This is a genomic window from Micromonospora sp. U21 (assembly GCF_018070045.1).
GTDB lineage: Bacteria > Actinomycetota > Actinomycetes > Mycobacteriales > Micromonosporaceae > Micromonospora.
This window is the reverse complement of record NZ_JAGPYK010000001.1, coordinates 113,196-166,808: the sequence shown is the minus strand read 5'-3', so window position 1 is coordinate 166,808 and position 53,613 is coordinate 113,196. Positions and strand designations below refer to the sequence as shown.

Here is a 53,613-nt window from a genome sequence, read left to right as displayed (position 1 = left end):
GGGCTGGGCGGGGGCTGGGTGCTGTCAGCGGGGGGTACGGGGGGCGGCGGCTCGGCGGGCGCGGTCGACGGCGGCGGGGAGGGCCGCGATGAGGGCGTCGATCTCGTCCTGCGTGCTGGTGTGGCCGAGAGAGAAGCGCAGCGAGGAGCGGGCACGGTCGTCGTCGGCGCCCATCGCCAGCAGTACGTGCGAGGGCTGGGCCACCCCGGCCGAGCAGGCCGAACCGGTTGAGCAGGCGATGCCCTGGGCGTCGAGCAGGAGCAGCAGGGCGTCGCCCTCGCAGCCGGGGAAGGAGAAGTGCGCGTTGCCGGGCAGCCGGTCGACCGGGTCGCCGTTGTAGACCACCTCGGGCACCGCCCGGCGGAGCCGCTCGATCAGGTCGTCGCGGAGCGCGGCCACCCGGGCCGCGTACTCCTGCTGGCCCTTCACCGCCGCCTCGACGGCGACCGCGAAGGCGACGATGCCGGCGGTGTCCAGGGTGCCGGAGCGGACGTCGCGTTCCTGCCCGCCGCCGTGCAGCAGTGGTGTGGCCGCCACGTCCCGGGCGAGCAGCAGCGCGCCCACCCCGGTCGGGCCACCCAGCTTGTGCCCGGTGACGGTCAGCGCGGCGACCCCGCTCGCGGCGAAGTCGACCGGCACCTGCCCGACGGCCTGGATGGCGTCGGTGTGGAACGGCACGCCGTGCTCGGCGGCGACGGTGGCCAGCTCGGCCACCGGCTGGACGGTGCCGACCTCGTTGTTCGCCCACATCGCGGTGACCACGGCCACCTGGTCGGCGTGCGCCGCCAGCTCGGCGCGCAGGTCGTCCGGGTCGAGCCGACCGGCTGCGTCCACCGGCAGCCAGCCGACCTCGGCTCCCTCGTGCTCGGCCAGCCAGTCGACCGCGTCCAGCACGGCGTGGTGCTCGACGGCGCTGGAGACCACTCGCCGGCGGTCGGGGCCGGCTCCACGCCGGGCCCAGAAGATGCCCTTGACCGCGAGGTTGTCGCTCTCCGTACCGCCACCAGTGAAAATCACCTCGGATGGCCGGGCGCCCAGCACGGCGGCCACCCGCTCGCGCGACTCCTCGACCCGGCGGCGGGCACGGCGACCCGCCGCGTGCAGGGAGGACGCGTTGCCGACCTCGCGGGCGGTGGCGACGTACGACTCCAGTGCCTCGTCGAGCATCGGAGTGGTCGCCGCGTGATCCAGATAAGCCATCACCGTTCAGCCTACGGCCGACAGGTCGGAGACCGGATGGCGGAGGGGACTCCAGACCCGCGGCCCCCCGCCCGACGCGGTAGGGCCGGGGCGGTAGGAGGGTTCCTCTCACCACCCGACGTCCGCACCGACGCAGCCGGTGGTGGCCAGTGCGCCGCTGGCGGCGTACGGATCGACGCCGCCGGACGCCAAGGGCGACGCTCGCATCTTCCAGAACGGCCAACTACATCTGCACGTGGCGAATCTCCCGCGCGTGCCGGGGTACTACGAAGTCTGGCTCATCAACCCGACGACGATGCAGATGTTCTCGGTCGGCACCCTCGGTGGCGGCTCGGACGCCCTGCTACCACTGCCCCCCAACGTCGACCTGGACAGCTACTCGGTGGTCGACATCTCCGCCGAGCGGTACGACAACAAGCCCGCCCACTCCGGCGACAGCCTGCTGAGGGGCACCCTGACGGGCTGATCGGCGGGCCGGCTCAGCTCCCCGGCCCGCCGATCAGCTCCCTTCCACCGCAAAGCGAGAAGTGGGGGGCCCCTGGACACCGCCGCCTCGACGGCGACCGCGAAGGCGACGATGCCGGGCGGCCACTTCTCGTCGTACCGGTCCGGGGCTACGCCCCCGGAATCGTCACTTGCGCTTGCGGATCTCCTCGGCGGCCTGCGGGACGACCTTGAACAGGTCGCCCACCACGCCGAAGTCGGCCAGCTCGAAGATCGGCGCCTCGCCGTCCTTGTTGACCGCGACGATGGTCTTCGAGGTCTGCATGCCGGCGCGGTGCTGGATGGCACCGGAGATGCCGAGCGCGACGTAGAGCTGCGGAGAAACCGTCTTGCCGGTCTGGCCCACCTGGAACTGGTGGGGGTAGAAGCCGGAGTCGACCGCGGCGCGGGAAGCGCCGACGGCGCCGCCGAGCAGGTCGGCCAGCTCCTCGACCAGCTTGAAGTTGTCGGCGTTGCCGACGCCGCGACCGCCGGAGACGACCACGCCGGCCTCGGTCAGCTCGGGGCGGGAGCCCTTCTGCTCGGCGATCCGGTCGACGACCTTGGCCAGCTTGTCGGTGTCGGTGACCGACACGGTGAGCTGCTCGATCGCCGGGGTGGCCGCGGCCGGGGTCGGGTTGACCGAGTTGGGCCGGACGGTGACCAGCGGCAGGCCCCTGGTGACCTTGGACTTGACGATGGCGGAGCCGGCGAAGGCGACCTGCGTGGCGGTGCCGTCGGCGTCCAGGCCGACAACGTCGGTCAGGATGCCGTTGTCCAGTTTGACGGCGAGCCGGGCCGCGATCTCCTTGCCCTCCTGCGCCGACGCCAGCAGCACGGCGGCCGGCTGCACCCGCTTGACCAGCTCGGCCAGCACGGTGGCCTTGGGAGCCACCAGGTAGCCGTCGATCTCGTCACCCTCGGCGGCGTAGATCTTCTCCGCGCCGTACTCGCCCAGCTTGGCGCTCAGCGCCTCCGCGGCGCCAGCGCCGCCGAGCACCACCGCGCTCGGGGTGCCCAGCTCGCGGGCGAGGGTGAGCATCTCCAGGGTGACCTTCTTGACGCCGAATTCCTTGGTGGCTTCGACGACGACGAGAACCTCAGACATGTCCAGACCCCGCTCTCACACGAACTTCTCGGTAGCGAGGAACTCGACCAGCTTGACGCCGCCCTCGCCCTCGTCGGTGATCTTGGCGCCGCCGGAGCGCGGCGGGCGCTTGGTGTGCTCCACCACGGCGCTGGTGGCGCCGTCGAAGCCAACCTCGGTCGGCGCGACGCCGAGGTCGACCAGGGAGAGCGTCTGCACCGGCTTCTTCTTGGCGGCCATGATGCCCTTGAAGGAGGGGTAGCGCGGCTCGTTGATGGTGTCCCAGACGGAGACCACGGCCGGGGTGGCGGCGGTGACCACCTCGTAGCCCTCCTCGGTCTGCCGCTCGACGGTCAGCGTGCCGCCGTCGACGGTGAGCTTGCGGGCGCCGGTCAGCGCCGCGACCCCGAGCCGCTCGGCGATCATGTGCGGCATGACCTGGACCCGGCCGTCGGTGGACTCGGCGCCGCAGATCACCAGGTCGGCGTTGAGCTGACCGAGCGCGGCGGCGAGCACCTTCGAGGTGGCCACCGCGCAGGAACCGTGCAGGGCGTCGTCCACCACGTGCACGGCCTTGTCCGGGCCCATGGAGAGCGCCTTGCGGATCGACTCGGTCGCCCGGTCCGGACCCATGATCAGGATGGTGACCTCGCCACCGTGCGCCTCCTTGATCTTCAGCGCCTCCTCGATGGCGTACTCGTCCATCTCATTGATCACGTTGTTCGCCGAACCGCGGTCGACGGTGTTGTCGTCATTGCGCAGGTTGCGGTCCGCGCCCGAATCAGGCACCTGCTTGACGAGTACGACGATATTCATCGCGCTTCGACGACCCTCCTGTGTGGTGTTGCGATTCGCTCGCCCGGTCTCGGGCGCAGCCTCGCGCGTCGGTCGACGCCCGGTCAACCGCGAGCTGCTGTGCGGTTGCCCACGGCGCAATGTTACCTGCCAGTAAGTTGCGGGCCCCGGGGCACTCAGAGTGACACAGCTCACTGAAGCCGGCAGCAGCACAGGCCGGTCAGGCCGGCCCGGCCAGCGCCTCCCGGATCCGGTCGATGACCGCCGCCTCCGCCGGTGCCACCCCGTCGTGCGCCCGGGCCACCCGGTCCGCCGCGGCCAACACCACCGCGCGGTACGCGTCCACGTCCGCCGGTGACTTCTCCCGCAGGATCCGCATCGCCCGGTCGAGAGCCGGCAGCACCACCGACTCGATCTCCAACTGGGAGTCCCGGGGCAGCCGGGGCAGCGGACCGCTGGTCAACGCCTCCTTGACCACCCCGCTGGCGTCGGCCAGCGCGCCGGAGGCGGCGACGCTCTCCCGGATCACGCCCAACATGCCCGGATCGGCGTTGGAGACCAGGAAGACGGCCCCGAACGCGCCCGTCTTGAGGGTCAGCCGCTCCTCGTCCGTCAACCGCTGCTCCATGATCACGGAGTGTAGACGTACGGAGTGGTGGTGGTGACCGGGACGAGACCGAGCCGCTGCAGGATCGGTCGGCTGTCCTCGGACGCGTCGACCTGCAGCATCGTCCGGCCCCGCTGGTCGGCCAGCCGCGCCCGGTAGGTGACCAGCGCCCGGTAGATGCCCTTGCGACGCCACTGCGGCAGGGTGGAGCCGCCCCAGAGGGTGCCGAAGCCGGTGTTCGCCGGGAAGCGCACCCACCCGGCGCTCACCACCGTGCCGCCCGCCTCGGCCACCACCACGGTGATCGAGTGCGGGTCGGCGTCGATCTCCTTGGCCAGCCCCCGGACGAGGTGCGAGCGGTCCTCCTGCCAGACCTCCTCCTCCATGACGGCGATCCGCTCCAGGTCGGCCCGGGAGGTCACCTCACGCAGGCGTACCCCCTCGGGGGTGACCGGCAGCGCGGCCGCCAGCGCCGCGACCGGCCCGACCACCACGGTCTCCCGCTCCTGCGCCACGAAGCCGGCGGCGCGCAACCGGTCCGCCAGATCCGCCGGCTCGTCGTGCTCGTTGAGCTTCCACTCCACCGACTGGCCGCGCTGACGGAACAGCTCCACCTGACGGGCGATCAGCTCATCCAGCGCGTCGCCGGTCAACCCGCTCAGGTCGCGGTAGGTGAGGAATCCGCCGGCGTCGAGCCCGATGATCCGGACCAGCGGCCCGTCCCGCTCCACCGTCACCCCGGCCGGGACCGGGTCCGGGATCTCCGGGCGGAGCTGGTTGTCGTAGGCGGCGCGCAACGTCATCACGTCAAGGTCGGTCACCGGCTCAGGTTAAGCGGCAGGACAAGCGGATAATCGGCAGCGTGTGGGAAGCGATCAGGCGATGGTTCGACCCGGCGGACCTACGCTCGGTCGGCGAGGCACCCGACTACCGCTTCTCCCTGGCCAACGAGCGCACCTTCCTGGCCTGGCTGCGCACCGGCCTGGCGCTGGTCGGCGGCGGGCTGGCCACCGCGCAGTTCCTGCCGCCGCTGCCGCTGACCCACCTGCGGGAGGTGATCTCCGTCGCGCTGCTGCTGCTCGGCGGCGCCGTCGCCGTCCGCTCGGTGGATCACTGGGCGCGCACCGAACGGGCCATCCGACTCGGGCAGGAGCTGCCCGCCTCCCGTTTCCCCGCCATCCTCGCTCTCGCCGTCGGTGTCGGCGCGGTGCTGCTGGTGGTCGCTGTGCTCGCCCGGACGATCGGCGAGGGGTGAGCGCCGGGCGCGACCCGGGGCTGCAACCGGAGCGGACCCGGCTGGCCTGGCGGCGCACCATGCTGACGCTGACGGTGGTGACCGCGCTCGCCGTCCGCCTGGGCTCGACCGGCGACCCGACCGATGCGTGGATCGCCGGCATCGCCGCGCTGCTCTGGGGGGCCGTGCTCATGCTCTGCTGGCCCTGGGGCAGCGGCAGCGGGCCGGTGCGCACCGGCGGCCCGAGGCTGCCCCTGGCCGCGTCGGCCACCCTCGGGCTCGCGCTGCTGGGTGCGCTGCTGGTTGTTCGCGGACTGTGGTGACGGGACCGGGTGCGCCATGATAGGCGTATGGCCCGGCTCTACGTACTCCTCTTCCTGGTGCAGATCGTCCTGGCGGTCTGCGCGCTGATCAGTTGTCTCTCCGCCGAGGAGGGCCAGATCCGCGCCCTGCCCCGGATCGCCTGGGTGCTGATCATCCTGTTCTTCCCGCTGGTCGGTTCGATCGCCTGGTTCGTCGCCGGCCGGGAGCCCGGCTCCGGCACCCGCAAGCCCTGGCCGGCCGGCACCGGCTCCACCGAGCGGCCGCGCCGCCGCCCGGTCGCCCCCGACGACGACCCGGAGTTCCTCCGCTCCGTGCAGGACCGCGCCCAGCAGCAGGACCAGGAGCTCTTCCGCCGCTGGGAGGAAGACCTGCGCCGGCGCGAGGACGACCTGCGCCGCCACGACGGCGAGCCGCCGCGCGAGGGTGACCGGCCGGAGGTGTGAGACCAGCCGCGCCTGGCCGTCGCACTCCGGCGGGTCACGGCGGCCCAGGCGACCCGCTGCGGGTCACACTCGGCGCTTGAGCCCCCGCACCGCCAGCGGTGCGAAGATCACCGCGATGCCGGCGCCCCAGAGCAGCGTCTGGAGCACCGGGCCGGCGACCGGACCGCCGACCAGGAGCCCGCGCAGCGCGTCGGCCACCACGGTCACCGGGTTGACCTCCACCCAGTTCTGCAGCCAGCCCGGCATCCGGTCGGTGGGCACGAAGATGTTGCTGGTGAAGGTCAGCGGGAAGATCACCATGAAGCCGAAGATCTGCACCTTGTCCGGCTCGCTCACCAGCACCCCGACCAGCACCGAGATCCAGGACGCGGCCAGCGTGAACGCCAGCAGCAGCGCGAACGCCCCGACCACCCCGAGCAGGCCGTTGCCGACCCGGAACCCCAGGATCGCCCCGACGCCGAGCAGCAGCGCGATCGACCAGGCCTGCTTGACGGTGTCGGCGAGGATCCGCCCGGCCAGCGGCGCCCACCGGGCGATGGGCAGCGCCCGGAGCCGGTCGAAGACGCCCTTGGTGAGGTCGTTGTTCAGCCCGAACCCGGTCGTCATGGTGGCGAAGAGCGCGTTCTGCACCATGATGCCGGGCAGCATGAAGGTGAGGTACTCGCCGGAGGACCCGGCGATGGCGGTGCCGAAGACGTAGGTGAACAGCAGCACGAACATCACCGGCTGGATGCTCAGGTCGAGCAGCTCCATCGGGTTGTGCTTGATCTGCACCAGGCTGCGCCAGGCCAGCGTGAAGGTGTGCCGCAGCCCGGCGGCGGGACTGAGCCGGCGGGCCGGCGTCAGCGCAGGGGCAAGAGTGGCGGCGATCATGCCGAAGTCCTTTCCAGGTCGGTGCCGGCCTCGGCGTCCTCGGCCCGGTGGCCGGTGAGGGAGAGGAAGACCTCGTCCAGGCTGGCGCCGCGCAGCGCCAGTTCGGCGACCGCGATCTCGGCCGCGTCGAGGCGGCTCACCACCGCGGGCAGCACACCGGGGTCGTTCACCGCGACGGTGACCGCGTTCTGGGCCACCTCGGGAGTCGCGCCGGACACCTCGCCGGCGATGGCGGTGACGGTGCCCAGGTCGGCGAGGTCGGATGGCCGCACGGTGAGCGTCTGACCGCCGGTCTTGGCCTTCAGCTCCTCCGGCGTGCCCTGCGCGATCACCCGGCCGTGGTCGACCACGGCGATCTCACCGGCGAGCTGGTCGGCCTCCTCCAGGTACTGCGTGGTGAGCAGCACCGTCACCCCGTCGGAGACCAGCGCGCGGACGATGTCCCACAGGTCGTTGCGGCTGCGCGGGTCCAGGCCGGTGGTCGGCTCGTCGAGAAAGAGCACCTGCGGCCGGCCGACCAGGCTGGCGGCGAGATCCAGCCGGCGCCGCATACCGCCGGAAAAGGTCTTGGCGGCCCGGTCGGCGGCGTCGCTGAGCTGGAAGTCGGCGAGCAGTTGGCGAGCGCGCTGCTTGGCGTCGGCCCGGCTCAGCCCGAGCAGCCGGCCGATCAGCAGCAGGTTCTCCGCGCCGGTAAGGGTCTCGTCGACCGAGGCGTACTGGCCGGTCAGGCCGATCAGTTGACGCACCCGGTGGGCGTCGCGCACGACGTCGAACCCGCCGACCGTGGCGTGGCCCTCGTCGGCGCGCAGCAGGGTGGCGAGCACCCGCACCGCCGTGGTCTTGCCGGCGCCGTTCGGCCCGAGCAGGCCGAAGACGGTCCCGGTCGGGACCGCCAGATCAACTCCGGCGAGGGCGGTGGTGGCGCCGAAACGGCGCACCAGGCCCTCGGCGCGGATCGCGTAGTCCATCGCAACTCCCTGTCGTCTTCGGTGGTGACACCACCATGGGCGACAGGGCTGACATCCCGCCGGTCCCCGGCTCACGTTACGACGACCGGCGCTGACATTCCGCTGATTTAGCTGCGGGACGACGCCGCGCCGCCGCCCGCTGAGGGGCGACGGCGCGGCGGTGGGTGCGACTCAGGCCAGGTTCGACGACCGGGGGTACGCGTCGGTCGGGTCGGTGAGCACGTTGACCAGGTACGGCACTCCGGCGTCGAACGCCCGTTGCAGGGCCGGCCCCAGGTCGGCGGCCTTGGCGACCGTCTCCCCCGCGCCGCCGAGCGCGCTGACCACCGTGTCGTAGCGCAGCTCCGGCTGGAGATCGGCGGCGACGTCGTAGCCGTACATGGCCCGCATCGGGTGCTTCTCCAGACCCCAGATGCCGTTGTTGCCGACGACGATCACCACGGGCAGCTTCTGGCGGACCAGCGACTCGACGTCCATCAGCGAGAAGCCGGCGGCCCCGTCGCCCATCAGCACGCAGATCTGCCGGTCCGGGTGACTGACCCGGGCACCCATCGCGTAGCCCATGCCGGTGCCCAGGCAGCCGTACGGGCCCGGGTCCAGCCAGGTGCCGGGCTGGGCCGGCTCCAGGTACCGCCCGGCGTACGAGACGAAGTCACCGCCATCGCCGATGGTGATCGCGTCACGGGCGAGCACCCGGCGCAGCTCGCCGTAGATCCGCGCCGGCCGGATCGGGTCGGTCTCGGCGGCCATCTCGGCCGCGTCGCGGGCCCGGGCCGCGTCCTCGGCGGTGCGCAGGTCGGCGATCCAGCCGCTGTGGTCGGCCCGGTCGCCCGCGTGGTCGGCGAGCGCGGAGAGGATCAGGCGCAGGTCGCCGGCGGGTGCGGCGGCCGGCTGCACGTGCCCGGCGCGCTGGCTGGGGGCGTCGACGATGTGCACCACCTTGGCGTCACCGAAGTCGCCGAAGCTGAGCCGGAAGTCCAGCGGGGTGCCGACCACCACGACCACATCGGCGCCGGAGAGCGCGGCCCGGCGTGCCTTGGCGAAGGCGAGCGGGTGTTCCGGCGGGAGCGAGCCACGGCCCATCCCGTTGGTGAAGACCGGCACCTGCAACGCCTCGGCCGCCTCACGCAGCGCGGCGACCGCGTCGCCGGCGTACACGTCGGAGCCGGCGATGATGACCGGCCGCTGCGCGGCGGCGATCAGCGTCGCGGCCCGGGCGACCTCGTCCGGGTCCGGCTCGACCGGGTCGACGCCGGTCGGGGCGGGCACGTCGGCCTCGGCGACCGAGAAGACCGTCTCCAGCGGGAAGTCGAGGAACGCCGGGCCGCGGTGTGGGGTGAGCGCCGCGGTGAGCGCCGCACCCACCGCGCGCGGGATGTCGTCGGTGCTGAAAACCGTCTCGGCGTGCTTGGTGACCGGGGCGACCAGCGGCAGGTGGTCCATCTCCTGGAGGCTGCCCGAGCCCCAGCGGAACGCGGGCGCCCTGCCGCCGAGCACCAGCACCGGGGAGGCGTTGAAGAAGGCGCTGGTCATGCCCGACATGCCGTTGGTGACGCCGGGCCCGGCGGTGAGCACGGCGAGGCCGGGACGACGCTGAAGCTTGGCCACCGCCTCGGCGGCGAAGACGGCGGACTGCTCGTGCCGGACGTCGTAGATCGGGAAGCCGGTCTTGTGCGCGGCGTCGTAGAGCGGGAAGACGTGCCCGCCCGAGAGGGTGAACATCTCGCGTACGCCGTGCGCCCGCAGCGCCGCGAGCGCCAACTCCCCGCCGTGACCTTCGACCCGCTCCGTCATGCCGCTCCCCTTCGTCGCTTCTGACCGGAGGCCCACGCTACTGGCCGGTAGGCAGAATGTGAACCGTTCTCGGCTCGCCGTCGGGCCGGCGGCGCGGGCCGCCGGCCCCGGCCGCTCAGCGGCCCGTGAAGCCCGGCTTGCGCTTCTCGACGAATGCCGCCATGCCCTCGCGCCGGTCGTCGGTGGCGAACAGCGCCGCGAAGAGCTGACTCTCCCAGGCCAGGCCCGAGTTCAGGTCCATGTCCAGGCCGCCGTCGACCGCCAGCTTCGCCGCGCGCAGCGCCTGCACCGGTCCGGTCAGGTACGGCGTCACCAGCGCGACCGCCGCCTCGTACACCTCGGCGGCCGGAACGACCCGGTCGGCCAGGCCGATCCGCAACGCCTCCTGCGCGTCCACCATCCGCCCGGACATGATCAGATCCTTGGCGCGGGCCGGGCCGACCAGCCGGGCCAGCCGCTGGGTGCCGCCAGCGCCGGGGATGATGCCCAGCTTGATCTCCGGCTGGCCCAGCTTGGCGTCCTCGGCCACCACCCGCCAGTCGCAGGCCAGCGCCAGCTCGCAGCCGCCACCGAGGGCGTAGCCGGTGATCGCGGCGACCACCGGCTTGGGGATCCGGGCGATCGCGCCGAGCGCGCTGGACAGGTTCGCGGCCCGGTCGGCCATGTCCACGTAGGACATCTCGGCCATCTGCTTGATGTCCGCGCCGGCGGCGAAGACCTTCTCCCCGCCGTACACGATGACGGCGCGGACCTCCGGGTCTGCGGTGGCCGCAGTCGCGGCGGTGCGCAACTCCTCCTGCACCTGGGTGTTGAGCGCGTTCATCGGCGGCCGCTCCAGCCGGATGGTGCCGATGCCGTCCTTGGTCTCCAGCCGAACGAACTCGCCCACGCTGCCCTCACTTCCTCGTCGAAGTCGCGTGCCAACCTTACGACCCGGCTCGTTGGGGTAAGTAGTCTGGTGTCAGCCCCGCGGGCGGGAGTCCAGCCATGATCACCTATTACGACGACAGGTCGGTGCAGGTCACCTCCACCGCCGTCCGAGTGGACGGTCGCAGCTACGCGCTGGCCGACATCACCATGATCTGGCACCGCCGGGGCAGCCGCTCCTGGCGGGTGCTCGTCGGGCGTGGTGCGATCGGCGCCGCGCTGGCCGGTCCGCTGGTCGCGGCCGTGCTCGGCATCGGCGTGGCCGTCTGGCTGCACCGCTCGCCCACCGTGACGATCGCGATCGTCGGCGCCTCGGTGCTGGTGGGGCTCGCCGTCGGCCCCATCGCCGACTTCCTCTTCGAACACCTGGACCGCTCGTACGCCCGGGGCAGCCGGCAACTGGAGATCTGGGCGCGCTGGCGCGGCCAGCCGGTGCGGCTGCTGCGCACCGGCGACGCGCTGCGCTTCGGTCAGATCTACCGGGCGGTGCAGCGCGCGGCCGAGCACAGCCACCCGGCCCGCCCGGTCACCCGCCGCTAGCCCGCAACGGTCAAAACATGATCGGCTCGGCCGGCAGCATGACGAACGTGCGCGGATGGCGGCGGACGAGCACGACGGTGCGCTCCGGCTCGGTCACCGGTCCGACCCACGTGACCGGCCACGGCCCGCCGGACCACGGAAACGACCCGAGCTCGCGCTCAGCACGGGCGGAACTATGTCCCTGGCAGCGCCTTTGGAGCTGATGTCGTAAACGAATCGGGCGAGAGCCCTCGATGCCGTAGACGGACCGGGCGCATGAGAACCCGCAATGCCGTAGACGGACCGGGCGCATGAGAACCCGCGATGCCGCAGACGGACCGGGGCTGATGAGAACGCGCGATGTCGTAGACGATTCAGCTCCAAAGGAGCGTGCGCGCCACCATCCCCATCCCCCGACCCGACCTTCGTCACGGTCGGTGCGACGAGAGCCGGGCGAGGCGCGGGTTGCCGGCGGATGGTTAGGCTTGCTGATGACCCTCTATTACCGGGACGACGCGGTGCAGGTGACCTCCGAGTCGATCCGGGTGGGCGGTCATCTGGTCTCCCTCTCCGACGTGACGTACGTCTGGCACGCGCGCGGCCCGAAGACGCTCGCGGTACGCGGCCGGGTGCTCGGTCGCGGTGTCCTGGTCCTCCTGCTCTCGCTGCCGCCGCTGGTGGCGCTGGTCTGCGTGCTCTCGCTGGCCTACACGGCACAGGACCGGGGCAACTGGAAGATGGCGCTGATCGTCCTCGCCGCCTGCGCGGTGGGGGCGTTGGCGCTGACCCCGTTTCTCGAGATCCCCCTCGGCTGGCTGGACCGCTCCTACGAGCGCGGCAGCCACGTGCACGAGCTGTGGGTGCAGCACCACGGTCGGGAGCAGCTGCTGCTGCGCACCCCGGACGCGCTCCGGTTCGGGCAGATCTACCGGGCCGTGCAGCGCGCCGTCGAGCAGCAGGGCGACCATCGATGACCGGCCGGCGTCGGGCGGTTGTGGTGCGGCCGGCGCACACTTGATCCCATGGCGATTCCTCTCCCCACACCCACCGTTATGGTCGGCCTGACCCGCTCCGCTCTCGACCAGGCGTTCGGCTCGGCCGCCTCGTTCGCCGCCGTGCCCGCCCGCGCGTTCGCGGTGCTGGACGGGGTGGAGGCGCTGCTGGCCCGGATCAACGGCGTGGTGGATCGGATCGAGACGACGCTGGACCGGACCGACCAGGTGCTCACCGACGCCGAGACGGCGGTCCGCGAGGTGGCGGTGATCAGCGCTGCCGCTACCACCGCCATCGACACCGCCACCGAGGTGGCGACGGCCGCAGCCGTGGTGGTCCGGGAGGCCGACCAGGTCGCCCGCCTGGCCGGCACGGTGGTCGCCGAGGCCGACACGGTGGCCGGCCGGGCCGCGGTCACCGTGGGCACCGCCGCCGAGGCGGCGGCCACCGCGGCCGAGCTGCTGGCGGCGTACGAGCCGGCACTGCGGCGGGCCGCGCCGATGGCGGGGCGGTTCGTCGGGGAGCTGAGCCATGAGGAGGTCACCGCGGCGATCCGCCTGATCGACGAGCTGCCCAAGCTCAAGCAGCACCTGACGGCGGACATCCTGCCGATCCTGGCCACCCTGGACCGGGTCGGGCCCGACCTGCACGACCTGCTCGACGTCACCCGCGACCTCAAGCTCGCCGTCGCCGGCATCCCGGGCCTGGGCATGCTGCGCAGGCGGGGCGAGAAGCTCGGCGACGATCTGGTCGGCTGAGCCCTCGCCGGCCGGCGTGGGGCACTGGGATCAGCCCGGCGCGTACAGCTCGTCGATCTCGGCGCGGCGGGGCAACGCCACCGAGGCGCCGAGCCGACGGACGCAGGCCGCGCCGGCCGCCGACGCCCAGCGCACCGCGTCGATCAGGTCCCGTCCCTCGCCCCAGCCGACGGCCAGCGCGGCGACCGCCTGGTTGGCGCCCTTGCCGCCGGGCACCATCACGAAGTCGGTGCCGAGCATCGTCTCGCCCGGCCGGGGCAGCGCGGGCGCCATCGCGACCAGGTCCATGTTGGCGCTGCCCACCACGACCACCCGGGTCCGCGGCACGGTCACCTCCCGCCCTGTCGCGCGCTCAGGCGGCGCGGGCGGTGTAGCGGTCGCCCGACCGTTCGACCACCAGGGGCAGGCCGAAGGTCTTGGAGAGGTTGTCGCCGGTCAGCGTCTCGGCGAGCAGGCCCTGCGCGACCACCCCGCCCTCGCGAAGCAGCAGCGCGTGGGTGAACCCCGGTGGGATCTCCTCGACGTGGTGGGTTACCAGGACCAGGGCCGGGGCGTCCGGGTCGTACGCCAGCTCGGCCAGCCGGGCCACGAGGTCCTCGCGCCCACCCAGGTCGAGCCCGGCGGCGGGCTCGTCGAGCAGCAGCAGCTCCGGGTCGGTCATCAGCGCGCGGGCGATCTGCACCCGCTTGCGCTCACCCTCGGACAGGGTGCCGTAGCGGCGCTCGGCGAGGCCGCCGATGCCGAGCTGGCTCAGCAGCGCCCGCGCCCGCGCCTCGTCGCCGCGGTCGTAGCTCTCCCGCCAGCGGCCGACCACCGACCAGGCGGCGGTCACCACCACGTCGCTGACCCGCTCCTCGGCGGGCAGCCGTTCGGCGAGCGCGGCGGTGGACAGCCCGATCCGGGTACGCAGCTCGTTGACGTCGGTGCGGCCGATCCGCTCGCCGAGCACGTGGGCGACACCGGTGGTGGGGTGCAGCCGGCCGGCGGCGAGGTTGAGCAGGGTCGTCTTGCCAGCCCCGTTTGGGCCGAGCACCACCCAGCGCTCGTCCAGCTCGACCCGCCAGGTCAGATCCTGCAGCAGGGCGGTGCCGGACCGGCGCACACCGACGCCGTCGAGGCTGACCACCAGATCCGGGTCCACGGGTGCGGCGGCAGGCGCGGCGCCGGCAGCGCCGGGGATCAGGTCACCAGTCACCGGACCATCCAACCACGCAGCGCCGCGTTGCCCCCCACGGGCGGCGTCCCGGTCATAGGGTGAGGCGCCGTGTCGTTGATCACCACACCCGGAGGACGGCCCATGCCCCGTCAAGGTACGGAGCCGCGCGGATGAGCGCGGTCATCGAGATCGAGGGTCTTCGCAAGACCTTCCACAGCCTGCGGAACGGCCGACGGGTGGCGGTCGACGGGTTCGACCTACTGGTCGAGGCGGGTCAGATCCACGGGTTCCTGGGCCCGAACGGCTCCGGCAAGACCACCACGCTGCGTGCCCTGCTCGGGCTGGTCCGGGCCGACAGCGGCCGGATGAGCGTGCTCGGTGAGCCGTCGCCACAGCTCCTGCCCCGGGTGGCCGGCCGGATCGGCGCCATCGTGGAGAGCCCGCAGTTCTTCGGCAACTTCACCGGGTACCGCACACTGCGGCTGCTGGCCCGGGCCGGCGGGGTTCCGATCGCGCGGGTGGACGAGGTGCTGGACACGGTGGGCCTGCGCGACCGGGGCGACGAGCGGGTGAAGGGCTACTCGCTGGGCATGAAGCAGCGCCTCGCGGTGGCGTCCGCACTGTTGAAGGACCCGCAGCTGCTCATCCTTGACGAGCCGGCGAACGGGCTGGACCCGGCCGGCATCCGGGAGATGCGGGACCTGATGCGGTCGTTGGCGGCGGCCGGGGTGACCGTGCTGGTGTCCAGTCACATCCTGGGCGAGATCCAGCTGATCTGCGACCACGTCACGATCATCTCGCGGGGCCGGCGGGTGGCGACCGGCCGGGTGGACGAGGTGCTGGCCGGCTACGACCGGCACGAGTTCCTGGTCCGGGTGGCCGAGCCGGAGCGGGCCGTGGAGCTGCTGCACGAGGCCGAGCTGACGGCCAGCGTGGACGGCGAGGCGCTGGTGGTGGGCGGAGTGACCGACCCGACGGTGATCAGCCGGGTGCTCGGTGAACAGGGGCTGTGGGTGGGCGAGCTGACCCCGCTGCGGCCGGATCTGGAGAGCGTCTTTTTGGAGCTGACCGGCGCTGGCGGGCATCCGTCGGTGCCCCGGCAGGTGGACGACTCGGGGCCTCTGCCTGGTGCCGGTGATGCTGAGATCGATCTCGACGTACGGGGAGTGGACGCGTGAACCTGGTCCGTGCCGAGGTGGAGCGGCTGTCCGCGCGTCGCTTCGTGCAGCTCATGGTCGTCCTGCTGGTGCTGGCGTTCGGCGTCACCGCAGCGACCACCCTGGCCGGCTCGCACAAGCCGAGCGCGGAGGAGCTCAGCTCTGCGCGGAGCCAGGCCGCCGAGGCGCGGCAGAGCATGGAGAACACCTTCCAGCAGTGCCTGGCCCGACAGAACGGCGCGCTCCCGCCGACCGACAGCGAGCAGTACTTCCCCTCCGACTGCTCGGAGATCGACCCGACCCTGCGGGACCGGCTGCCGATCGCCGCCGACTTCCTGCCCGGGGTGTTCAGCTTCGCCCAGCAGGCACGCCCGCTGCTCTACTTCCTCATCGCTTTCCTGGTGCTGTTCGGGTTCCTGGTCGGCGCCTCGTACATCGGCGCGGACCTGAACTCCGGTGGTGTGGTGAACCTGCTGCTCTGGCGACCGCGCCGGATGACGGTGCTCGGCGCGAAGCTGGGCACCCTGCTCGGCGCGGTCCTGGGGCTGGCCGTGGTGGCCTCGGTGGTCTATCTGGCCACGTTCTGGGTGATCGGGCAGACCGCCGGGCTGGGCGGCCCGCTGGGCGGTGACTTCTGGCGCTCCCTCGGCGCCGTGCACGGCCGTGGCCTGGTGCTGGTGCTGCTGGCCAGCGCGTTGGGCTTCGCCATCGCCACGCTGGGTCGGCACACCTCGGCGGCGCTCGGCGCGGTCGCCGCGTACGCGGTGGTCTGGGAGCTGGGCGCCCGGCTGGTGTTGGAGATCGTCGACGCCCGCCGCCCGGACCAGCTGATGCTCTCCAGTTACATCGGGGCGTGGCTCAGCGGTGAGGCGCGGTTCTACGACAGCCGGCTCTGCACCGGCACCGAAACGGGCATGTACTGCGAGGGGTTCTACTCGCTGACCTGGGCGCCGTCACTGGTGGTGCTGCTCGTGCTCACCGGCGCGCTGACCGCGGCGGCGTTCGCCGTGTTCCGTCGCCGCGACCTGATCTGAGTCGCGGCCCGGGCCGCCCGCCCTGGTGCGGGTGGCCCGGCCCGCCGCAGCGGTCGCGGCAAGAGCTTGCAGCATGCCGACCAGCGGTGAAATATTCCTTCACATGACCGCCCCAGCGGGCTCAGCCGATGGTGGAGCCGAACACCTCGTCGCGGACGGCGTCCAGTGCGGTGCGCAGCGCACCGCGCAGGATCGGCTCCTCGGTCAGCCCGGTGGGCACCACCCGGGGCCGCACCAGGGTGATCGCCGCCACCTCCTGCTGCACCCGGTCGGCGAGCGCGGCGCCGCCGGCCTGGCCGACCTCCCCGGCGAGCACCACCAGCGGCGGGTCGAGCACCACGCAGGTGCTGGCCACGCCGAGCGCGAGCCGGCGGGCCAACTCGTCGAGCATCGGGGCGCCAGCGTCGCCGTCGGCGACGGCGGCGCGCACGGCCTCGGCGGCGTCGGTGTCCGGGTAGCCGTGCTCGCGGGCCACCGCGCGCACCGAATCCGCGCCGATCAACTGCTGGAACGCCGGCTTCGCGCGACGGGAGACGTCACGCGGGATGGGCGCACCGGGCACCGGCAGGTAGCCGATCTCACCGGCCGCGCCGCTGCTGCCGTGGTGCAGCCGCCCACCCAGCATGATCGCCAGACCCACGCCGGCGCCCACCCAGACCAGCACGAAGTCGGCCAGCCCCTGCGCGGCCCCGGACTGCGCTTCGGCCACCGCGGCCAGGTTGACGTCGTTCTCGAAGACCACCGGGGTGTGCAGGTCGTCGCGCAGCGCGGCGAGCAGGCCGCTGTGCCAGCGCGGCAGGTTGAAGGCGAAGGTGATGTCGCCGGTGTGCGGGTCGACCAGACCGGGCGTGCCGAGCACGATCCGCCGTACGCTGCTGAGCTGCGCCTGGGCGCTGCTCGCGGCCTGCACCACGGCGTTGTGCACCACGCCCACCGGGTCGTCCGTGTCCCGGGTGGACTGTTCGACCCGGCCGATCACGGCGCCGGTGATGTCGGCGCACGCGGCCACCACCCGGTCCGGCCCGACGTCCACACCGACCACGTGGGCGCTGCCGGGGCGTACCGCGTAGAGCTGGGCGTTCGGGCCGCGCCCGCCGGCCTGCTCGCCGACCCGGGCGACCAGACCACGCTCCTCCAGGCGCTCGACCAACTGGGAGGCGGTGACCTTGGACAGCCCGGTCAGCTCGCCGAGCCGGGCGCGGGTCAGCGGGCCCCGTTCGAGCAGCAGTTCCAGCGCGGCACGGTCGTTGAGCGCCCGCAACAGGCGGGGGGTGCCGGGCAGCCGGGTCGCACTCATGCCACGTCCTCTAGTTTTAGTAAACTTTGCTAACTGTAAACCGACCTGCGAACGGGTAGCCGTAGCGTATCGGCCACCCGGAGGCGGAGCGCTCGGCCGACCCGGCAGGGCGATGACCACCGCCGGTACGACATTCGTGCCCGTGGGTACCGAAGGGGGAAGATCACGTGGGGCTCGATCCAGGACTGCGCCGGCTCGCGCTCGGCACGCTGCTCGCCGCGTACCCGGGACCGGTCCCCCCGGACTGGGCCGTCGACCTGGTAGCAGACGGGCTGGCCGGGCACACCCTGTTCGGCACCAACGTCCACGACCCGTCCCAGGTGGCGGCCAGCACCGCCGCGCTGCGAGTCGGCCGGGCCGACGTGCTGATCGCCATCGACGAGGAGGGTGGCGACGTGACCCGGCTGGCCCACGCCACCGGCAGCCCGTACCCCGGCAACGCCGCCCTCGGCGCGATCGGCGACGTGGCGCTCACCCGACGGGTCTACCAGGCGATCGGCGCCGAGCTGGCCGCCCTCGGCATCACCGTCAACCTCGCTCCGACGGTGGACGTGAACACCGCCGACGACAACCCGGTGATCGGCACGCGGTCGTTCGGCGCGGACCCGGTGCGGGTGGCGGCCCACTCGGCCGCCGCCGTGACCGGCCTGCAGGCCGCCGGCGTCGCCGCCTGCGCCAAGCACTTCCCCGGCCACGGCGCCACCGTCACCGACTCCCACCACGAGCTGCCCACCGTGGACGTTCCACTGGCCCTGCTGCGCCAGCGGGACCTGCCGCCGTTCGCGGCGGTCGTCGCCGCCGGGGCGCGCGCGGTGATGACCGCGCACATCCGCGTGCCGGCGCTGACCGGCACCGGTCCGGCCACCTTCAGCCGGGCCGTCCTCGTCGACCTGCTGCGCACCGAGTACGGCTTCACCGGCACCGTCATCACCGACGCGCTGGAGATGAAGGGTGCGGCAGTCGCGGCCGGCGGCGTGGGGCCCGCCGCGGTGCGGGCCCTGGCCGCCGGCGCCGACCTGCTCTGCATCGGCGCGAAGGTCGACGCCGAGCTGGTCGAGCGGGTGGCCGCCGAGATCGTCGACGCGCTCACCGACGGCCGGCTGGCGACCTCCCGCGTCGAGGAGGCGGCCGGCCGCGCCGCCGCGCTCGCGACCTGGACCCGGATCGCGGGCGAATCGCCGGCCACCCCCGAAACCAACCTGGGGTACGCGGCGGCGCGCCGGGCGGTCCAGGTGGACGGGATCCTCACCGGCCTGGGTCGGCCGCTGGTGGTGCAGCTGCACACCGAGTCCACCATCGCCGAGGGGCGGGTGCCCTGGGGCCTCGGCCCACACCTGGACGGTGTGCAGGAGATCCGGGTGATCGCCGCCGAAACCGACAAGGCGACGCTGCGTGAGCTGGCCGGCGACCGACCGATCGTGCTGGTCGGACGGCACCTGCACCGGCTGCCCGGCGGCCCGGACCTGATCGCCGGCCTGGCCGCGGAGCACCCGGTCACCGTGGTGGAGATGGGCTGGCCGGCGCAGTGGCGTCCGACCGGCGTACGCGCCTTCGTCACCACGTACGGCGCCAGCCACGCCAACGGTCGGGCGGCGGCGGAGGCGCTCGGCCTGGCCGGCTGAGCGGTCGAACCGGTCGGGCCCAGGGCCGATCATCCTCTCTTGAACATGTTCAATATCTGTCCTAAGCTAACGCCGTCGATAGTTGAACACGTTCAAGAAGGGCGTCCGCATGGACATCAAGGTCTGGATGTACGTGATCTACCTCGTAGTCAGCATCGGCCTGACCATCTGGGTGGCCCGGGCTCTGTCCCGCAACGGGCAGATCTTCCTCGAGGAGGTGTTCGCCGACGAGCGGCTGGCCCAAGCGGTGAACAGCCTCCTGGTGGTCGGCTTCTACCTGCTCAACCTCGGCTACGTGACGGTGGCGATGAAACACCCCGACCCGGTGGGTTCGACCAGCCAGGCGATGGAGGAGCTGTCCCTCAAGATCGGCTTGGTGCTGCTGGTGCTCGGCGCGCTGCACTTCTTCAACGTCTTCGCGCTCGGCCGCTACCGCCGGGGTCGACTCCGCCAGCTCGCCACTCATCCGCCTCTCGCACCGGTCGGCCGGCTGCCCATGCCGTCCACACCGCACGGCTCGCATCCGACCAGCCCACTCCTGCCGACCGGCACGCAGACAGCCGCCGAGCCGACCTCGCAGCCGGGCGGCGGGTCGGTGAACAATCCACCGCCGCCGCGATGACTGCCTCACCGGCCGACAGCCACGGCCGGCTCCCGGATCCCACCGCATACGGGGGCGGTGGGATCCGGGAGTTCATCGTCCTATTCGACGCGAACTGCCCGCTCTGCCGTGCCGCCCGCCGATGGCTGGCTTCCCGGGCCCAGCTCGTACCCCTGGAGTTCGTGCCGGCCGGTTCGGCCGAGGCCCGGCGGCGCTTTCCCGGCCTGGACCACGACGCGACACTGCTCGACCTGACCGTGGTGGCCGACAGCGGCGAGGTGTACGCGGGCGACGGCGCCTGGTTCGCCTGCCTCTGGGCATTGGCCGACCACCGGTCGACGGCTGAGCGGCTGGCCCGACCGCGCCTGTTGCCGCTCGCCCGGCACCTGGTGACCACCGCCTCGGCGATACGGGAGCGGGTTCGCGATGCGCGGGCTGAGCCGGCTGACGAAATGGCGGGATACGGTGACCTCGATGACCGAGCAGACTGCGCCGACGACCGCTGCGGGTGAGCCTGCGACCGCCCGAGGCGAGCAGACACGGCAGCTGATCCGGGACACCGCGATGCGGCTCTTCCGCGAGCGCGGTTACGCCCAGACCACCATGCGGGCGATCGCGCAGGAGGCTGGCGTCGCGGTCGGCAACGCCTATTACTACTTCGGGTCCAAGGACCACCTGATACAGGAGTTCTACGCTCAATCGCAGATCGAGCACCGGGCCGCCGCCCAACCGGTGCTCGACCGGGAGGATGAGTTCGCCGCCCGGCTCGCCGGGGTGTTGCACGCCGGCATCGACGTGCTGACCCCATCGCATGGTTTCGCGGCCACCTTCTTCAAGACCGCGGCGGAGCCCACCTCCCCGCTCAGCCCCTTCTCCGCCGAGTCGTCCGGCCCCCGGCAGGCGGCAATCGACCTCTTCGCCGAGGTGTTGACGGGCTCGACCGCCAAGGTCGACGCCGAACTACGCCCCCAACTGCCCGAGCTGCTCTGGCTGGCGTACATGGGTGTGGTCCTCTACTGGGTGCACGACAGGTCTTCCGGGCAGACCAAGACCCGGCAGCTGATCGACGGTGTCGTACCGCTGATCGACCGGCTCGTGGCGCTGTCCCGACTGCGGGTCCTCCGCCCCGTGACTCGGCAGGTTCTCGACCTCATCCGCACGCTACGTCACTGAGCTGGCCGGCACCCTCGACCAGCTCAGCCCCAGGTCAAGTCCGCTATTCGACACTCCGAACCGACAGCTCGCACCTTGCACCGAGCCTGCTCGATACGTAGCGTGATCGACACGTACCGGCCCGTCCACCACGCGGCCGGTCACCCGAAACCGGGACCTGGGGGAAGGTTGCGGACCGTGGATCCGGCCCGGGATCCACGGTCCGCGCCCCGCGACGCAGCCTCAGCGTGGATAGACCCCGTACGCACGCCAGCCCCGGTCCGGGAAGCCGGCCGCCCCCGCGACGCGGGCCGAGGCGTGATTGTCCCGTTCGTGCAGGTAGGTGGGCACCGCGCCCTCGTCGAGCACACGCCGGGCCGCCTGCGCCACGAGCCGGCGGGCGAGACCGCGACCGCGAGCCTCGGGCACGGTGCCGACAGCCAGTTCGCGCCCGTACGCGTCGTGCCGCTTGATCCCGGCCCCGGCCAGGTAGTTGCCGTCCGGGTCGCGGACCACCAGCACCGGCCGGTCGAACAGCCGCAGCCAGGGCGGCAGCCCGGGCGCCGTCGACTCGGTCCACTCCCCCACGTCGGGCAGCGGCGCGGGAGCCAGGCTCCACCGGAAGGGGCCGTCGTGCACGCACCAGTCGGGCAGCCCGACAGTCTCCGGCAGCGCCGGGAGCAGCCGGTCCGGCGCACGCCGGGCCAGAGCGCGGACCGCCGCCACCCGGTCCGGTGGCACGGAGAGCACGGCGCTCTGTCCGGTGTCCACGGCGAGCGCCGGACGCAGCCGGCCGTCCCAGGCCGGTTTGGCCCGCCGGTGCGAGGCGACGACGTGCAGCCCCGGCGGGGCCGGCCACTGGCCGAGCCAGGTGGCCAGGTGCAGTTGGAGCCGCCGGTCGAGCATGCGCACCTCCCCGTCAGCCGGCCCGTCGTTGATCACCGTACGCCGGGCGGCCCCGACGGGCGGACGATCCGTCAAGGGCCGGGCCGGGCTACGAGGCCGCCGGAACGTCGGGGTGGTGCCCACGGTGGTGGTGCTGGTGCACCGCCGCGTGCCCCCGCCCGCGGACGATCAGCGCCCGGTTCACCGGCACCGTGACCACGAAGGCCACCGCCAACGCGCCGGCCAGGCTGCCCCAGAACAGCGGGTCGGTGAGGCCGGCCCGCATGGCGCCCGGCACGGCGAGCATCACGCCGTTGTCCACCAGCTCCATGACGGCGATGCTGACCGTGTCGGCGACCAGGGCCACCCGGATCGCCCGCGCCAGCGGCAGGCCGGAACGGAGCACCGGGCGGACCGTCAACGCGTAGCCGAAGACGAACGCCAGCGCGACGGCGAGGGCGATGGTGGCCAGGTCGGACCAGCCGAGCGCGGTGCCGATGACCATGCCGAGCACCTCGCCGATGGCGCAGCCGGTGAGGCAGTGCAGGGTTGCGGCGACGGCCAGTCGGGTGGGACCCATGTTCTCCATGCCCGGCAGCATATACCCCCCGGGGGTATCAACTCCAGAGATGCGGATCACTTCACCGTCGCGACCGGGAACCAGGCGCACCGATCGACCGTCATAGGTATTTCCATACATGGACACCTTTGTTTGGGACGGTATGGTCATGCCGATTCAGCCGAACGACCGCTACCAGCAGGACCCCGAGCGACTCTGGCGGGCAACGGAGCCTGCTGACCGCTTTCCGGCCCAGCCGCGATACCGGGGAACCCGCACGACGGGAGGCGCGGACGCCCTGTGCTGGGCGGAGCTGAACAAGCTGCCGGCCGGCAGTTCCGCACGGCGGGGTCTCAACACCCGCTGACCCGGGCAGCGGCCGGCGACACACCCGGGCTGTCCAACACCGGCTTTCGCACACCTGTCGGGTAACTTCTTCTGGTCTGAAATCCGGCCTACGACAGGAGAAGCTCCGCGCATGGGCAAGAAGACGATCCACGTCTCCGACTTCACCGGCACGGTCCTGCAGGACGACGACGAGGTGGTCCGCATCGTCGTCCTGGAGCACCCGGACCTGGTCGCCGGGCCCGTGCAGCTGGACGCCACCCCGGCCGAGGTGGAGAACATCGACGACGCCGCGCTGGACGTGGCGGTGGTCGAGATCCACGACCGGCACGGCGGCGGCGAGCCGCGCCGGGTGGTGCTGACGGCCAGCGAGTTCGACGCGATGGCCACCGACGTGCCGATGGCGCAGCTGCTGAAGACGGCCGAGCGGGTTCGCCCGCCGAAGGCCCGCAAGAGCGCTGAGAAGATCGACTACGGCACGCTGGACCACGCCGGCAAGCCGCACCGGGGACGGGTCACCGAGGAGGAGGCCCGACTGGTGCGTGAGCAGCTCGACGAGGTCAACAAGCGCCTCGCCGACCAGGGCGTGCGCCAGATCGACCCCGCCGATCCGGAGCACGCCCTGCGTTACGGCTTCCCGGCGCCCTGATCCCGGAAGGTCACTTCTGCCCGACTGCCGCGGCGAGGGCGGCGGCCAGGTCGGCCTCGACGGTCGACTTCTCCAGGCCGAGGTTGGTGAGCACGCCGGCGCCATCCTCCTGCTCCAGCAGGGCGAGCAGGATGTGCTCGGTGCCGATGTAGTTGTGCCCGAGCCGCAGCGCCTCCCGGAAGGTCAGCTCCAGCGCCTTCTTGCCGCGCGCGTCGTACGGGATGAGGTCCGGGACCTGGTCGGCCGGCGGCGGCAGGGCTGCGCCCACCGCCTCGCGCACCGCCTCCGGCGAGGCGCCCCGACCAGCCATCACCTTGGCGGCCAGCCCCTCCGGCTCGGCGAGCAGGCCCAGCACCAGGTGCCCGGGGCCGATCTCGGCGTGCCCGCCGGCGCGCGCCTCCTCCTGCGAGGCCATCACCACGTTGCGGGCGCGGGGCGTGAACCGACCGAAGCCGGCGTTCGGGTCGAGGGCTGCCGCCTCGGTCGAGGCCTTCGGCACGAAGCGCTTCTGCGCGGCCTGCTTGCTGACCCCCATGCTGCGGCCGATGTCGGTCCAGGAGGCGCCCGAGCGCCGGGCCTGGTCGACGAAGTGACCGATCAGGTGGTCGGCGACGTCACCCAGGTGGTCGGCGGCGATCACCGCGTCGGTGAGCTGGTCGAGGGCGTCGCTGTGTGCCTTCTTGATCGCCTGGATCAGGTCGTCGAGGCGAACGGGATTGCTCATCTGGATAGGATCCGTCATACGTCAACCATAGGTTGACGCGCCTCCGCCGTCAACCTCAAGTTGACGATCAGCACGCCCTCGATCACCTGATGCTCAGCAGTCGTCCATTCGGGGCAGCTGCTGAGCATCAGGCGATCAGACCCAGCGGGCTGTCAGCCCCATGCCTGCGGGGCCGGCTGCCGGGTGGTGACATTGAGCCGGTTGAAGAAGTTGCTGGTGGCCACCCAGAGCACAATCGCGCCGAGCTCCTTCTCGCCGAAGTGCCGGGCCGCCTCCGCCCAGACGTCGTCCGGCACCGCGTCGGCCCGATCGGCGAGCCGGGTGGCGGCCTCCGCGAGCGCCAGCGCGGCCCGCTCCGCCTCGGTGAAGTACGGGGTATCCCGCCAGGCGGCCACCGCGAACAGCCGCTCCTCGGTCTCGCCCCCCTTCCGGGCGCCCCGAGCACCCGAGTCGACGCAGGCCCCACACCCGTTGATCTGGCTGACCCGCAGGTGCACCAGCTCCAGCGTGCTGCCCGGCACCCCGGCCGAGTGCGCGGCCTTGTAGAGCAGGTTGATCGCCTTCACCGTGTCCGGCAGCAGGCTGGCGGGGTTCTGGATGCGCGGTTCGATGATCATGTCGGTCGTCCCGTCTTGTTAGGCTGCCCGGCGCGCGTCGTGGTACGACGTCCCCGGTTGTCACTGGAATGTCGGCCGGCAGACGGACGGCGTGACAGATGTGGCGGCGGTCACAAAAGCTCAGGTGCGCCCGGGGGTGGTGAGGTCATGATCGAGGCGGATCTGCTGGCCCGGCGCTTCGAGGAGAACCGGTCACGGCTACGGGCGGTCGCCCACCGGATGCTGGGCTCCGGCACCGAGGCCGAGGATGCCGTCCAGGACACCTGGTTGCGGCTCAGTCGAGCGGATGTCGCGGGCATCGACAACCTCCCCGGGTGGTTGACGACCACGGTCGGCCGGGTCTGCCTGGACCGGCTGCGAACGCGTACCGCCCGCCCGGAGCAGCCGTGGGGCACCGCCGCACCGGAGCCCGACCCGACCGACGGCGCCCCGGTCGACCCCGAGCGTGAGGCCGTGCTGACCGAGTCGGTCGGCCGGGCGCTCCTGGTAGTCCTGGACACCCTCGCGCCGACCGAACGGTTCGTGTTCGTACTGCACGACATGTTCGCGGTCTCGTTCGAGGAGATCGCCGCGGTGGTCGACCGCAGTCCCGCCGCCGTCCGCCAGATCGCCAGCCGCGCCCGCCGCAGGGTGCACCAGAGCGGGACCGTCCGGGAGACGGACCCGGCCCGGCAGCGGCGAGTGGTCGAGGCGTTCCTCGCCGCCTCGCGCGAGGGCCGGTTCGACGACCTGGTCAACCTGCTCGACCCGCACGTCGTCATGCGCGCCGATCCGGTGGCCGCAGGCCTGGGGTCGGCCGCCGAGACACGCGGCTCGGCCACCATCGCCGGCTTCTTCAACGGCCGCGCCCAGGGGGCGTCGCCGGCGTACGTCGATGGGATGCCGGGGGCGGTCGTGGAGCTCGGCGGGGATGCCCGGCTCGCGCTCAGCTTCATCGTCACCGACCGGATCATCGGCATCGAGGTGGTGGCCGACCCCGCGCAGCTCGCGACGCTCGACCTGATCGTCGGATAGGCGGAGCCGCAACAGGTGGGCGGCGCGTATAGCGTGGGCTCCGGTCAGGCGGTTCACCTGGGGAGGGATCGGTCATGCGTCTTCATGTGGGATGCGCGATGTGGACCCACAGGTCGTGGCAGGGCCGCCTGCTGGCGCATCCCCTTCCGCCGCAGGAGCGCCTACGGCACTACGCCAGCTGGTGCGACGCCGTCGAGGGAAACACGACGTTCTACGCGACTCCGGCCCGGGACACCGTGGCGTCCTGGGCCGCGCAGACCGATCCCGACTTCCGGTTCGTCCTCAAGCTTCCCAAGATCGTCACCCACGAACGCCGGCTCACCGACGCCGACGAGCCGCTGCGCGCGTTCCTGCACGCGATCGAGCCGCTCGGCCCACGCGCTTATGCGCTCTGGATCCAGTTGCCAGGGTCGTTCTCGCCCGTTGACGTCCCAACCCTGAGCGGCTTCCTGAGCCGGCTCCCCCGCTCCCACCGGTACGCCGTCGAGGTCCGCCATCCCGCGTTCTTCACCGAACCCCGCGCGACCCGACTCCTGGCGGAGACCCTCACCGCCGCGGCCGCGGAGTGGATTCCCTTCGACACCACCGCGTTCTTCACCAGCCCGCCGACCAGCGACGCGGAGCGGGACGCCTGGACCAAAAAGCCGCGCGTGCCACTCCGCTCGCTCGCTCTGACGGACCGGCCGATCGTCCGCTACCTCGGCCGCGACGACACCACGCGGACGGTCGAAGGGTGGCAGCGCTGGGTCGACGTCGTCGCCGGGTGGCTGCGCGAGGGACGCTCGCCGACGATGTTCATCCACACCCCGGACAACGCCGACGCGCCCGTGCTCGCCCGTCGCTTCCACGATGAGGTACGAGCACGCGTACCGGAGCTCGAAGCGCTACCCGAGCCGATACCGGTCGAGCCCCTGACCCTCTTCTGACCCGTCATCGACGCACAGGCCGGCCGGGCGGGCTCCCGCCCGCCTCGGCCTGCGGGTCAGAAAGCGCGGAAACTCGTCCAGCGGCCGGCCGGATAGGTGCGGAGGGTGCCCACACCCGTCGCCGGTCCGGAGCAGTCCGGCGTCTGATAGAACGTGACGTCCCGGAAGCCGCTCCAACCGACGTGGCTGTCCGCGGTCGCGGGTAGCGCCGTGCATTCTCCGGTCGGAGCGGGGACGTTCGCGACCTTCGTGGTGAAGGTCCCGCTGTAGAAGGTCAGGCCGGAATCCTGCGCTGAGGCGGGTGACGCCAGGACACCGAGCCCGACGGTCATGATCGCGGACATGGTCAGCACGGCGACGGTCCTGGCTGCTCCTGCTCGCATGCGCTACTCCAATGCATCGACGGCTATTGAGACATCGTTGTCGCGATTCGTTGCTACCGCAAGCACTTGCCACAACTCCGCGGTTGCCCGTCATTGAGGAACAGCAGCTTCCGCAATAGCCGATAGCGTGGCCGCGGAACCCATCGACGAGGGGACACGTGATGAGCCTGCGAGGATTCGCCACACTCAACATCTGGGCGGACGACGTGGCAGCGGCGACGGCCTGGTACGCGGATTTCCTGGGCATGGAGGCCTACTTCCTGCGGGCCGGACCCGACGGGCGCCCCGCCTACACCGAGTTCCGCATCGGCGACTACCAGGCAGAGCTGGGCATCATCGACCGCAGGTACGCGCCGCCCGGCGCGACCGGGCCCGGCGGCGCCGTCATGCACTGGCACGTCGACGACCTCAACGCCACCGTCGAGCGGCTGCTGGCGATGGGCGCCACGGAGTACCAGCCGATCACACCGCACGGGGACGAGGGGTTCATCACGGCCGCCGTGGTCGACCCGTTCGGCAACGTGCTGGGTGTCATGAACAACCCGCACTACCTCGACGTCCTCTCGTCCGTGAAACCGGCGTGACGTGGACGTGCACGACTTTGCCGACGCCACGGCATGGGAGACCTGGCTCGCCGCGCAGCACGAGGTGCGGGGCGAGGCGTGGCTGCGGATCGCCAAGCGACACTCGGGGCTCGCCTCGATCACGATCGTGGACGCGCTCGACGTGGCGCTCTGCTACGGCTGGATCGACGGTCAGCGCAAGGGCCTCGACGACGTGTCGTTCCTCCAGCGGTACTCGCGCCGCCGGCCACGGAGTTCGTGGTCGCAGGTCAACGTGGCGAAGGTCGAGGCACTGACGGCGGCCGGGCGGATGCGGCCCGCAGGGTTCGCGGAGGTCGCGGCCGCCAAGGCGGACGGGCGGTGGGAGGCGGCGTACGAGTCGCAGCGCACCGCCGCCGTCCCGCCCGATCTGACGGCCGCGCTGGTCGGCGAACCCCGCGCGACCGCCGCCTTCGAGCGGCTCGGCCGCTCCGCCCGGTACGCCGTGATCCTGCCGCTCCTCAAGGCTCGCACCCCGGAAACGCGGGCGAAGGTCCTGGCCCAGGCGGTCGCGCGGCTGGCGGCTCAGGAGTAGGGCGTGGGTCCTCCCCCGGGGATGTCAGGGGTCCCTGATACCACCTGCGGTGACATGGGCTATCGGTTGGCGGAGGAGACGGTCGTGGACACTCGGAAGTTGGCCCAGAGGTGGGCCAGGACATGGACCGAAGCCTGGCCGGTCAGGGACGTTGAGGCGATCGCCGCCCTGCAGAGCGAGGACGGCGACCACTGGGCCTCGATGTTCCGCCGGTACCGCGGGCGTTCCGGGCTTCGGGTCTATCTGCAGGAGTGCTTCGGCGAGGAGTCCCGCCCTGCGGAGGTGTGGTTCGCCGAGCCGCAGGTCGACGGCGATGCGGCTGCCGTGGAGTACTGGTCGGTGATCTACGTCAAGGGCCAACCGACGACCATCTCCGGCTGCACGTTGGTGCGCTTCGACGAAGCTGGCCTCGTGGCGGAGGCTCGCGACTACTCGCACGTCAAGGAGGGCCACCACGCACCGCCCGCGGGCCTGTTCGGGGCAGTCCCTGCCGCTTAGTCCCGATCGTCGCTGTCCACCGCCCGTCTTACCAGCGCTGCCGCTCTGCCGGGGTCCAACCCGCTGGCGGTGAGCAGATCGTGCGCGGCCGTCCGGAACTCACCCACGGCGATCAGCCCCGAGTAGCCCAGACGGTGGGTGTGCGGGCGCGTGGGGTCCGGCACATCTTCTCCCCGCGCCCGTCCGACCATCTCGACGGCCGCCAGGATCTGCTCGCGCGCCTCGTGGGGCTCCCCGCCGGTGCGAATCGTGCACCTCAGGGTCTGCACGCCGTCGGCCAGCAGGTCGATGGCGGCGGGCAGCTCCTCCGGTATCGGTTCGTCGTCCTTGAGGGCTGTCGTGAGTCGCCGCGCGATGGACCGGCAGCTGTGCAGGCTGCGCTCCAGATGCCGGACGGCCTCGGTGTAGAAGGCCAGGGAGGTGCGTTCGCCAGCGGAGCGGGGCTAATCGCACCACATCCTGGGCGGCGCTGAGCCCCTCCTCCAGCGCGGTCAGCCGGCTGTCGAGGCTGCGCAACCGGCGCAGGCTCCGCTGGGCCTCATCAAGATCGCGGGCACGCAACGCCGTGGCCAGATCGTGCATGGCCGCCATCCCCGGGTCGAGAACGGGTTCGGCCAGCCGCTGCACCGTCGTTGCGGGTGGATGGGCACCAACAGCAGGCCGACTGCCAGCCCGATCAGCCCCCCGACCGCGGCGTCGACGAAGCGGGGGACGGACAGTTCACGCACCGGCGGCTCCAGCGTGGCGATGAGCACCGCGGTACCGCCGGCCTGGGTGAGCAGTGACCCGCCGCCCTTGAGCAGGATGGCGACGACGATCGCCAGCACGACGACCGCGCCGGTCTGCCAGGCCCCGATGCCGAACAGCGGCACGAGCGTGTCAGCGACTGCGAGCCCGAGGACCACCCCGGCCAGCAGCTCGACGGTGCGCCGTAGGCGGGATCCCATCGAGGCGGCCACGATGCCGACCGCGGTGCCGACCGCGGTGGTCGGCGCCAGGACCGGGGATGGATTGTCCAGGAACTGGTACCCCACGAACCAGGCGAGCGCCGCCGCGATGCCGGCCTGCACGGCGAGCAGGCCGAACAGGCGTAACCGCCAGGCACGGGCGCGTACCACGTGCCGCCCCCGCTCCCGCAGGGCAGCGAACGTCCGGCCAGCCCGAGTCCGCCCGTGCGGTGCCGGGTCGGTTTCGGCTGTCGGCTCCTGGTTCGCGGGCACGCGCGCCGTCTACCCACCGCACGCGAACCTATCCGGCGCACCGGGCCGGGCCCGGTGTGGTCCTGCGACGCCTTCCCGGTACGCGCGCCGGATCTTGGGCTGCCCGGATGGAGGCCCAGCCGAAGCAGCACATCGAAAGCTGGGTGCGGGCCATGCGGCAGCACGACTTCCTCCGCTTCCAGGACATCGTGTACGCAGTCGCAACGGCGCTCGCTGCGGCCCTGCCGACGGAACGGATGTACTCCCAGCCAGCAGGGCAACGCGCACCTGCACTGGCACCTCGCGCCGCTACCCCCGCGCCGTACCACCACCACCAGCAGCAGCAGTTCCACGACCTCATGGCCGAGAACGGCGTCCTCCCGACCGACGAGGAGGCGCAGGCGGCCCTGGCACGGGACATCCGCCGACACCTCCGCGCCTGAGGGTCGGTACCAACTCGGCCGCTGCCTGGCCCGCCACCAGCCCGCACCGTACGGTCACCCACGAATGGACGCGTGCGGCGGCTCACTGCGGCGGCCCAGGGCGCGTACGTATCGACAATTGCTGTTATGATCACCGGGCACGCGCCCCGATTGTTCATAAGATCCGGTGGATATCATGTTTCCTGACGGGCAGGATCCGTACACGCTTCTCGGCGTGACACGCGAATCGTCGGTCGCGGAGATTCGGGAGCGCTACCTCCTTCTCACGCAGATCTGGCATCCCGACCGGCATCAGTCGAGTCCGGCAAAGGTCCGGGAGGAAGTCACCCGGCAAATGCAGCAGATCAACGCGGCGTACAAGCATCTGACAGATGTCCACACCCGCGCACGTCAGGACCGCGAGCGTCAGACCCGGGAACGCCAGGACCGCGAACGCGAGACCCGCGAACGCCAGACGCGCGAACGCCAGGACCGCGAACGCCAGACACGCGAGCGCGAGACCCGCGAACGCGAGCACCCCAGAGCTCGGTGGACGCACCCGGGATTCCCAGGCGCGAGCCCCGAGGGCACCTCAGCGGATTCGCCTTCAGCAATTCACCCGATTGCCATCTCACTTCGATCGGGTGAAAGGGGGTACACGCTTCGAGCGCACCTCGACGACCAACGGACCGAAGCGGCTTTCCTCGGCGCCCAGAGTCGTCTGCTCGTATTCAGATCCGCGGAATCCCTGCGCAAGTATGTGGCCAGGACCGAAGCCCATGAATTGGCCACCATCGCGGGATGGGAAGGTTTCATGGACCGGATGGGCAGCACGGCGAAGGAGCCTGACGACGACCACAGCTTCGACTTCGACCTCATCGCATACAGCCTGAGATTTCCGCCGGCGCAATGGGTTCCGACCCTGTTCATCGCCCACCGCGATCTCATTCGCGAGATCTCAGAGGCGTTCGAGCTTGCCGATGTGCTGAAGCTGCTGACCGTGGGTTCGCCCCTGGATCACCTCGATGATCTTTTTCGGATCGTCGACAGGCCGATCGCCGGCTGGGGTGCCCGTCGCCAACTTGCGTCCCTCCAGGGCGGGCTGTTCAGCGGTGTGTGGCGGAAAGCGATCGGCGGAATCGAAGAACGCGTCCGCTGGCTACGTTGAAACTGCTCCCGGCTGGCGCACTTCCCTGGCTTGAGCAGACGTAACCGGACTCCGACGGCCGTTCCCCTGAAGAGTCTCCGACGAGTCACGGGACTGTCGGAAGCGCGTCGTCGTCGCGGCCGGCCTGGGCAGCCCGACCGCTGCGGCGATGACCACTACGGCGTCCTCCAGGACGGTGGTCTCCGGAATGACGAGTTCGTCGCGCCAGCCCAGCACGTCGTGTGCGGCGTACCAACTGCCCATTTCCTCGGCGGTGAACTCGGTGGCCTGCGGACGCGTGAGGTGCCGACGCAGAGTCTCCGGCAACGACACGTCCAGGTAGCAGAACAGCGACCGTCCCCGGTGGCCGTCGCGAAGCGCCGTCAACATCCGTCGGTAGTGGCGGGAGAACATGATGCCCTCCAGCACCACGTGGTAGCCGTGGTCGAGCGCGAACCGGACCGTCTGCTCGATCAACGCCGGCGCCGCGCCACCGGGCCGGCCCCGCTCGCGGAGCACGATGCGCCGCAGATGGTCCTGCTCGACCAGGGCGCAGCCCCGGCCGTGCCGGCGCCGCAGCTCCCGGGCGTTGCTGCTCTTGTCCGAGCCGGAATTACCGCGGACACAGACGAGGATCGTCTCCGGGGTACCGGTAGGAATGGGTTCAGGCACCACAGCGGGGAACTCTCAGGTCGGGACGAGCGCGTGCGGTGGGGTCGCACAGATACCGGGATTCAGGCTGGTGCAGCGGCGGGTGACGATTCGCGGAAGTGGAGCACGATCACGACGCCCAGGATGACGATGGCGAGCGGGTCGAACACCAGCGAGATGAGGTTCATGTCGGCTCGCATCCCGACATCGACGACGGTCAGGGCGAGAAACGCCGTCTTGGTGATGATGGCGGTCGCCGCCGCCGGCACTCTGGCCGGCAGGTAGAAGGCTCCCCAGATGATGGCCGCGCCAAGAGCCGCCTGCAGTACACCCCTGTGCTGGAGCAGCGCGGTGGTCATGCGGTCGGGATCAGCCAATCCGTAACTGCTCGCCAGTAGCCGCGGCCAGAACAAGGCAAGTGCGGGCGTTGCGGTGATCGCGCCGACGATGACGAGGATGACGCGCGTCTTCATGCGACTCTCCAAAGTGGGGTCGGCTGGGCTGATCGTCAGCCTAGCTGATAATCAGCCGGACGGATGATTAAGCTCGGGGGATGCGCTCATCCGAAGCCATCTCCTCCACCACCGGGTACCTCCTGCTGAAGTTGGCCGACCTCGCTGGCGCCAGGATGGAACAGGCGCTCCTGCCCTTCCGTATACGCGGTCGCGACCTGCGGGTACTGGCGTTCGTCCAGGACGGGGAACTGTCCCAGCGCGACCTGTGCCGGCAGACAGGACTCGACCGCACCACGATGGTCGCGGTCATCGACGAACTCGAGCGCAACGGGTACGTCCGGCGGGACCGCAGCCCCAGCGACCGCCGCAAACAGGCCATCAGCGTCACCGCAGACGGCAGCGCCACCCTGTCAGAAGCCCTCAAGGCAGTGCGCCGCACCGAGGACGACTTTCTCGCTGCCCTCCGCGAGGACGAACGGCGCCGGCTTCACCAACAGTTGTCCCTGCTCTACGCGGCCCACGATCCCCGGTGCCACACCGACGAGATGCTGGAACCCGGCACGTTACCCGCCAGTGGCGCCGGTGTCGTCGCCGGAACGCGCCAGAGCGAGGGCTGAACCAGCTGGTCACCCGGGAGTCGACCGATGATCAACAGCCCGATCGAGTCACCGAACACCAGGCATCGAAGGCACAGCTGAGGTCGGCCGTGTCCGCACTGATGAAGATCGTCTCCAGGTGCGCAGCTACGCAGAGGCGACCACTTCTTGGAGCGGGTCAGCCGCCAGGCGGTCCTACAGCTGACCCGCGGGCTCCTGTCGAGGCCGCGGAACGCCCTGCCCCAACGGGGCATGGGCCGACGCGTGCTGGGCCGTCGAGGGTTACCTACCGTGGGTCGAGTGTCATCCGTCCAGGCCAGCCGTACAGCAGCAGCTGGAACGGACGCGCGCGTCTTTCCGCGTCCTACAAGAGGCCGGACCGGATGGCGGACCGACCCGGCGTCGGACAACCATCGGGACGGGGACCGGACACGGTACGAGCCGCGGTCGGCCCGCTGCGGCCGGAACCGGGCCACCAACCGCAACCGGTACAGGGTCCGCAGCCGCCGCTGGCAGAAGTCCAACGATGGGAACAAGGCGTTCGCGAGCTGGAACGACGTCAACACGCCGTGGTCGTACAACCAGCCCAGCAGCACACGGTCACGGCCGGTCAGCTGGGACTGGACCCGAAGGATTGGACCATCCACCGGCTGTCACCTCCTCTCCGGGTAGGGGATGCCAGCCCCAGGGGAGAGACCCGAGACCAGGCAGGGTCTGTCGCAGGACAAGCCGACGGCGCTGACAGCCGGGCTGGCCTGCGGTGTGAGAGGAACAGGGGGTCGGTTCGGGGGTCCGGCTGAAGACTGACGTCAACGCTGACGTCAAGCCCGACTCCCGAACGGGGATCAAGCCGGAACTCGTCGCTGCCAATGCCTATGGCAGTAGGTGAAGGTGTCGGCGAAAGCACGAGAACTCCTTGTTTGAGGGTGTGAATTGTGGTGTTGCTGTGTGGTCGGGTCACCGGCGCCGCCGGAGCGGAAAGGATTCGGTGAGATGCACCCCGGCACCGCCCCTGCCGTGGTCGCCGTCGGTGGCGCACGCCTGCCGGCACGGAGCAGCAGCGAGAAGAATGGCCTCAAGGCGGTGCGGGCGCCTTTTCACCGAGCGCGGAGGTAGCCGTTGGCGGGGTGAGGGCTAGCCTCCCGGGTCATGTCATGTCCGCCCCTGCGTCGCGTCCATTGCTGTTCCTTGACGTGGACGGCACCCTCATCCCGTTCGGCACACCCAGGGCGGCTCAGCCGGGCATGCCGCATGGCCACACCCAGGGAACGGTCCTATCGGCCGACGCCCATCCCCTGCTGCACAAGGTCGATCCAGAACACGGCCGCCGGCTGAAGGCCCTGCCATGTGATCTGGTGTGGGCGACGACCTGGATGAGCGACGCGAACGACGTGCTCACGCCGCTGCTCGGGCTGCCGACCCTGCCCGTCGTGGAATGGCCCGACTCCGACGACGCAAGCGTCCTGCACTGGAAGACCCGTGGACTGGTCGAGTGGGCGCAGGGACGCCCCTTCGTCTGGGTCGACGACGAGATCTCCCACGCCGATCAGCAGTGGGTGTCGACTCATCACCACAGCCCGACCCTGTTACATCGAGTCGACCCACGTCGCGGGCTGACCGAGCATGACTTCACTGTCGTCGAGAACTGGCTCAGGCGGGCGCGGTAGGGCGAGCTCCATGCCATCGCAGTCGCCGTACTTGGCGGGCTGTCTGGCCACTCAGGGCTGATGTTGGCGAACGGTGCGCCGGAACGGCACCGGTGGCCGGCTGAGCTGCTCTACGGGGACGGAACGCTCGCAGGCAAGTCGTGCATCGCGTCCGGTCTGGGGTAGCCCAGCCACAGCGGCGATGGTCTTGACGGCCTCGTTCAGTCCGGTGGTCTCGGGTAGGACGAGTTCGTCGGGCCAGTCCAGGACGTCATGGGCGGCGTACCAGCCGCTCATGTGCTCGGCGGTAAACTCATCGGCCTGCGGGCGAGTGAGGTGCCGGCGCAGGGTCTCGGCCAGGGGCACGTCGAGATAGCAGAACAGCGACCGGCCGCGGTGGTCGTCCCGTAGAAGGGTCAGCATGCTTCGGTAGCGGCTGCTGTGCATGATGCCCTCCAGCACGACGTGATAGCCGTGGTCAAGCGTGAACCGAACGGTCTGCCCTATCAACGCCGGTGCCGCGCCGCCGGGCTTGTCCCGCTCGCGCAGCAGGATGCGGCGCAGGTAGTCCTGCTCGACCAGGGCGCAGCCCCGGCCGTGGCGGCGTCGTAGCTCCCGGGCGATGCTGCTCTTGCCGGAGCCGGAGTTGCCCCGGACGCAGACGAGGATCGTGTCCGGGCTGCCAGTGGGTTGAGCGAGCACGACGCTTCCTCGGCTTCAGTCGTTGCGCACGGTGAGTTTGAGGGCGGCGACGGTCAGCTGGGTGAGGTCAGGAAGTTGGTCCTCGCCGAGGGTGACGCCGCACAGGTTGTCCAGCGGCGTCTTGAGGCCCTGGAGCCGGTTGCCCCGCAGGTCTGTGCCGTCGAGGTGGCAGGAGCCCAATTCCAGTCCGGCGAGGTCACATGACCGCAGCGCGATGCGAGGTAGTCGGCAGGAGGACCACGCTCCGTTGGTGAGAGTGCAGTCGGTGAAGGCAACCGAGCCGGCGGCGGTGACGCGTTGGAAGGTGGCGTAGTCGAAGCGGCAGCCGTCGAACAGGACGTCCTTGAGGCGTACGTCGGTGAGTCTGGTGCCGGTGAACCGGGAGCCGGTGATGGCGCAGCGTTCGATGGTGATGCCGGTCAGGGTCGCGCCGGAGAAGTCGGTGCGGGTGATCTCGCAGCCGTAGAGGCTGCCCGCTTCCCAGGTGCTCTCGCTCAGGTCCACGCCGGTGATCAGGCTGCTGCGGATGCTGACGTCCTCAAGGTGCGAGCCGTGCCACGCTGCGCCCTCGACGAGGGCCTCGGTGAGGCCGCCGGCCAGGTCCGTCGTGGTGTCGAGGTCGCCCGGTTCGAGGTCCGGCAGAAGAACCTTCACGTCGCCGATCGTGGTGGTGCGCATGTGTCCTCAACCTGCGTGGGCGCGGGATAGGCACGCCACCCCGCGGCTGTTTGACGGTTTCGCCTCGTCACGAGGACGCGGAGGTCGTGCCGAACTGGCCAGCGCTCAGCGGGTGCGCTCGCAGTTCAGTTGCTCGATCGACGCGGCGCACGCTTCCGCGACCGGAATTGTCATGAGCGGGACCTCCGGTCGGGCAGGTAGCAGTAGGTGCAGTCCAGGTTGCAGAAGGCGGTGGGCTGCAGGACGAGGGTAAGGAACGTACCGGTGGTCGCCGGCCGCCCTACGGCACTGATGACACCGATGCCGCTCACGGTCTTGTCTCCTCGGTCTGCGCGAGGTCGGTCGTGGTGATCTGGTAGGAGCGGGTGTGGCGGGCGGGCCAGCCGAGGAAGCGGTCGAACATGTCGGCGGCGGTGCCCGTCGTGGTGGGATTGAGCTTGTGCAGGTCGTCGATGGCGTCGTGGAGACAGCCGGCCAGGTAGAGGAACAGGCTGACCGGGCTGCCGTCGTACTCGGCCAGGAGATTGAGCTTGGCGCGACCGCAGGGCCACGGCTGCCCACAGGTGCGGCACAGCCACAGCGGACGCAGCGACAGGTGCTCCCTCTGCCCGGAGGTGAGGCGGTGCGCCGGGACGCGGCGCGGCTGCTCGTCGGTCATGGGTGGTTGCTCTCTCGGGCCCGCTGCTCGAACAGTTGACGCCACACGTGGGTGAGCAGCGGCGGATCCGCCACCCGCGTGTGCGCTTGCGAAGCCGCAGGTGCCGGCGGGCCGGGATGCCACGGCCGACCGGTCGTCGCGTTACGCGAGACGTACACCGTCATGCCCGCTTCCCCACCGGGACTCGTCCCAGGGAGCGGTGGGCCCGCCGGGGGATAGGCGAGCCCACCGCCACACGGCGGCGGTCGGGAGCAGACCGCCGGTCACCCGCCCACGCAGCCCTCATGGCGGTACGCAAACGGGGAGTCACCCGCACGCGAGAGGAAGTGCAGTGCGGCGATAGCAACCAATGATCCAGACCAACCTTCTCCGCAAATGTCCCGGTGCGATCGCGCTTGTCGATGCTCACCTCGTACCCCCGCTCGCTGGTTCGTGCCTGGAGTGGCCGCGCATGCGTCCAGACAACCGCCGGGGGCAGCCGGTTCCCAGCGCGGCAACGGCGCAGAACTGACGCATCCCCATTGCGCCGACGGGCGTGAGCTGGATGAATGGGTCCGTAATGACCGGCGGCGGAGGGAGCGGGCACGTGGCGGGCAAGCGCCGGCACCGGCTGGCCCAGCGCCGCAAGGCAGTCGGTCTGAGCCAGGAACGCCTCGCCGAAGCCCTCGGCGTCGACCGCTCCACCGTCGTCCGGTGGGAACGGGCAGAAACCGACCCGCAGCCCTGGCACCGACCGCACCTCGCCGCGGCCCTCAGTCTGTCGATCGAGGAACTGGCTGACCTCCTGACCGACACGGGCCAGCCGCCGTCACCGCCGGACGAGCGACTCGGCTACGTCCTGCGCCATCCCGGCCATGTCGACCTGGTCGCCGTCGCGTACCTGCGGGAACGCGTGCGCCACCTCGACGAGCGCTACGACCGCACACCCTCGACACTCCTGCTCGCCGAGGCCGGGCAGTTGCACGGTCAGGCGACCTTCCTGGAGAGCAACAGCAGCGGGCAGGTCCGGCGTGAACTGGCGGCAGCCGTCGCCGAGTCCGCGACGCTGATGGGCCAGCTCGTCTGGGACGCTTCCCAGCGCCGCGACCATGCCACCAGCGTCACGTACTTCGACCAGGCGATCAGCGCCGCCCGGGAAACACGCGACGTCGTCACCGAGGCCAACGCGCTGCTCCGCAAGAGCTACCTCGCCCTCTACGGCACGAGGCAGCCGACCGTCGGCCTCGCCCTGACCACGCGCGCCGCGGCCACCAGTCACCGGGACAGCCATGTCGTCGCCGGCCTCGCCCAGCTGCACCGCGCGGAGGCGCACGCTATGCTCGACCAGGCCCGCGACTGCTCCGACGCACTCGGCCGGGCCGAGGCTCACTTTGCCAGCGTGGACGCAGACGACCCGGCCGTCGCCCTCTTCTGCCCCAGCCATCACGCGCGGCTCGCCGGCTCCTGCTGGCTGTTCCTAGGCAAGCCGGATGCGGCCATCTCCGCGTTGGAGACCGCTCGACATCTGGTCGCCACGAGCCACAAGTCCACCGCCGTCGTCCTCGGCAACCTCGCTCTCGCAAGCATCCTCCAGCGCGACGTCGAGGCCGCCACGTCTTACCTGCACCAGGCCGTCGATGTCATCGAGAGGACCCGGGCTGGCGGGGGTCTCACCCTCGCCTTCGCCGCCGCCCGGCATCTGCGCCCCTGGCGCGATGAACCCCTGGTCCAGGCCGTCGACGACCGACTCCTCACCCTCATGGCCCCGTAGGAGCACCAACGTGACCAGACTCGATGACATCGGCCAGGCCAAGCACGCCGTTCGGCAACACGTCTGGGACCTACTCGAACGCGAAGGCGCCGCTCCACCTGGCGTCCACGGCCACATCCCCGACTTCGCCGGCAAGGAAGATGCCGCAGCCCGACTCGCCGAGTTGGATGTCTGGAAGCAGGCGCGGGTCATCAAGTGCAACCCCGACCGCGCCCAACTGCCCGTCCGGGTACGCGCCCTTCAAGAGGGCAAGCTGCTCTACATGGCGGTACCGCGACTCGCCACACCCAAACCCTTCTACCTGCTCGACCCGACGGTTCTGACGGTCTCGTTTGAGACTGCCGCCACGAGCACCGGCGCGCTGGAGATCGCCCCGACAGTCGGCCCCGACGAGATGCGACCGGTTGACCTGATCGTGTGCGGCAGCGTCGCTGTCAGCCGGCGGGGCGGCGTACGAGTCGGCAAGGGCGCCGGCTACTCCGACCTGGAGATCGCCCTCCTCGCCGAGGCTGGACTCGTCACCACGCACACCGCCATCGCCACCACGATCCACCAGACCCAGCTTCTTGACGAGAAGCTACCCCGCGCGGGCCATGACTTCAGCGTCGACTTCGCAATCACTCCAGACGAGGTGGTGGCCTGCGCGCCCGAACGAGAGCGACCGCCCAGCATCAGATGCTGCGCCGTCCCACCCGTGGTGAACTAGCCCCGCCGCCAGCAACGATGACAAGCCCGAAGTACACCCTCTAAGACACCCACTCAATGCGCGAACGTCCCGTTGATCGCCCAGATGGTTGACTGCTGTCGCTGAAACTCGCCGCCGAGCTTGAAGTTCGCCTTCGACACGTCAGCGGCCAGCTCGCTGGTCACCGAGAAGTCGTCCTTATAGGTCACCTGCAGCTCGAACGACCGCAGCCCGTGCTTGATCCGCTGCCGGGCGATCTCCTGCCAGGCGTCCTCGTGCGGGAACCAGACCAGATCCGGCGGGATGACTGGTTCGGCGGACCCGTCGAGCTCGGCCGAGTACAGGAACTCGCGATTGCGAGACTCCTGGTTCGCTACCTTGGCATCGACGCCGTCCGCAGCCGGCAAACCCAGGCGAAGGCCGGCGGAGAACTCTCGTCCCCATCCCTGCACTGCGGAAACTTTGATGGAGGTCGCACCAAGGCTGGTCACCAGCCGCAAAGCCTCACTGAACTTGTGTTCAAAGGCCCGCCGGTGAAAATCAGCGAGCGGGTAATAGGCAGCAGGCCGGGCCGGGTGCCCGACGTAGACCGTGTCGAACAGCGGATGCCCGAGCGGCAGTTGCAGGCCAGCGATCTCTGCTGTGCGCAGCCGAAGCACTTGCCCCGCACGGGGACCTGGCGACGACGACTGCTTCAACGCCACCGCTGCACCAACCGCGACCGCTGCACCGGCGACCGCCAGAGCTACCGCCGGGCGGGTCAGGAAGAGGTGAAGAGGAAAGAAGTCCGTCTTTGAATTCCTGCCGCTGGTCTCGACGGCGGTCTGGTCCGGTCCGGAGGCAGCGTCAGGCCGCTGGCGGTGAGCCAGGATCTCCTCGTCACGCTGCACGACGATCAGCTGCCGTTGGGCGTACGCGAGCGCGAGCACGTCCACAGCTTCCTCCGTCACCGGGCTACCCCCTGCTGTTCCGGATGCCCTGCCGCTATCCAGCATCAGGGGCCACTTACAACATCGCCCGAATGAAGTTCCGCAGGTCAGCAGCCTTCCGCCGTCGGACTTGCGGGCTGGATTGGGGCGGCACGCGACACCATTCGGGCGCACAGACCATAGCGCCACGGCATCGACCATCAAGACAACGACACGCAGGATGGGTCGTTACCTCACGGTTTTGCACCCACAGCTTGGAACCAGGCGGAGCTGCCTACTCTTCGTCCGGGTCCTCATCGTCACCGGCCACAATCTTCGCTGCATCCGGCTGTACCGGTGCCGGTTTCGGCGCTCCCAGGCCGACCGAGTCGAGCGCCCCGTGCAGGCTTTCCCTCAGCTGCTGCGCCACATCCCGCTTGCCCTGGTTGTAGGCAAGTTCGGCTGCAGCGCCGCCAGCTGCACCGGCGCGGTAGTAGCCGCCCCAGATCTCGGCCCAGCGGTAGTCGCTGTTGTTGTTGTCGATGCGGACGACCCAGTAGACCTTGCCGACCTTGCGGACGGTCCAGTAGGTGCCGTCGGACGTGTAGTCGCGAGCCATAGGCGCACCTTAGGGAAGTCCATGTCTGTGCGGATCCACCGAATTACCGCTAGCAACGAGCCCATTATCCGGTATGAGAAGGCTGAACTCTCATCGCCAGAGGCGATACTCCGTACGGCCGTTGCTTGCTCCTCAGGATGCCCGACCCATGGCGGCTCCCACGCATTCGCTTACTACGGCCCGGCTACCTTCGAATCATCGGGGATCGCTCCGGCTGAAGGAGGGAAGTCGATCAGTCGATGGCGTGCGGTGCCCGCCGCCGGGATCCTCCACACCTGCTCGTGCGGCCCATGGTAGTGCAGTAGGTCGACGGTGGCGCTCGCGATCGGCGCCCGCAACGGCCGGCTCACCAGATCAGCGACCAGGTTGGCCTCCCGGGCCGCGTCCGAGCGATGACCAGCACTACGCCGACCGGCAAGACCGGGTCGGTGCGCCGATAGCCAGCCAGAACAGCACCGAGCCCGACAGTTGACCGCTCTCGTTCGGCGATCACCTCACCAATCGGGCCGGGATCGACGTGCACCAGGAATCGCAGACAACGGCCGTCCTGCAGCCACACGCCGTACCCGTCAGCACGCAGATGTGCCAGGCCCCGCTCCCGCAGCCACACCGACGTGTCCAACGTCGTCAACCACTGGAACAGCCCACACCGGGCGGGATCCTGGCGTGACACCGCGAGCAGCGGCAGGAACAGCAGGTAGTGCGCCGCACCCCAGTCCCGCTGGCCCAGACGTAACGGCACCGGCCGCCCCGACAAGACGAGTTCACGATCCAGCAGTTCGGTCCCCTCCCCGGTGATCCTGTACCACCAGGCGTGCGCCCGGTCCTCCGCCGACCGCTCCCGGCCCACCAGGCCCACGGTGTGCAACCAGGTGAGGTCCCGGTGCGCGGTCAACCGCGGCACCCCCGCCGCCACCGCGATGTCGCTCGTGGTGGCCCAGCCGTGCAATGCCAGGAACGACAGGATCCGCCACCGGCGCGGGGTTAGCTCACGACCTCCGGCCACCCATCGATGATCCCCCACCCCGTCGACGCCGCACCATCCCGGCGATCCGGGTGCCGCGGTGACCCCCGAGGGAACTCCCGCACCCTCAAAACGGGGTTTGTGAGACGTTTTCCATGATCACTGTTCACTGAATCAGCCGAAAAGTTGACGACGGAAGCCACAGAACCGGCATACCGCGTTCCGCCAAGATAACCGGGCCTCGGCTCCGAGCCCATGCGAGAACCGCCCACCGAACCGATCCGGAACCACCGACAGCCGCAACCCCAGGCCGCCCGACCATCCCCCGCCGGCAGCCACCAACCGGCGTCCCGGAGCACCCCGCCGCGTCCCACCGACGCCGCCCCGGTCCATCGGCTCCCGAGCACCCACCGAGCCACCGCCGCCCGCCAGCAGACACGAAAAAGGCCCTGCCCCAGTGTGAACCACCAGGTCAGGACCTTGATCGTTGGTGCGCCGCCAGGGACTCGAACCCCGAACCCGCGGATTAAGAGTCCGCTGCTCTGCCAGTTGAGCTAGCGGCGCTCGTCGGCAACGGAGAGAACATTAGCACCCCGCCGAGCCGGGCTCCAATCCGGTTACCCGGGTCCCCCCTTCGGTCGAGCTTACCGGGCAGAAGGGTTCAAATCGGCCACCCCGTCCGCGACGGGGGCGTGCGTCGACGTGGTGATACGGCACGATGTCCGCCAGGTACGCGAGAACAGAGGTGGGGATGGCACGGTTCACGCGAGCCGGGGCGGTGGTGGGCGCTCTGACCCTGGTGGCGTCGCTGGCACTGACCGCATGCGGCGACGAGCAGAAGAAGCCGGAATTCGTCGGCGGGACCGGGCCGAGCGCGAGTGCCGAGCCTGGCACGGCGGAGCCGACGACGTCGGCCGCGCCGAGCGTGCCCGCGTTCACGCTGAGCCCGGGCGACGGCACGAAGAACAAGCCCGTGAGTACGGAGATCAGCGCGAAGCTCCCGGACGGCGCGAAGGTGTCCACGGTCACCCTGACCGCCGCGGGCGGCGGCGCGGTCGCGGGCACGCTGCGCACCGACGGCTCCGCCTGGGTGCCGTCCGCCCCGCTGAAGTACGGCACCCGCTACACCGCCACGGTGACGGCGACCGGAGCCGACGGGACGAGCAGCCAGGGCACGAGCAGCTTCACCACGATGGCCAAGCCCAGGTCGACCATCGGGTCCGGCCTCTACCTCTTCGACGACAAGAGCTACGGGGTGGCCATGCCGGTGGTCACCGAGTTCCACCCGGGCATCCCGAAAAAGGACCGGGCGGCGGTGCAGAAGCGGATGTTCGTCCGCACCGACCCGCCGCAGCCGGGCGCGTGGCACTGGGTCGACAACGGCACGCAGGCCTACTACCGGGCGCCGGAGTACTGGCAGCCGGGCACCACCCTCACCGTACGGATCGCCCTGGCCGGGGTGCCGTTGAGCAACGGCCGCTACGGCGACGTCGACCGCAAGGCCACCGCCAAGATCGGCCGGTCGTTCGTGATGAAGGTCGACAACGCCACCAAGAAGATGACGGTGTACGAGAACGGCGCGCTGGTCCGCACCGTGCCGGTGAGCCTGGGCAAAAAAAGCACCCCGTCGTCCAGCGGCACGATGGTCGTGATGGAGAAGAAGGAGGCCACGACCTTCGACACCCGCGACGACCCGGACCCGGCCAACCGCTACGTCACCGACATCGAGTTCGCCCAGCGAATCACCTGGGGTGGCGAGTACATCCACGCCGCGCCCTGGTCGGAGCACGTGCAGGGGCGGCGGAACGTCTCGCACGGCTGCGTGAACGTGTCCATGGCGAACGCCAGGTGGCTGTTCAACAAGACGCGGATCGGTGACCCGATCACGGTGAAGGGGACCGAGCGCAGGCTCGCCGCCGGCAACGGCTGGACGGCGTGGAGCCTGAGCTGGTCGGAATTCGTCAAGGGCAGTGCGCTGCCGGTGCCCGCGGGTGGGTCCGGCCCGGCGCTCTGAGCCGTACTCCCGTCTGACGCCGGCCCGTGCGACCGCACGGGCCGGCGCGTACCCTTTGCACTGCCCGCGACGCGACGGCGCCCGCGGCGACCCCTCAGTCCCGGCACGGAGACGAGTCAGGCTCACGAAACGCCGGATCTTAACAAAAATCCGGCATCATCCTCGGCGTGTTCCGGTTCACCCTCTGCAACCGGGGCCAGTCCTGGTGCGTCAGTAGGAGACGATGGGTCAGGGACCACGACTGTGAGGGAATCATGCGAGCTAGCCAGGACCAGCTGATCCGGCCCGGTGGGCGACGCCGCGTGTTCGCGGCGGCGCTTCTCGCCGTGGCGCTGGCCTTCACCTCCGCCTGCACGGACGGCGACGGCGGTAAGCCGTCCTCGTGGCAGGGCGGCAGCGAGAGTCCGGCGCCGAAGGCGACGGCGACCATCAGCGAACCGGCGACCGACGCCAAGGACGTGCCAGCATCCACCGGCATCACCTTCACCACGAAGGACGCCGTCGAGACCGCCGTCGAGCTCAAGGACGCGGCCGACAAGGCGGTCGAGGGCACCCTCACCGCGGACGGCAAGACCTGGCTGCCGGCCGGGGCGCTGGAGTACGGCACCCGCTACACCGCCACGGTGACCGCCACCGGTGACGACGGCCGTCCGGCCACCGCCACCAGCACCTTTACCACCATGGCGAAGCCGGGCAATCAGGTGCGGGTGAGCAGCTTCCTCGGCGACAACCAGGTGGTCGGGGTCGGGATGCCGCTGATCGTGAAGTTCAGCCGGGCCATCCCGGAGGACTACCGCGACGACGTGCAGCGCCGGATGACGGTGACCTCGACGCCCGCGCAGGGGGGCATCTGGCACTGGGTCAGCCCCACCGAGATCCGGTACCGGCCGAAGGAGTTCTGGAAGGCCAACAGCAAGGTCTCCTACCGGGTCCAGGCCGGCGGCCTGCCGATGGGTGACGGCTGGTACGGCCGCGCCGACCTCACCGTGGACATCAAGATCGGCGCAGCGGTGGTCATGACGGTGGACAACAAGACCAAGCGGATGACGGTGACCCGGAACGGTGCCGCGGTGAAGACCATCCCGGTGAGCCTGGGTAAGAAGAGCACCCCGTCGTCCAGCGGCACCATGGTGGTGATCGAGAAGCTGCGCAAGACGGTCTTCGACACCATGGAGGAGCTGGGCCCCGAGGAGGGCTACCGCACCAAGATTGACTTCGCCCAGCGGCTCACCTGGGGCGGGGAGTTCATCCACGCCGCACCCTGGTCCGAAGGCCAGCAGGGCAGCACGAACGTGTCACACGGCTGCGTGAACGTGTCGATGGCCAACGGCGAGTGGCTGTTCAAGAACACCCAGATCGGCGATCCGATCACCGTCAAGGGCACCGAACGCAAGCTCCAGAACGGCAACGGCTGGACCGACTGGAACATGAGCTGGGACGAGTACGTCAAGGGCAGCGCGCTGCCGTACGAGCCGCCCGCCGACCCGGACACCTCGCCGACCCCGGACGCCGGCACCCCGACGCCGACGCCGACCGCCTGAGGCAGCCGAAACGACGAAAGCCCCCTCCGCGGAGGGGGCTTTCGTGTGTGGTCACTCCACCCGCGACCCTGTGATCTTCGATCCCGCAAACGGCTCAGGCCCCCTCGCCGGAGGGGGCCTGAGATCCACTAGCTGGGTGACTGATGGGAATTGAACCCACGACAACCGGGACCACAACCCGGTGCTCTGCCAACTGAGCTACAGCCACCATGCCGCCATCGCCCGGTCGATCGCTCCGGGCGGGGTGCGGACCAATAATAGCCACACCACGGCGGACGCCGTCCAGCGGGTTGCCGGCTCCGCCCGGCGACACCCGCCAACGCCGCTCCCGAGGTCAGGAAGGGCCCCTTCCTATGCACCAGGCGTTAACAAGGTGCCCTTCCTTCGCGGTGGGTCAGAGGTCGGCGGCGATGCCTTTGGCGGTCTCCACGTCCGGACCGGGCAGCGGGACGAAGATGGTCCGCCGGTAGTACTCCAACTCCCGGATGCTCTCCCGGATGTCGGCCAGCGCGCGGTGCGCCAGGCCCTTCTGCGGCTGACCGAAGTACACGCGGGGGTACCAGCGGCGGCACAGCTCCTTGATCGACGACACGTCGATCATCCGATAGTGCAGGTGCGAGTCGAGGCGAGGCATGTCCCGCGCGATGAAGCCCCGGTCGGTGGCGATCGAGTTGCCACAGAGCGGCGCGGTACGCGGATCCTTGACGAAGCCGCTGACGTACTCGAGCACCCGGTCCTCGGCCTCGGCCAGGGTCACCGCCGATCGGCGCACCTCCTCGGTGAGGCCCGACTTGGCGTGCATCGTCCGGACGATCTCCGGCATCGCCTCCAGCGCGGCCTCATCGGCGTGGATCACCACGTCGACGCCGTCACCCAGCACATTGAGGTCAGGATCGGTGACCAGTGCCGCAACCTCGATCAGCTTGTCCCTGCCGAGGTCCAAACCGGTCATCTCACAGTCGATCCAGACGAGGAGATCAGCCACCGGGACAGCCTACGCGCCGCCCACGACCCGCGGCTGCGCGCTCTCGACCGAGCAGCCCGCTAGGGTTTCGGGGTGCCAGCCGAACCCGTCGCACCGCCCGCCGTCACCGACGAGGACCCCGGCGGCCGGACGGTCCGCCGACTCGTCGCGGTGGTGGCGCTGGTCGCCGTACTTCCGGCGCTCTACCTGCCCGGCCTGGTGCACAACTTCTTCGACCTCAAGATCTACATGTCCGCTATGGACTGGTGGACCGCGGGCAACCCGCTCTACGACTACGTCCAGCCGGACCGGGTGCAGGGCGAGCTGTACTTCACCTACCCGCCGTTCAGCGCGCTGCTGCTCTGGCCGTTCGGCCTGATCCGGCTGGGCGCCACCGTGACGATCTTCACGGTGCTCACCCTGCTGGCCGTGGTGGTGACCACCCGGTGGCTGATGACGCCGGTGATCGCCCGGCACAACCTGCCCCGGACCTTCACGCTGACCGTCGCCGTGCTCCTGGTGCTGGCGGTGGAGAGCACCCGCGAGACGATCACCTTCGGGCAGATCAACATGCTGCTGGTCGTGCTGATCCTCACCGACCTGCTGTTCGCCGTGCCGCAGGCGCGGCGCTGGGCCGGGGTCGGCATCGGGCTGGCGACGGCGCTCAAGCTCTTCCCGGGCATCTTCATCGTGTACCTGCTGGCCACCCGGCGGTGGCGGGCCGCGGCGGTGGCGAGCGCGACCGCGGCGGCGGCGACCCTGCTCGCGGCGGCGATCGCGCCCGGCGACTCGTGGCGTTTCTGGACGCAGGAGCTGTGGGACAACGACCGGGTCGGCCGTACCGACTACACGGGTAACCAGTCGCTGTTCGGCCTGCTCAGCCGGTTCAGCGCTCCGGAGAAGCCGGACCGGCTGCTCTGGCTGCTGGTGGTCGCCGTGGTGGCCGGCTACGGGCTGTGGCGGGCGGTCCGTGCCGCCCGGGCGGGCGACGTGTTGACCGGCCTCACCCTGACCGGCCTGGTCGGCGCACTGGTCAGCCCGATCACCTGGACCCACCACATCTACTGGTTCGTGCCGGCGGTGGTTCTGCTCGCGGACGCGGCGCTGCGCGCGGACCGGTCGGACGAGGTGCGCCGGCGACGGTGGCTGGCCGGGTTCGCGGTGGGCACCACGGCCGTGATCATCTACGGCGTGGTGTCGTTCCACGACTGGGGCGTGGCTCCGGTCCGCACCGACGACCCGGTGGACTTCCTGCTGCGCAACGGCTATGTGCTGCTCAGTCTGCTGTTGCTGGCGACCCTGCCGGTCCGGCCGAGGCGCCAGGTGGAAAAGTCGCACCAAATGGACGGATCTCCCCAGTAGCGACGATCGGCGCTAATCTGGTCTCACCTACCTCAAGCGTCGCTCGGGTAGCACCGATCCCCCGGTGAGGGTGGCCCTCCGCGTCGGCAGCGCGGTGGGCCACTCGCCGTTTCGTCCACCGCCACCGGCCGGGCCGTCGGCCCCGGCGTGGCCGGTGGCCAGGCCAGGCTCAACGCCACCTCCGGCGGACGGGGCAGCCGGGCCGGCGCCTCCAGGTCGGCGAGGGTGCTCGGCCGGGCCGGTTCGGCGCCGATCGCCGGCCGGGGCCGCTCACCCGCACCGGAGCCGACCGGGGTGAGCTGCCGTCCGGCCGGCAGCGACCGCGCCCCTCCGGCGTCCCCGACGGACGGGGCGCCCAGCCCACTCAACGAACTGACTCCGAGCCGGCCGGCGAGCACCGGCACCTGGTCCGGCTCGACCACGAAGACCACCTCACGCGGGCGCGGCGTGCGCAGCAGGAGCACCGCCGCGCCCACCACCAGCAGCACCCCGACCGCCAGCAGTCCCAACGTGGCCGGGGTGGTCCAGCCGGCCCGCAACTCGGCGCGCAGATCCAGGGCCAGGTCGCGACCGCCGTCCGGCCGCATCACCACCAGGCTCATCGGCTCGCCCGCCAGGTCGTCGGCACTCCACTCCAGCGAGCCGATCCCCTCCCGGACCCAGAACGGGCGACCAAGGGGGGTGACCGGCACGGCGGTGCTCGGGGTGTCGGCGGCCGGGCCGGCCGGGTCGAGCCGGACGGGCAGCGGACCCCGCGCCAGCGCCACCCGCCGGACCGAGGCGTGCGGCACCGGCTCCAGCCAGCGGCGTACCTCGGCGGTGGGCGCCAGCCCCAGGAAGGCCGGGCCGTCCGGCGTGCGGGCGTCCAACTGCAGCCGGGTCTGCGCGGTACGCGCGAACGGCGCCTCCTGACGCAGCAGCCGGTCGAGGTCGGTGACCACGACCGCGTGGCCGGGCGTGCGGACCGTCTCGAACCGGGCGGCGAAGGTCCCACCGGGGTCGGCGTGCCGGGTCACGAGCCAGAGCGCGCCACCGGCGAACAGCGCCGGAATCCCGATGACCAACAGCAGCACTCCGGCGATCCCCCGCACGAAACGCATTCGCACCGTCCCCCTCCGTAGCCAGATACCCGGCCGACCTTACCGACGTACACCGTCTGATCAGGGGATATCCGCAGCACGGTCGGTCCGGGCCCCGTAAAGCACGCTGGCTCGCCGGATTTCCCGGCGAGCCAGCGGGTGTGCGGTGGGGTCAGGACTTGGTGACCGGCTCCCGACGGGTCCGGGCGAACGCCAGCCCGCCCAGCACCAGACCGGCGAGGCCGGCGACCAGACCGGCGACGCCGAGGCCGACCGCGGTGCCCTCGCCCTCATCGTCGTCATCGTCGGTCGTCGCGACGGCTGCCGCGGCCGGCGCGGCGGACGCCGAGGGCGCCGCGGCGGTCAGGGCGAGCACCGGCGCCGGGTGCTCCGGCTCCTCGCCGCCCGGGGTCGGCTCGTCGATCCAGCGCACCACGTTGCCGTCCGAGTAGGTCTGCAGGGTCTTGAAGACCATCGAGTCGACCTTCGGCAACGGACCCATCGAGACGGGGAATTCCTGGAACTGGCCGGGCTTCACCGCCGCGTCGCCGGTGGCCGTCCAGGTGAGCTTGGCCACCGCCTCGGTGATCGGGCTGCCGTGCACCTCGATCGGCGGGTCGACCTTGCGCTTCTCCACCGCCAGGGTCCAGCCGGGCACCGGCATGGTCGACACCGAGCCGATCGGAGCGTTCTCCGGCAGCACCACCTCCAGCTTGGTGGTCGACGCGGTGTCGCTCTCGTTGGGCACGCGGAAGGCCACCCGGGCGTAGCCGCCCTGGGTCGCTTCCTTCGGGTTCACCGTGACGTGGGCGGAGGCCGGCCCGGCGAAGCCGAGCACGGCGGTCGCGACGGCGGTGAACGCCAGGGCGGTGGCGGCGGTGGCGGTACGCCGGAGACGGGTCATGGGTTTCGGGAACCTCTCTAACGGATGGGCACGGTGGCGGTCACCGTGGCCTGGTCGATGTCGGACGTGCGAACGGTGATCTTCAGTTGCCAGTCGCCGGCGGCCGGCAGGCTGACGTCCCCGTAGGCGTGGTTGTCGGTCAGCGGCAGCAACGGGACCTCGATCGGCTCGATCCCGGCCGAGGGCAGCGCGGCGGTCGCCCGCCACTCCGCCACCGGCAGCGGCTGGTTGTCGTCCTTGCCGTACGCGTACAGGTGCATCGAGTTGTTGCCCCGCTCGGCCGGGTCCAGTTCGACCTGGAGGGTGAAGAGCGGGCTGGTCAGGGTGGTGGAGAAGAGACCGGCCTGGGTGCCGGACGGCTCGGCCACGGCGGTCCGGGCGGGCGTGGTCTGCACCAGGGTCGCGGACAGGCCCAGCACCACGACGGTGACGGCCAGCTCCACCAGGACCGCCCGGCGCACCGGCACGGGCCGCTGCGCCGCGGTGCGCCGGCGCACCAACTGCCGGGAGTACGCGGCCACGGCGATCACCAGCGCGAACAGCCCGATCTTGGCCAACAGCAGCCGCCCGTACGTGGTGTTGACCAGGGCGTCGAAGGTGGCCACCTCGATCAGCGCCTGGACGGTGCCGGCCAACAGCAACGCCGAGACGGCGAGCGCCGCCCAGCGCGACCAGATCGGCAGGATCGCGCCCAACTCCCGCTCGTCGGCCTGGCGCAGCAGGAAGCCCGCGAGCATCAGCAGGCCACCCAGCCAGACGGCCATGCTGCCCAGGTGGACCGCGTCGACCACCACGGAGACCGCCGGGGCCGGGGAGGCCGCCGGGTGCCCGGCCAGCGGCCAGGTCAGCAGGGCCGCCCCGCCGAGCACGGCCAGCATGATGCCGTCGGTGCGCCCGGACGGCCGGGTCAGCAGCGGCCGGAGCAGGAACGCCGCGGCCGCCAGCAGGCCGAGCCGGACCAGGTGGGCGGCGCCGAAGGCGCTGCCGAACACGCTGCCGAACCCCTCGCCGGTCACCTCGAAGAGGCCGCCGCCAGCGGTGTAGGGCACCTGCAGCCACAGGTCGGCGAGGGTGGCGACCGCCACCAGACCGAGGCCGGTCCAGGCCAGGCGGGCCGGTCCCCGCCGGGACAGCCGTCGTGGCCACAGCGCGGCGAGCACCAGCGCCGGCCCGACCAGCAGCACCAGGCCGGCGTACCCGAGGAAACGGGCCACCTTCACCCCGTTGCCGACCACCGGGTTGGCCCGGCTGTCGTCACCGGAGTCGACCGGCGGTGTCGAGGGCGCGCCGACCGAGTAGGTGAACGCGCCGGAGACCGGGTGGCTGTCGGCGGAGATCACCCGGAAGCTGACCAGGTAGGTGCCGCGCTCACCGGCCGGATCGACCGGGATGGTCACGGCGGCGCCGTCGAAGCTCGGCTCACCCCGGTCGGCCCGGGAGCCGTCCGGTGCGATGACGCGGATCTTGCCGGGAACCTTGCGGACCGACTCACTGAACGTGAGGACCACCTCGGCCGGCCCGCTCGGCACCACCGACGAGGCGGCCGGGCTGCTGCTCTGCAGCACGGCGTGCGCGCTGGCCGGGGTGGCCGGGGCGATCAGCAGGGCGACGACGGTGACCAGGAGGCCGGCGACGGCGGCCAGTCGGGCGAGCCAGCGGCGGGGGGCGACAATCATGCCCGCCATGCTCGCCGACCGGAGTGGATCCCGGCGACCCGAGTCGGTCGGGCGGCTCACCCGCGCCCTGCCGCCAGCGTCGGAGTGAGCGGCCGGTCTTCTCCGCCGCTGCGACCCAGCGCCCACAACAGCCCCGCCTGGACCACGGCGGCAAGGTGGCCGACCTCGTGCACCAGCGCGGTGGTCGAGTTGGCGATGTCCACCACACTCGTGCCGGCCAGGCAGACCGCCAGCACCAGGGCCACCGGAAGGAAGGCCCGGGCCCGCTCGGGCCGCCAGGCGGCCAGTGCGAAACCCACCGCCAGCGCCACGTCGAACGAGGCCATCTCCCGGCTGGTGTGCGGGTCCACCGACACGCCGAGCCCGGCGAACAGGATCGGCAGCGCGATGGCCAACTGCGCCACCGCGGCAACCGCCACCGCGATCCGCAGCACCTGTCGGCGGGCCCGCCGGACGGCGGCCGGGCTTCGGTGGGCGGGATCGGCGGCGACCGCGGCCAGCACCGCCGCGGTGAGGTCGGGCACCTCCACCGGCTGCACCCGGACCAGCCGGGTCACCTGCTCGGCGCGGGCCAGCCAGGCGCGGCAGCCGGCGCAGGTGGCGGTGTGCGCGTCCAGCGCCGCCGGGGACGCCTGCGGGTCCTCCCCGTCCAGGCGCGCCGACAGCGCCGCGCGTACGTGGTCGCAAATCATGACGGGGTAGTCGGCCCATGGCGGGGAAAAGTTCCCGACGTGGCGCAGAACATCCAGGGGTCGAAGGACTCTGCCGGCGCGCCGGGCGCCGCGTAACCTGGTTTGTCGTGATCCCCGTCCCGCGTGACACCGGTGCCGCCGGTCCGGCCGACCCGGCCGGTGGCGTCGCCCGGGATCCGGCCACCGAGTGGGCGTTGACCGCGCGCGACGGCGACCCGACCGCCCAGGCCGCGTTCGTCCGGCTGACCCAGGTCGAGGTCTGGCGCTTCGTCGCCGCCCTGGTCGACCCGGACAGCGCCGACGATCTGACGCAGGAGACGTACCTGCGGGCGTTCCGGTCGCTGCCGGCGTTCGAGGGTCGCTCCAGCGCCCGTACCTGGCTGCTCGGCATCGCCCGGCGGGCCTGCGCCGACCACCTGCGCACGGTGATCCGCCGCCGCCGGCTGGACGACCGGCTCGCGGCGAACGCGTACACCGACCGGCCGCACCCGGACCCGGCCGGGCAGCTCGGCGCCGCCGACCTGGTTCGCCGGTTGAGCGCCGAGCGGCGGGCCGCGTTCGTGCTCACGCAGCTGCTCGGCCTGTCGTACGCCGAGGCCGCCGCCGTCGAGGGGGTGCCGGTGGGCACCATCCGATCCCGGGTCGCCCGGGCCCGCGACGAGCTGGTCGAGGCGGTCGGCGACGCCCTGACCGGCTGAGCCGGGAACTTCCGGTGGAGACGGGACGACCAATGACCGTGACAGCACCTTCCACCCACGCCGGTCGCTGGGCCGCCGGCCGGCCCTGGCTCGGCGTCGCGGCCCGACTCGGCCTCGCCGCCGTCTGGCTGGTCGCCGGCGCGTCGAAGGTCGGCGACCTGGCCGCCTCCGGCCGGGCCGTGAACGCCTACCAGGTGCTGCCGTACGACGTGGCGACCGTGGTCGGTGCCGCGCTGCCCTTCGTCGAGTTGGCGCTGGGCGTGCTGCTGTTGCTCGGCCTGGCCACCCGGCTCAGCGCGGGAGTCTCGGCCGCGCTGCTGGTGGTCTTCATCGCGGGGATCGCCTCGGCCTGGGCGCGTGGCCTGGCCATCGACTGCGGCTGCTTCGGCAGCGGTGGGCAGCTCGCCGAGGGGCAGGCACCCAGTTACCTCCCGGAGATCCTGCGCGACCTGGGATTCTTGGTGCTGGCCGGTTTTCTACTGATCTGGCCGCGTACGCCCGTCTCGGTGGACGGGTGGTTGTCCGGTGAACCCGCCGTGGAGGACGAGGATGAGTAGTCGCAAGGGGCAGCGGGACGCGGCCCGGGTGGTCCGCCAGCAGCTGGCCCGCGAACGGCGTCGCCGCCGCACCATCTGGGTCTCCGCCGCCGCGGTCGCCGTGCTGGTCATCGCCGGCCTGATCGGCTGGAGCGTCTGGTCCAGCCAGCGCTCGGACGACTTCACCACGCCGCCGGGAGCCAACGCGGACGGCACCGGCATCGTCACCGGCGGCGGACCGGTCACCGTCGACGTCTACGAGGACTTCCTCTGCCCGGCCTGCAAACAGTTCGAGCAGACCAGCGG

General features: G+C 71.1%; 60 protein-coding genes, 2 tRNA genes and 5 pseudogenes (1 of these 67 cut by a window edge). 31 read left to right on the top strand and 36 right to left on the bottom strand.

From position 1 onward, the window contains the following. Window positions 1-24: 24 nt before the first annotated feature. The gene (locus KBX63_RS00895) at window positions 25-1,200 is read right to left on the bottom strand and encodes a cysteine desulfurase family protein (protein ID WP_210906817.1); all 1,176 of its coding nucleotides are present in this window, start codon (window positions 1,198-1,200) and stop codon (window positions 25-27) included. 127 nt (window positions 1,201-1,327) lie between these two features. On the opposite strand from KBX63_RS00895, the pseudogene KBX63_RS00890 reads away from it, so the two are divergent. After that, window positions 1,328-1,666 (top strand): annotated as a pseudogene (locus tag KBX63_RS00890) (anti-sigma factor); the annotation flags it as partial. Between the two features lie 165 nt (window positions 1,667-1,831). Here the strand turns inward: KBX63_RS00890 and KBX63_RS00885 are convergent. The 4 genes from KBX63_RS00885 to KBX63_RS00870 all read right to left on the bottom strand — a co-directional run bounded on the left by KBX63_RS00885 (window position 1,832) and on the right by KBX63_RS00870 (window position 4,993). Further along, window positions 1,832-2,791 (bottom strand): electron transfer flavoprotein subunit alpha/FixB family protein, encoded by a 960-nt coding sequence (locus KBX63_RS00885; protein ID WP_210906815.1) that lies wholly within the window; start codon window positions 2,789-2,791, stop codon window positions 1,832-1,834. A gap of 15 nt (window positions 2,792-2,806) precedes the next feature. Next, window positions 2,807-3,586, bottom strand: a complete 780-nt coding sequence (locus tag KBX63_RS00880; RefSeq protein WP_210906813.1) for an electron transfer flavoprotein subunit beta/FixA family protein — start codon at window positions 3,584-3,586, stop codon at window positions 2,807-2,809. A gap of 199 nt (window positions 3,587-3,785) precedes the next feature. After that, complete coding sequence (locus tag KBX63_RS00875) at window positions 3,786-4,199, bottom strand: hypothetical protein (protein WP_210906811.1); 414 nt, start codon at window positions 4,197-4,199, stop codon at window positions 3,786-3,788. Further along, entirely contained in the window at window positions 4,196-4,993 is a 798-nt protein-coding gene (locus tag KBX63_RS00870; RefSeq protein WP_210906809.1) for a GNAT family N-acetyltransferase, read from the bottom strand. The genes KBX63_RS00875 and KBX63_RS00870 overlap by 4 nt, the downstream gene beginning before the upstream one ends. Before the next feature lie 41 nt (window positions 4,994-5,034). Between KBX63_RS00870 and KBX63_RS00865 the strand changes: the two genes are divergently transcribed. The 3 genes from KBX63_RS00865 to KBX63_RS00855 are packed head-to-tail and all read left to right on the top strand — an operon-like array spanning window position 5,035 to window position 6,173. Then, window positions 5,035-5,427: a DUF202 domain-containing protein gene (locus KBX63_RS00865; protein ID WP_210906808.1), complete on the top strand. Its 393-nt coding sequence runs from the start codon at window positions 5,035-5,037 to the stop codon at window positions 5,425-5,427. After that, complete coding sequence (locus tag KBX63_RS00860; RefSeq protein ID WP_210906806.1) at window positions 5,424-5,729, top strand: DUF202 domain-containing protein; 306 nt, start codon at window positions 5,424-5,426, stop codon at window positions 5,727-5,729. Before KBX63_RS00865 ends, KBX63_RS00860 begins: the two co-directional genes overlap by 4 nt. Before the next feature lie 27 nt (window positions 5,730-5,756). Then, window positions 5,757-6,173, top strand: a complete 417-nt coding sequence (locus KBX63_RS00855; protein WP_210906804.1) for a PLD nuclease N-terminal domain-containing protein — start codon at window positions 5,757-5,759, stop codon at window positions 6,171-6,173. A 63-nt stretch (window positions 6,174-6,236) separates the two neighbouring features. Here KBX63_RS00855 and KBX63_RS00850 read toward each other — a convergent pair whose 3' ends face one another. The 4 genes from KBX63_RS00850 to KBX63_RS00835 all read right to left on the bottom strand — a co-directional run bounded on the left by KBX63_RS00850 (window position 6,237) and on the right by KBX63_RS00835 (window position 10,697). Next, complete coding sequence (locus KBX63_RS00850) at window positions 6,237-7,046, bottom strand: ABC transporter permease (protein ID WP_210906802.1); 810 nt, start codon at window positions 7,044-7,046, stop codon at window positions 6,237-6,239. After that, on the bottom strand, window positions 7,043-8,014 hold the full coding sequence (locus tag KBX63_RS00845; protein ID WP_210906800.1) for an ATP-binding cassette domain-containing protein: 972 nt from the start codon (window positions 8,012-8,014) through the stop codon (window positions 7,043-7,045). Before KBX63_RS00845 ends, KBX63_RS00850 begins: the two co-directional genes overlap by 4 nt. A gap of 171 nt (window positions 8,015-8,185) precedes the next feature. After that, window positions 8,186-9,808: an acetolactate synthase gene (locus KBX63_RS00840; RefSeq protein ID WP_210906798.1), complete on the bottom strand. Its 1,623-nt coding sequence runs from the start codon at window positions 9,806-9,808 to the stop codon at window positions 8,186-8,188. Between the two features lie 115 nt (window positions 9,809-9,923). After that, entirely contained in the window at window positions 9,924-10,697 is a 774-nt protein-coding gene (locus KBX63_RS00835) for an enoyl-CoA hydratase/isomerase family protein (protein WP_210906796.1), read from the bottom strand. A 98-nt stretch (window positions 10,698-10,795) separates the two neighbouring features. Here KBX63_RS00835 and KBX63_RS00830 point away from each other — a divergent pair, with 98 nt between their 5' ends. From KBX63_RS00830 to KBX63_RS00820, 3 genes are all read left to right on the top strand, one after another. Further along, the gene (locus tag KBX63_RS00830; protein WP_210906794.1) at window positions 10,796-11,275 is read left to right on the top strand and encodes a DUF6232 family protein; all 480 of its coding nucleotides are present in this window, start codon (window positions 10,796-10,798) and stop codon (window positions 11,273-11,275) included. 470 nt (window positions 11,276-11,745) lie between these two features. After that, complete coding sequence (locus KBX63_RS00825; protein ID WP_210906792.1) at window positions 11,746-12,228, top strand: DUF6232 family protein; 483 nt, start codon at window positions 11,746-11,748, stop codon at window positions 12,226-12,228. A 48-nt stretch (window positions 12,229-12,276) separates the two neighbouring features. After that, complete coding sequence (locus KBX63_RS00820) at window positions 12,277-13,005, top strand: hypothetical protein (RefSeq protein ID WP_210906791.1); 729 nt, start codon at window positions 12,277-12,279, stop codon at window positions 13,003-13,005. A gap of 30 nt (window positions 13,006-13,035) precedes the next feature. Here the strand turns inward: KBX63_RS00820 and KBX63_RS00815 are convergent, their stop codons facing one another. Together KBX63_RS00815 and KBX63_RS00810 are read right to left on the bottom strand one after the other, a co-directional pair. Continuing rightward, window positions 13,036-13,332 (bottom strand): PfkB family carbohydrate kinase, encoded by a 297-nt coding sequence (locus tag KBX63_RS00815; protein ID WP_210906789.1) that lies wholly within the window; start codon window positions 13,330-13,332, stop codon window positions 13,036-13,038. 25 nt (window positions 13,333-13,357) lie between these two features. Next, window positions 13,358-14,200: an ABC transporter ATP-binding protein gene (locus KBX63_RS00810; protein WP_109818017.1), complete on the bottom strand. Its 843-nt coding sequence runs from the start codon at window positions 14,198-14,200 to the stop codon at window positions 13,358-13,360. A 131-nt stretch (window positions 14,201-14,331) separates the two neighbouring features. Here KBX63_RS00810 and KBX63_RS00805 point away from each other — a divergent pair, with 131 nt between their 5' ends. Then, on the top strand, window positions 14,332-15,339 hold the full coding sequence (locus tag KBX63_RS00805; RefSeq protein ID WP_210906787.1) for an ABC transporter ATP-binding protein: 1,008 nt from the start codon (window positions 14,332-14,334) through the stop codon (window positions 15,337-15,339). Next, a complete protein-coding gene (locus KBX63_RS00800) occupies window positions 15,336-16,352 on the top strand; it encodes an ABC transporter permease subunit (RefSeq protein ID WP_210906785.1) in 1,017 nt (338 codons plus the stop codon). The genes KBX63_RS00805 and KBX63_RS00800 overlap by 4 nt, the downstream gene beginning before the upstream one ends. Before the next feature lie 121 nt (window positions 16,353-16,473). On the opposite strand, the gene KBX63_RS00795 is transcribed toward KBX63_RS00800, so the two are convergent. Then, a complete protein-coding gene (locus KBX63_RS00795) occupies window positions 16,474-17,649 on the bottom strand; it encodes an ROK family transcriptional regulator (RefSeq protein ID WP_210906783.1) in 1,176 nt (391 codons plus the stop codon). 167 nt (window positions 17,650-17,816) lie between these two features. Here KBX63_RS00795 and KBX63_RS00790 point away from each other — a divergent pair, with 167 nt between their 5' ends. The 4 genes from KBX63_RS00790 to KBX63_RS00775 all read left to right on the top strand — a co-directional run bounded on the left by KBX63_RS00790 (window position 17,817) and on the right by KBX63_RS00775 (window position 21,045). Further along, window positions 17,817-19,271 carry a glycoside hydrolase family 3 protein gene (locus tag KBX63_RS00790; protein WP_210906781.1) on the top strand — a complete coding sequence of 485 codons (1,455 nt, stop codon included), beginning with the start codon at window positions 17,817-17,819 and terminating at the stop codon, window positions 19,269-19,271. An 82-nt stretch (window positions 19,272-19,353) separates the two neighbouring features. After that, the gene (locus tag KBX63_RS00785; protein WP_247661431.1) at window positions 19,354-19,893 is read left to right on the top strand and encodes a hypothetical protein; all 540 of its coding nucleotides are present in this window, start codon (window positions 19,354-19,356) and stop codon (window positions 19,891-19,893) included. Then, on the top strand, window positions 19,890-20,384 hold the full coding sequence (locus tag KBX63_RS00780) for a thiol-disulfide oxidoreductase DCC family protein (protein WP_210906779.1): 495 nt from the start codon (window positions 19,890-19,892) through the stop codon (window positions 20,382-20,384). Before KBX63_RS00785 ends, KBX63_RS00780 begins: the two co-directional genes overlap by 4 nt. Further along, window positions 20,347-21,045 (top strand): TetR family transcriptional regulator, encoded by a 699-nt coding sequence (locus KBX63_RS00775; RefSeq protein WP_210906777.1) that lies wholly within the window; start codon window positions 20,347-20,349, stop codon window positions 21,043-21,045. The genes KBX63_RS00780 and KBX63_RS00775 overlap by 38 nt, the downstream gene beginning before the upstream one ends. 222 nt (window positions 21,046-21,267) lie before the next feature. Here the strand turns inward: KBX63_RS00775 and KBX63_RS00770 are convergent, their stop codons facing one another. Both KBX63_RS00770 and KBX63_RS00765 read right to left on the bottom strand, forming a co-directional pair. Next, window positions 21,268-21,930 (bottom strand): GNAT family N-acetyltransferase, encoded by a 663-nt coding sequence (locus KBX63_RS00770; RefSeq protein WP_210906775.1) that lies wholly within the window; start codon window positions 21,928-21,930, stop codon window positions 21,268-21,270. Between the two features lie 88 nt (window positions 21,931-22,018). Then, on the bottom strand, window positions 22,019-22,498 hold the full coding sequence (locus tag KBX63_RS00765; protein WP_247661430.1) for a DUF4396 domain-containing protein: 480 nt from the start codon (window positions 22,496-22,498) through the stop codon (window positions 22,019-22,021). 448 nt (window positions 22,499-22,946) lie between these two features. On the opposite strand from KBX63_RS00765, the gene KBX63_RS00760 reads away from it, so the two are divergent. Beyond that, window positions 22,947-23,462: a hypothetical protein gene (locus KBX63_RS00760; protein ID WP_210906773.1), complete on the top strand. Its 516-nt coding sequence runs from the start codon at window positions 22,947-22,949 to the stop codon at window positions 23,460-23,462. A 10-nt stretch (window positions 23,463-23,472) separates the two neighbouring features. On the opposite strand, the gene KBX63_RS00755 is transcribed toward KBX63_RS00760, so the two are convergent. Further along, entirely contained in the window at window positions 23,473-24,204 is a 732-nt protein-coding gene (locus tag KBX63_RS00755) for a Clp protease N-terminal domain-containing protein (RefSeq protein ID WP_210906771.1), read from the bottom strand. Between the two features lie 134 nt (window positions 24,205-24,338). Beyond that, the gene (locus tag KBX63_RS00750) at window positions 24,339-24,803 is read right to left on the bottom strand and encodes a carboxymuconolactone decarboxylase family protein (protein WP_210906769.1); all 465 of its coding nucleotides are present in this window, start codon (window positions 24,801-24,803) and stop codon (window positions 24,339-24,341) included. A gap of 147 nt (window positions 24,804-24,950) precedes the next feature. Between KBX63_RS00750 and KBX63_RS00745 the strand changes: the two genes are divergently transcribed. Together KBX63_RS00745 and KBX63_RS00740 are read left to right on the top strand one after the other, a co-directional pair. Beyond that, the gene (locus tag KBX63_RS00745; protein WP_210906767.1) at window positions 24,951-25,817 is read left to right on the top strand and encodes a sigma-70 family RNA polymerase sigma factor; all 867 of its coding nucleotides are present in this window, start codon (window positions 24,951-24,953) and stop codon (window positions 25,815-25,817) included. Window positions 25,818-25,915: 98 nt separating this feature from the next. Further along, window positions 25,916-26,743, top strand: a complete 828-nt coding sequence (locus KBX63_RS00740) for a DUF72 domain-containing protein (RefSeq protein WP_210906766.1) — start codon at window positions 25,916-25,918, stop codon at window positions 26,741-26,743. A 56-nt stretch (window positions 26,744-26,799) separates the two neighbouring features. On the opposite strand, the gene KBX63_RS00735 is transcribed toward KBX63_RS00740, so the two are convergent. After that, on the bottom strand, window positions 26,800-27,126 hold the full coding sequence (locus KBX63_RS00735) for a hypothetical protein (RefSeq protein WP_210906764.1): 327 nt from the start codon (window positions 27,124-27,126) through the stop codon (window positions 26,800-26,802). Window positions 27,127-27,287: 161 nt separating this feature from the next. Here KBX63_RS00735 and KBX63_RS00730 point away from each other — a divergent pair, with 161 nt between their 5' ends. The 3 genes from KBX63_RS00730 to KBX63_RS00720 all read left to right on the top strand — a co-directional run bounded on the left by KBX63_RS00730 (window position 27,288) and on the right by KBX63_RS00720 (window position 28,761). Then, a complete protein-coding gene (locus KBX63_RS00730; protein WP_210906762.1) occupies window positions 27,288-27,710 on the top strand; it encodes a VOC family protein in 423 nt (140 codons plus the stop codon). Between the two features lies 1 nt (window position 27,711). Beyond that, the gene (locus KBX63_RS36310) at window positions 27,712-28,263 is read left to right on the top strand and encodes a YdeI family protein (protein ID WP_210906760.1); all 552 of its coding nucleotides are present in this window, start codon (window positions 27,712-27,714) and stop codon (window positions 28,261-28,263) included. A gap of 84 nt (window positions 28,264-28,347) precedes the next feature. Beyond that, the gene (locus tag KBX63_RS00720) at window positions 28,348-28,761 is read left to right on the top strand and encodes a nuclear transport factor 2 family protein (RefSeq protein ID WP_210906758.1); all 414 of its coding nucleotides are present in this window, start codon (window positions 28,348-28,350) and stop codon (window positions 28,759-28,761) included. 491 nt (window positions 28,762-29,252) lie between these two features. Here the strand turns inward: KBX63_RS00720 and KBX63_RS00715 are convergent, their stop codons facing one another. Beyond that, window positions 29,253-29,981, bottom strand: coding sequence for an aromatic acid exporter family protein (locus tag KBX63_RS00715; protein ID WP_210906756.1), 729 nt, complete (start codon window positions 29,979-29,981; stop codon window positions 29,253-29,255). Between the two features lie 107 nt (window positions 29,982-30,088). Here KBX63_RS00715 and KBX63_RS00710 point away from each other — a divergent pair, with 107 nt between their 5' ends. After that, entirely contained in the window at window positions 30,089-30,403 is a 315-nt protein-coding gene (locus tag KBX63_RS00710) for a hypothetical protein (protein WP_210906754.1), read from the top strand. Window positions 30,404-30,578: 175 nt separating this feature from the next. Continuing rightward, window positions 30,579-31,550, top strand: coding sequence for a J domain-containing protein (locus KBX63_RS00705; RefSeq protein ID WP_247661490.1), 972 nt, complete (start codon window positions 30,579-30,581; stop codon window positions 31,548-31,550). A gap of 85 nt (window positions 31,551-31,635) precedes the next feature. Here the strand turns inward: KBX63_RS00705 and KBX63_RS00700 are convergent. Then, a pseudogene (locus tag KBX63_RS00700) lies at window positions 31,636-32,189 on the bottom strand (kinase). A gap of 74 nt (window positions 32,190-32,263) precedes the next feature. Further along, window positions 32,264-32,653 carry a hypothetical protein gene (locus KBX63_RS00695; RefSeq protein WP_210906750.1) on the bottom strand — a complete coding sequence of 130 codons (390 nt, stop codon included), beginning with the start codon at window positions 32,651-32,653 and terminating at the stop codon, window positions 32,264-32,266. Between the two features lie 80 nt (window positions 32,654-32,733). Here KBX63_RS00695 and KBX63_RS00690 point away from each other — a divergent pair, with 80 nt between their 5' ends. Further along, window positions 32,734-33,252 (top strand): MarR family winged helix-turn-helix transcriptional regulator, encoded by a 519-nt coding sequence (locus tag KBX63_RS00690; protein ID WP_210906747.1) that lies wholly within the window; start codon window positions 32,734-32,736, stop codon window positions 33,250-33,252. A gap of 413 nt (window positions 33,253-33,665) precedes the next feature. On the opposite strand, the pseudogene KBX63_RS00685 reads toward KBX63_RS00690, so the two are convergent. Further along, window positions 33,666-33,878 (bottom strand): annotated as a pseudogene (locus KBX63_RS00685) (replication-relaxation family protein); the annotation flags it as partial. Between the two features lie 507 nt (window positions 33,879-34,385). On the opposite strand from KBX63_RS00685, the gene KBX63_RS00680 reads away from it, so the two are divergent. Continuing rightward, a complete protein-coding gene (locus tag KBX63_RS00680) occupies window positions 34,386-34,898 on the top strand; it encodes an HAD domain-containing protein (RefSeq protein WP_210906745.1) in 513 nt (170 codons plus the stop codon). 144 nt (window positions 34,899-35,042) lie between these two features. Here the strand turns inward: KBX63_RS00680 and KBX63_RS00675 are convergent. The 5 genes and pseudogenes from KBX63_RS00675 to amcA all read right to left on the bottom strand — a co-directional run. Then, window positions 35,043-35,579: pseudogene (locus tag KBX63_RS00675) on the bottom strand (kinase); the annotation flags it as partial. A 15-nt stretch (window positions 35,580-35,594) separates the two neighbouring features. Further along, the gene (locus KBX63_RS00670) at window positions 35,595-36,257 is read right to left on the bottom strand and encodes a pentapeptide repeat-containing protein (RefSeq protein WP_210906741.1); all 663 of its coding nucleotides are present in this window, start codon (window positions 36,255-36,257) and stop codon (window positions 35,595-35,597) included. 123 nt (window positions 36,258-36,380) lie between these two features. Beyond that, window positions 36,381-36,568: pseudogene (locus tag KBX63_RS00665) on the bottom strand (radical SAM protein); the annotation flags it as partial. Continuing rightward, entirely contained in the window at window positions 36,565-36,915 is a 351-nt protein-coding gene (locus KBX63_RS00660; RefSeq protein ID WP_210906739.1) for a hypothetical protein, read from the bottom strand. The gene KBX63_RS00660 and the pseudogene KBX63_RS00665, both read right to left, overlap by 4 nt. After that, complete coding sequence (gene amcA / locus KBX63_RS36205) at window positions 36,912-37,079, bottom strand: multiple cyclophane-containing RiPP AmcA (RefSeq protein WP_305798318.1); 168 nt, start codon at window positions 37,077-37,079, stop codon at window positions 36,912-36,914. Before amcA ends, KBX63_RS00660 begins: the two co-directional genes overlap by 4 nt. Before the next feature lie 422 nt (window positions 37,080-37,501). On the opposite strand from amcA, the gene KBX63_RS00655 reads away from it, so the two are divergent. Together KBX63_RS00655 and KBX63_RS00650 are read left to right on the top strand one after the other, a co-directional pair. Then, window positions 37,502-38,665, top strand: a complete 1,164-nt coding sequence (locus tag KBX63_RS00655) for a helix-turn-helix transcriptional regulator (RefSeq protein WP_307871571.1) — start codon at window positions 37,502-37,504, stop codon at window positions 38,663-38,665. Between the two features lie 10 nt (window positions 38,666-38,675). Then, complete coding sequence (locus KBX63_RS00650; protein ID WP_210906737.1) at window positions 38,676-39,371, top strand: 5-formyltetrahydrofolate cyclo-ligase; 696 nt, start codon at window positions 38,676-38,678, stop codon at window positions 39,369-39,371. A gap of 53 nt (window positions 39,372-39,424) precedes the next feature. Here the strand turns inward: KBX63_RS00650 and KBX63_RS00645 are convergent, their stop codons facing one another. From KBX63_RS00645 to KBX63_RS00625, 4 genes are all read right to left on the bottom strand, one after another. Then, window positions 39,425-40,285 (bottom strand): hypothetical protein, encoded by an 861-nt coding sequence (locus tag KBX63_RS00645; RefSeq protein WP_210906736.1) that lies wholly within the window; start codon window positions 40,283-40,285, stop codon window positions 39,425-39,427. Window positions 40,286-40,553: 268 nt separating this feature from the next. Beyond that, window positions 40,554-40,877 (bottom strand): hypothetical protein, encoded by a 324-nt coding sequence (locus KBX63_RS00640; protein ID WP_210906734.1) that lies wholly within the window; start codon window positions 40,875-40,877, stop codon window positions 40,554-40,556. A 346-nt stretch (window positions 40,878-41,223) separates the two neighbouring features. Beyond that, complete coding sequence (locus KBX63_RS00630) at window positions 41,224-41,883, bottom strand: hypothetical protein (RefSeq protein ID WP_247661426.1); 660 nt, start codon at window positions 41,881-41,883, stop codon at window positions 41,224-41,226. Between the two features lie 446 nt (window positions 41,884-42,329). Beyond that, window positions 42,330-42,405 (bottom strand) — tRNA-Lys (locus tag KBX63_RS00625). Between the two features lie 187 nt (window positions 42,406-42,592). Between KBX63_RS00625 and KBX63_RS00620 the strand changes: the two genes are divergently transcribed. Together KBX63_RS00620 and KBX63_RS00615 are read left to right on the top strand one after the other, a co-directional pair. Continuing rightward, on the top strand, window positions 42,593-43,855 hold the full coding sequence (locus KBX63_RS00620; protein WP_210906732.1) for an Ig-like domain-containing protein: 1,263 nt from the start codon (window positions 42,593-42,595) through the stop codon (window positions 43,853-43,855). Between the two features lie 254 nt (window positions 43,856-44,109). Continuing rightward, window positions 44,110-45,396, top strand: a complete 1,287-nt coding sequence (locus KBX63_RS00615) for an Ig-like domain-containing protein (RefSeq protein WP_210906731.1) — start codon at window positions 44,110-44,112, stop codon at window positions 45,394-45,396. A gap of 135 nt (window positions 45,397-45,531) precedes the next feature. Here KBX63_RS00615 and KBX63_RS00610 read toward each other — a convergent pair. Both KBX63_RS00610 and orn read right to left on the bottom strand, forming a co-directional pair. After that, a tRNA-His gene (locus KBX63_RS00610) sits at window positions 45,532-45,604 on the bottom strand. Window positions 45,605-45,790: 186 nt separating this feature from the next. Continuing rightward, complete coding sequence (gene orn, locus KBX63_RS00605; protein WP_210906729.1) at window positions 45,791-46,381, bottom strand: oligoribonuclease; 591 nt, start codon at window positions 46,379-46,381, stop codon at window positions 45,791-45,793. 72 nt (window positions 46,382-46,453) lie between these two features. Between orn and KBX63_RS00600 the strand changes: the two genes are divergently transcribed. Further along, complete coding sequence (locus tag KBX63_RS00600) at window positions 46,454-47,722, top strand: glycosyltransferase family 87 protein (protein ID WP_210906727.1); 1,269 nt, start codon at window positions 46,454-46,456, stop codon at window positions 47,720-47,722. Between the two features lie 32 nt (window positions 47,723-47,754). Here KBX63_RS00600 and KBX63_RS36620 read toward each other — a convergent pair whose 3' ends face one another. The 4 genes from KBX63_RS36620 to KBX63_RS00580 all read right to left on the bottom strand — a co-directional run bounded on the left by KBX63_RS36620 (window position 47,755) and on the right by KBX63_RS00580 (window position 52,073). Further along, a complete protein-coding gene (locus tag KBX63_RS36620; protein WP_374102175.1) occupies window positions 47,755-48,822 on the bottom strand; it encodes a hypothetical protein in 1,068 nt (355 codons plus the stop codon). Window positions 48,823-48,973: 151 nt separating this feature from the next. Further along, window positions 48,974-49,705, bottom strand: a complete 732-nt coding sequence (locus KBX63_RS00590; RefSeq protein ID WP_210906725.1) for a YcnI family protein — start codon at window positions 49,703-49,705, stop codon at window positions 48,974-48,976. 17 nt (window positions 49,706-49,722) lie between these two features. Next, window positions 49,723-51,390 carry a copper resistance CopC/CopD family protein gene (locus tag KBX63_RS00585; protein ID WP_210906723.1) on the bottom strand — a complete coding sequence of 556 codons (1,668 nt, stop codon included), beginning with the start codon at window positions 51,388-51,390 and terminating at the stop codon, window positions 49,723-49,725. Window positions 51,391-51,437: 47 nt separating this feature from the next. After that, complete coding sequence (locus KBX63_RS00580; RefSeq protein WP_210906721.1) at window positions 51,438-52,073, bottom strand: zf-HC2 domain-containing protein; 636 nt, start codon at window positions 52,071-52,073, stop codon at window positions 51,438-51,440. 107 nt (window positions 52,074-52,180) lie between these two features. On the opposite strand from KBX63_RS00580, the gene KBX63_RS00575 reads away from it, so the two are divergent. The 3 genes in view from KBX63_RS00575 to KBX63_RS00565 are tightly spaced (at most 32 nt apart) and all read left to right on the top strand, a layout consistent with a single transcriptional unit that may run on beyond the window. Next, window positions 52,181-52,771: a sigma-70 family RNA polymerase sigma factor gene (locus KBX63_RS00575; RefSeq protein WP_210906719.1), complete on the top strand. Its 591-nt coding sequence runs from the start codon at window positions 52,181-52,183 to the stop codon at window positions 52,769-52,771. A gap of 32 nt (window positions 52,772-52,803) precedes the next feature. Then, window positions 52,804-53,328, top strand: a complete 525-nt coding sequence (locus KBX63_RS00570) for a MauE/DoxX family redox-associated membrane protein (protein ID WP_210906717.1) — start codon at window positions 52,804-52,806, stop codon at window positions 53,326-53,328. Next, window positions 53,321-53,613: the start of a thioredoxin domain-containing protein gene (locus KBX63_RS00565; protein ID WP_210906715.1), read on the top strand. It continues 424 nt past the right edge of the window; the window shows 293 of its 717 coding nt (coding positions 1-293); it begins with the start codon at window positions 53,321-53,323; its stop codon lies off the right edge, out of view. The genes KBX63_RS00570 and KBX63_RS00565 overlap by 8 nt, the downstream gene beginning before the upstream one ends.

Bases quoted from the DNA above. Each gene is read 5' to 3' on its own strand.
- KBX63_RS00895 (WP_210906817.1), bottom strand. From the start codon at position 1,200: ATGGCTTATCTGGATCACGCGGCGACCACTCCGATGCTCGACGAGGCA.
- KBX63_RS00885 (WP_210906815.1), bottom strand. From the start codon at position 2,791: ATGTCTGAGGTTCTCGTCGTCGTCGAAGCCACCAAGGAATTCGGCGTC.
- KBX63_RS00880 (WP_210906813.1), bottom strand. From the start codon at position 3,586: ATGAATATCGTCGTACTCGTCAAGCAGGTGCCTGATTCGGGCGCGGAC.
- KBX63_RS00855 (WP_210906804.1), top strand. From the start codon at position 5,757: ATGGCCCGGCTCTACGTACTCCTCTTCCTGGTGCAGATCGTCCTGGCG.
- KBX63_RS00850 (WP_210906802.1), bottom strand. From the start codon at position 7,046: ATGATCGCCGCCACTCTTGCCCCTGCGCTGACGCCGGCCCGCCGGCTC.
- KBX63_RS00845 (WP_210906800.1), bottom strand. From the start codon at position 8,014: ATGGACTACGCGATCCGCGCCGAGGGCCTGGTGCGCCGTTTCGGCGCC.
- KBX63_RS00840 (WP_210906798.1), bottom strand. From the start codon at position 9,808: ATGACGGAGCGGGTCGAAGGTCACGGCGGGGAGTTGGCGCTCGCGGCG.
- KBX63_RS00830 (WP_210906794.1), top strand. From the start codon at position 10,796: ATGATCACCTATTACGACGACAGGTCGGTGCAGGTCACCTCCACCGCC.
- KBX63_RS00825 (WP_210906792.1), top strand. From the start codon at position 11,746: ATGACCCTCTATTACCGGGACGACGCGGTGCAGGTGACCTCCGAGTCG.
- KBX63_RS00820 (WP_210906791.1), top strand. From the start codon at position 12,277: ATGGCGATTCCTCTCCCCACACCCACCGTTATGGTCGGCCTGACCCGC.
- KBX63_RS00805 (WP_210906787.1), top strand. From the start codon at position 14,332: ATGAGCGCGGTCATCGAGATCGAGGGTCTTCGCAAGACCTTCCACAGC.
- KBX63_RS00795 (WP_210906783.1), bottom strand. From the start codon at position 17,649: ATGAGTGCGACCCGGCTGCCCGGCACCCCCCGCCTGTTGCGGGCGCTC.
- KBX63_RS00780 (WP_210906779.1), top strand. From the start codon at position 19,890: ATGACTGCCTCACCGGCCGACAGCCACGGCCGGCTCCCGGATCCCACC.
- KBX63_RS00775 (WP_210906777.1), top strand. From the start codon at position 20,347: ATGACCGAGCAGACTGCGCCGACGACCGCTGCGGGTGAGCCTGCGACC.
- KBX63_RS00770 (WP_210906775.1), bottom strand. From the start codon at position 21,930: ATGCTCGACCGGCGGCTCCAACTGCACCTGGCCACCTGGCTCGGCCAG.
- KBX63_RS00765 (WP_247661430.1), bottom strand. From the start codon at position 22,498: ATGGAGAACATGGGTCCCACCCGACTGGCCGTCGCCGCAACCCTGCAC.
- KBX63_RS00760 (WP_210906773.1), top strand. From the start codon at position 22,947: ATGGGCAAGAAGACGATCCACGTCTCCGACTTCACCGGCACGGTCCTG.
- KBX63_RS00755 (WP_210906771.1), bottom strand. From the start codon at position 24,204: ATGACGGATCCTATCCAGATGAGCAATCCCGTTCGCCTCGACGACCTG.
- KBX63_RS00750 (WP_210906769.1), bottom strand. From the start codon at position 24,803: ATGATCATCGAACCGCGCATCCAGAACCCCGCCAGCCTGCTGCCGGAC.
- KBX63_RS00745 (WP_210906767.1), top strand. From the start codon at position 24,951: ATGATCGAGGCGGATCTGCTGGCCCGGCGCTTCGAGGAGAACCGGTCA.
- KBX63_RS00740 (WP_210906766.1), top strand. From the start codon at position 25,916: ATGTGGACCCACAGGTCGTGGCAGGGCCGCCTGCTGGCGCATCCCCTT.
- KBX63_RS00735 (WP_210906764.1), bottom strand. From the start codon at position 27,126: ATGCGAGCAGGAGCAGCCAGGACCGTCGCCGTGCTGACCATGTCCGCG.
- KBX63_RS00730 (WP_210906762.1), top strand. From the start codon at position 27,288: ATGAGCCTGCGAGGATTCGCCACACTCAACATCTGGGCGGACGACGTG.
- KBX63_RS00710 (WP_210906754.1), top strand. From the start codon at position 30,089: ATGGAGGCCCAGCCGAAGCAGCACATCGAAAGCTGGGTGCGGGCCATG.
- KBX63_RS00705 (WP_247661490.1), top strand. From the start codon at position 30,579: ATGTTTCCTGACGGGCAGGATCCGTACACGCTTCTCGGCGTGACACGC.
- KBX63_RS00695 (WP_210906750.1), bottom strand. From the start codon at position 32,653: ATGAAGACGCGCGTCATCCTCGTCATCGTCGGCGCGATCACCGCAACG.
- KBX63_RS00690 (WP_210906747.1), top strand. From the start codon at position 32,734: ATGCGCTCATCCGAAGCCATCTCCTCCACCACCGGGTACCTCCTGCTG.
- KBX63_RS00680 (WP_210906745.1), top strand. From the start codon at position 34,386: ATGTCCGCCCCTGCGTCGCGTCCATTGCTGTTCCTTGACGTGGACGGC.
- KBX63_RS00670 (WP_210906741.1), bottom strand. From the start codon at position 36,257: ATGCGCACCACCACGATCGGCGACGTGAAGGTTCTTCTGCCGGACCTC.
- KBX63_RS00660 (WP_210906739.1), bottom strand. From the start codon at position 36,915: ATGACCGACGAGCAGCCGCGCCGCGTCCCGGCGCACCGCCTCACCTCC.
- amcA (WP_305798318.1), bottom strand. From the start codon at position 37,079: ATGACGGTGTACGTCTCGCGTAACGCGACGACCGGTCGGCCGTGGCAT.
- KBX63_RS00640 (WP_210906734.1), bottom strand. From the start codon at position 40,877: ATGGCTCGCGACTACACGTCCGACGGCACCTACTGGACCGTCCGCAAG.
- KBX63_RS00620 (WP_210906732.1), top strand. From the start codon at position 42,593: ATGGCACGGTTCACGCGAGCCGGGGCGGTGGTGGGCGCTCTGACCCTG.
- KBX63_RS00615 (WP_210906731.1), top strand. From the start codon at position 44,110: ATGCGAGCTAGCCAGGACCAGCTGATCCGGCCCGGTGGGCGACGCCGC.
- KBX63_RS36620 (WP_374102175.1), bottom strand. From the start codon at position 48,822: ATGCGTTTCGTGCGGGGGATCGCCGGAGTGCTGCTGTTGGTCATCGGG.
- KBX63_RS00590 (WP_210906725.1), bottom strand. From the start codon at position 49,705: ATGACCCGTCTCCGGCGTACCGCCACCGCCGCCACCGCCCTGGCGTTC.
- KBX63_RS00585 (WP_210906723.1), bottom strand. From the start codon at position 51,390: ATGGCGGGCATGATTGTCGCCCCCCGCCGCTGGCTCGCCCGACTGGCC.
- KBX63_RS00580 (WP_210906721.1), bottom strand. From the start codon at position 52,073: ATGATTTGCGACCACGTACGCGCGGCGCTGTCGGCGCGCCTGGACGGG.
- KBX63_RS00570 (WP_210906717.1), top strand. From the start codon at position 52,804: ATGACCGTGACAGCACCTTCCACCCACGCCGGTCGCTGGGCCGCCGGC.